The following is a 44,056-nucleotide window of genomic DNA, read 5'->3' as shown; positions in this document are numbered from 1 at the left end:
GCGGCGGCACGAGCGGCGGCGGAGTCGCCCGGCGAGAAGTACAATCCCGTCTTCCTGTACTCGCCGCCGGGGCTGGGCAAGACGCACCTGCTGCACGCCATCGGGCACCGGGCGCGGGAGCGCGGGCTGCAGGCGCTGTACGTCAGTAGCGACCGCTTCGTGACGGAGTTCGTGACCAGCATCCGCGAGGGGAAGGCGGCCGAGTTCCGGGAGCGGTACCGCCGGCCCGATGTGCTGCTGATGGACGACGTGCAGTTTCTCAGCGGCAAGGAGCAGACGCAGGAAGGGCTCTTCCACATCTTCAACGAGCTGCACCACTCCGGCCGGCAGGTGGTGCTGGCGTGCGACCGCCCGCCGCGCGCGCTGAAGCCGATGGACGACCGACTGCGGTCGCGCTTCGAGTGGGGGCTGACAGCTGATATTCAGCCGCCGGACCTGGAGACGCGCATGGCGATCCTGCACGCCAAGGCGGCGTCGCTGGGCGCCGCGGCGCCGGACGACGTGCTGGAGGCGCTGGCGCGGCGCGAGTACCGGAGCGTCCGCGAGCTGGAGGGGAACCTGAACCGGGTCTCGGCGTACGCGGACATGACGGGCAAGGCCGTGACGATGGAGCTGGTGCAGCAGGCGCTCGGCGTGCCGGAGGAGTCGGTGGAGCCCGTCGTGCACACCGCGGACGGCGTCATCGAGCAGGCGGCGCGGCTGTTCGGCACGACTGCTGCGGGGCTGCGGAGCCCGAAGCGCGAGCGCACCGTCTCGCACGCCCGGCACCTCGCCATGTACGTGATGCGGGAGGACATGGGGCTGGCGCTGACGGAGATCGGCCGGGCGCTCGGCGGGCGCGACCACAGCACGGTCTTCCAAGCCGTCGCGAAGGTGGCGTCGCGGCTGCGGGGGGACGCGACGCTGCAGCGGGACGTCGCGGCGCTGCGGGCGCGGCTGGGGAGCCGGGCAGCGTAGCACCCCTCGCGGCCCCGTCACCACCTCCAACCCTTGCCCCGGCACACCCCCTCGGATACAGTGTTTCCGGCCTGCCGCGACTTGCGTCGCGGTGCGCCAACTCCACACTCGAACGGAGGACCACGCATGATTGGCACCAACACCCTGAAGGCGAAGCTGCGCAACGGGGAGGGCGTCATCGGCGCCTTCAACTCGATCCCCTCCGCGGACGCCGTGGAGATCCTGGGGTTCCTGGGGATGGACTTCGTCATCATTGACGCAGAGCACGGCGTGTCTGACCTGGAATCGTGCGAGCACCAGGTGCGGGCGGCAGAGGCCGTCGGCATCTCGACGATGTGCCGGATCGCACTGAACTCGCCGCAGAACATCCTTCGGTACCTGGACACGGGCGTCATGGGCGCGCAGATCCCGCAGGTGAACTCGGCGGCGGAGGCGCGGGCGACTGTCGACGCGGTGCGGTACCCGCCGGTGGGGCTTCGCGGGCTGGCGGGCGTTCGGGCGGCGGGCTACGGCGTCGGGATGCCGCTGGGCGAATACGTGAAGCTGGCCAACGAGGAGATCATCCTCTGCGTACAGATCGAGACCACGCGGGCCGTGGAGGCGGCGGCGGAGATCGTGTCGACGGAGGGCGTCGACCTGGTGTTCGTGGGGCCGACGGACCTGTCGATCTCGATGGGGTACCCGGGGCAGCCGGAGCACCCGGCGGTGATGGAGGCGATCGAGCACGTGGGCAAGGCCGCGGTGGCCGCGGGGAAGTGGGCGGGCACCATCGCGCGGGACGCCGACGCGTACGAGCACTGGCGAAACGTGGGGTACCAGTACCTGGCGACGGGCACGCCGGCCTTTCTGGCCGCGGGGGCGCGCAACTACATCAACAGCTGCCGCGAGCGGGAGAAGGCCGGGGCGTAGGGGCCCCCCACTCCCCTCCCCTCTGGATTCCTGCCTTCGCAAGAATGACGAAGAGGGGCGCAGGAATGACGAGTTAGTGGCGCGGGTACGACGGCGGAAAAGGGCACAGGCGGAGCGTAGGGGTGGCCATAGCCACCGAAGTCCGTTCGGGCGGCCCTTCGACGGCCTCAGGGCGGACGGGCTTGACGGGCGATTCACGAACCGCCATTCGGGCGGCCCTTCCCATGGATACCGGCGTTCGCCGGTATGGAGAGCCGGGCGGCGGGAACTAGGAGATATAGCATGAAGGTTGGATTCATTGGGCTGGGGCTGATGGGCGCGCCCATGAGCCGGAACCTGCTGAAGGCGGGGCACTCGGTGCGGGCGTGGAACCGGACGCCGGCCAAGGTGGACGCGTTTGTGGTGGACGGCGGCGAGGCTGCGACGTCGCCGGCGGACGCAGCGGCGGGGGCGGAGGTCGTCATCACGATGGTGACGGACTCGCCGGACGTGCAGGCTGTCATCCTCGGTGAGGGCGGCGTCATCGAGGGCGTCGCGCCGGGGACGGTGGTGATCGACATGAGCACCATCTCGCCGGAGGTGACGCGCGAGGTGGGCGCGCGGCTGGCCGAGCGGGGCGTGCCGATGCTGGACGCGCCCGTGAGCGGGGGCGTCCTGGGGGCGCAGAACGCCGCGCTCTCCATCATGCTGGGCGGCGATAAGGACGCCTTCGAGGGCGCACGGCCTGTTTTGGAGGCGATGGGCACTCGGATCACGTACTGCGGCGAGCTGGGCATGGGGCAGGTCACCAAGCTGGTCAACCAGGTCATCGTCGCGGGCACGATGGCGGCGGTGTGCGAGGGACTGCTGTTCGGCGCGAAGGCGGGGGCGGACCTGCAGGCCGTGTTCTCGGCGGTGACGGGTGGCGCGGCGAACTCGTGGCAGCTGGAGAACCTGGGCGCGCGGCTGCTGAAGGACGACTTTGCGCCGGGGTTCATGGTGCGGCTGCAGCAGAAGGACCTGCGGTTGATCATGCAGTCGGCGCAGGCGATGGACCTGCCGCTGTTCACGACGCCGCTGGTGCACCACCTGTACCGGGCCGTCGAGGGGCAGGGGCACGGCGACGAGGGCACGCAGGCGTACATCAAGGCGCTGGAGGCGCTCGCCGGGGTGCGGGCCCGGTTCCCGGACGCCTAGCCGAGGCGTGCCGTGAAGTTGAGCTTCCACGCCACGGTGCCGGGCCCCATCGAGGAGGTCTACGAGCATGTGACCGCCGTGGGGCCGGACGGGCCCGTCGACCGGGTGCTCTTCGCGCAGAAGTACGGCGAGCCGGTTGAGGAATACGACGGCGACGCCGTGCTGACCCGCGACACGGACGAAGCGGGCGACGGCGAGGACACCTTCTGGCTCTGCAACTTCACCTATCCCACGCGGCGGACGATGGAGGCCGTAGAGTCGACGTGGGCGGACAGGGAGGACGTCTTCGAGGCTGTTAAGGGCGGCACTCGCTGGACGGTGACCTTCAACCCCAAGACGGGCGGACTGCAGGGGCTGGCGCAATGGCTCTACTTCCTGGCCGTCGGCAAGTACCGGATCGGCGTGCCGGTGCTGTCGCCGGTGGTGCACCACTTCCGGCGGAAGGCGCGGGGGGAGTTCGACGCGGCGGAGGACTCGGCGGACCAGGGGTCCGCGGACCAAGGGGCCGGGGGCGAGGAGCCGCCGGCGTCGTAGGGCAATGCCCCCTCGAAATGTCTCCCCAGCTCCGCGGCCGCGGAGAAAAACAACCGTGTTCTCCTTGTAGCCGATGCGGCACATTTCAGCTACAACACGAAATTTTTTCTGTATCACCCCCACCTCTCGCGTTCCGAGCGCTTCCTGCTCTCGATCCGCAGCATGCGCATCAACATCCGGTTGAGGCGGATGAGCCGATCAAGGTCAGCATGGGGATCGGAGAGCAAAGCCACGAGCTTGATGCGGACGACATTTACCACATCGGGGACCTTGCGGGCGCGCCGGGCAGCTTTAAGGGCGTTTCGCTGCTCCGGGGTGAGCGTCCTGTCAAGAAGGCTGCGCTTGCGGCCGTTCTGGTTGCCGGGCTGGCCGCCGGGCTTTCGCTTCTTCCTCCGTCGGTCGCCGTCGTGGTGGTTGGGGGCTGCGTTGTTGTTGTTCATGGAGAGAGGGTAGCGGGGTGGTTGGGTTTCGCGCGAGGGGCTTGTGTCAGGGTTTGGGGGGGGCAGATGGGTGATATGCCTTCGCTGGATCGACAGCCAGGGACAATTCTAGCTGCCGCTACATATGGACTGTTGGGCAATCAAGGTCCTAATGGGGAAGGAGAGAAAAAACTGCACGCCGGGCCGACACGTTCTGCCTAGGTTCAAGTCCAATGTGCCCCATCAAGTGATTGCCTCCACCCTTCCGTCCATAGTTAACGCTCCATAGCCGCAGCCGCAACTACACTTCCCTGATGTCCAATGACAGAAATGCCCTCGGAACCCCTGGCGCCCCATCTGTAATCTCTCATCCAGCTCGAAACGCATCGTCCTCAATGACTACCGCACCTTGCTCCCCAAAACAGCAAGTGCTATCCTCCTCGCCTGAGATGGCCACTGAACGCACAACCGAAATAAGGGATCCCATCCACGGGTTTGTCAGTGTTTATCCCCATGAACGTAAGATAATAGATACACCGGAGTTTCAACGTCTCCGCCGTATTCACCAGTTGGGCCTCACCCACTACGTCTACCATGGCGCTGAGCACAGCCGATTTGGCCACGCAATAGGTGTGATGCACCTGGCAGGGATTGCTGTGGGCAACCTCGTTGATCGAAACCAGGACTTAGTTGAAGCCACCCTACAATGGTCAACTGGAACGACCGATGACGAGAAGCGCCGTTTGGTATTGTTGGCAAGGCTAGCTGGGTTGCTCCATGACGTTGGCCACGCTCCCTTTTCCCACACAGGTGAAACTAAGTTATTTGCGCCAGGTGACAACCATGAAAGCCATGGCGCTGAGCTCATTCGCAATTCTGAAATTGGAAGGATCATAGAAAATGACCCAGAGTGTAAGTCCCACTCTATCTCAAGGGACGACGTAGCAGATCTAGTCGTCAGTAAAGCAACCCTATCTGCTGGCTTCGTACAAGAATTGATTTCAAGCCCATGGGACGTTGACAAAATGGATTATCTGGTCAGGGACTCCCATTACTGTGGAGTACAGTATGGCACCTATGACCTCAATCGCATTCTCAACACATTAACCTTGGATGCAGAAGCCGAAACGGGAAGCCTTAAACTGGCAATTGACGAAGGTGGCATACATGCGTTGGAAGCCTTCGCCCTAGCCCGCTATTACATGTTCACTCAAGTCTATTTCCATGACGTCAGGCGAGCTTTCGATTTAATTTTGACAGATTTTATCTCTGAGCTTCTCCAAACCGAAAGCGAACATGGCACATACCCCAGCACGGGCGCAATAGACGAGTACCTAACCTGGGACGACAACCGAGTTCTCTATGAAGCCCGTAAACGGGCAGATGCGGGCAAGAAGAACTTGGCATGGAGAATTATCAACAGACAGCATCCGAAATCCGTCTATGAGACTATTGATCGCCCCGATTCAGGAGTCGTAAGAAGGATCGAACGAAACCTCCTCCAGCAAGCACGTACCCAATACCCCGGTGTGTCGTTTTGGTTGGATAAGGCAATAGACCATCCCGAAAGATTTAGGCTTGCAGAAATGATGGTAAGAACCGACAAGCAACCCGATGTCTGGAGAGAATTCCGAAGGGTATCGCTGCCACTCCAGGGTTTGCAAGAGATTGAAAAGTTCCGCCTGTACGCCGACGTCCGGGGTGATGAAGGTTTGGAAGCAGAATTAAGGGGGTACTGCCGCTCACTAATGGCAGAGTGAGTCAAATAATCTGTTGGAGGAAGACGATACATGGAGGTTGAAGAGCTTAGACTTGCGATAATACACCATATTGTTACTCAATTGGATGATGTTGGCAAGACACGTGTACAGAAACTCTGCTACTTCTTGCAGGAAGCCTTGAATGTGCCCACCCAATACGCATTTAAGATGCACCACTACGGGCCGTATGCTGAGGCAGTGGAAACAGATATAGCTCGTTTGAAACTTGCTGGTTACGTTAATATTGAAGCCGATCTGCAGGGATATGGATTTCATATCACCTCTATAGACGAACCCTTGGAGGAATGGAATCACTACATAGAGTCCTTTGGCGATGCGATTCGCAAAATACTCAGTGTGTGGGGGAGTCGGCAAACTAATGAGTTAGAATTGGCAGCTTCAATACACTTCGTTCAAAAGCTGTTGCCAGGAATTGAACCTGATGAAATGCTTAAGAGGGTTAAGGCACTCAAGCCCAAGTTTGGAGAGACCTTTATCCAGCACCAGTACGCAGAATTGAAGAAATCAGAGCTACTGACCTAAAGACTCTTAAGGAGTAGTTGTATCGGCCTAATGTAGACTTGAATTGAAGAGTCATGTCGGAAACCTCGTTGACAGTGAAGATGCGGGGTCATTCAGGTTACCGGCCTAGCTCACTGTTGTTGAAGATTCATCGCCAGCACTGACATGTTGGAGCAGCAATCCGCTGTCACAATGATCTGCCCGGTGAAAGGTCCCAAATGCATTGGGCCTTGAGCCACCTAACTGAATAGGAGCGTGAACCTTCAAATTGAAGTGTAGGCTGGCCTGGGACGACGGAGCGCCTAGGCTTCCCCTGGATCCCGGCCTCAGCCGGGATGAGGGTAACGCTGCGTGGGAACGGCGCCGACCTACCCCAGCAGCGTGAGGTTGTCTATCAGTCGCGTCTGCCCGAAGCGAACCGCGAGCGAGGCGAGGGCTGGGCCTTCGAGGGTGGTTAGTTCTTTGAGGTCATCGGGGTTGGCTATGCTGACGTAGTCGATGGTGGCGAGGGGTTCTTCGGCGAGGGTGGAGTGGATGGCGGTGCGGAGGGTTTGGGCGTTGCGTTCGCCTTCGGCGGCGAGGTCATGGGCGGCGGTCAGGGCTCGGTGGAGGACGCGGGCGGCGCGGCGTTCCTGGGTGGTGAGGTTGCCGTTGCGGCTGGACATGGCGAGGCCGTCGCGCTCACGGACCGTGGGGACGGCGATGATGTCGATGGGCAGGGCGAGGTGGTCGACCATGCGGCGGATGACGAGCACCTGCTGGGCGTCCTTCCGGCCGAAGTAGCTTCGGTCGGGCGCGAGGATGTTGAAGAGCTTGAGCACGACGGTGCAGACGCCGCGGAAGTGGCCGGGGCGGTGCTCGCCCTCAAGACGCTCGCCTATTTCGCCCGGCTCGATCCATGCGCTGAAGCCCTCGGGGTAGATCTCGGCGTCGGAGGGGACGAGGACGACGTCGACGCCCTCGCGGCGGAGGACGCGGAGGTCGTCCTGCATGGGGCGGGGGTAGGTGTCGAGGTCGCGGGCGTCGCCGAACTGGGTGGGGTTGACGTAGATGGTGGCCGCCACCGTCTTGCACTCGGCGCGGGCGCGGCGCACGAGGGCGAGGTGGCCTTGGTGGAGGGCGCCCATGGTGAGCACCGCGCCGAGGGGACGCTCGACGCCGTGGAGGGCGTCGCGGACCTCGGCGATGGTGGCGCAGACCTTCATTTCCGCTAACCGCCGTTGGGAAAGCCGCCGGAGCGGACCTCGCCGGCGTAACGGGTGACGGCGTCGCGGATGACCTCGCCCACGTCGGCGAAGCGGCGGGCGTGTTTGGGGATGTAGCTGGCGCCGAAGCCCAGCAGGTCGTGAACGACCTGCACCTGCCCGTCGCAGTGGGGCCCGGCGCCGATGCCGACGGTGGGGACATCGAGGCGCTCGGTGACGGCCTTCGCGAGCTCGCCGGGGACGAGCTCGAGGACGACGCTGTAGGCGCCGGCCTGCTGGAGGGCGATGGCGTCGTCCATGAGGGCGACGGCTTCGGCCTCGGTCTTGCCCTGCACGCGGTAGCCGCCGAGCTGGTTGACCGACTGGGGCGTGAGGCCGACATGGCCCATGACGGGGATGCCGGCCTCAGTCATGCGGCGGACGGTCTCGGCGACGCGGACGCCGCCCTCGAGCTTGACCGACTGCGCGCCGGCCTCCTGCAGGAAGCGGCCGGCGTTCAGGAGGGCCTGCTCGTCGCTGAGATTGTAGGAGAGGAAGGGCATGTCGGCGATCACCATCGCGCGCTCGGTGCCGCGGACGACGGCGGCTGTGTGGTGGAGCATGACCTCCATGGTCACGGGGATGGTGGAGGCGTGGCCGAGCACCACCTGCCCAAGGCTGTCGCCGACGAGGATGACGGGGACACCGGCCTCCTCCACGAGCCTGGCCGTGGGGAAGTCGTAGGCGGTGAGCACGGGAAAGCGCTCCCCCTGCGTCTTGAACCGCTGCACGTCACGGGTGGTTACGCGCATGGCGCTCCTTCTGTCCTGGATTCGGTCAGGGATGCGGTGAGCAGCTCACGGAGCTGGGCTTCCTGCAGCCCGGCGAGGGTGCCCTTGTCGCGGGCGATGGGGAGCAGGGCGAGCGACAGGGCGGCGTAGAGGGGGAGGAAGGCGGGGGCGCGCTCGCCGAGGGCGTCGAGGTGCATGCGGACGACGCCGACGTCGCCGCGGGCGGCGGGGCCGGTGAGGGCGGCGGGGAGGCCCTGACGCTCGATGTTGTCGAGGGTGCTGCGGGTCAGGGGCAAGAGGGCGCGCATGCCGTTGCCGTCAAGGCCGGGGACGCCGCGCCAGAGGTCGCTTGCCTGCTTCAGGAGCGTGGCGACGAGGCCGCAGGCGGCGATGGCGCTGGCGTGGTAGACGGCGCGGTCGGTGGAATCGAGAGGAAGCAGCCAGCCTCCGAGGTCGGTCGCGAGCGCTTCGAGGGCATCGCGCAAGGGTGAGGGAGCCTCGACGGCGTAGGCGATGCCGCTCAGGGATGCCTCGGGGTCTACGCCGGCGGTGAAGGTCTGCAGCGGGTGCATCGCGCCGACGGCTGCGCCCGACTCGGCGGCGGCGGTCAACACCTCGAGGCCCAGAGCGCCGGAGCAGTGGACGACGGCTTGGCCGTCGCGCCAGCGCAGGGTCGCGGCGACGTGCGCAATGGCGTCATCGGGGACAGTGAGGAAGACGGTGTCGGAGCGGTCGGCGACGGCTTGCGGCGAGAGGGGCTCGCAGCCGGGGATCCCGGCGGCAAGACGCTCGGCGGAAGCTGCGGTGCGGCTGGCGACGGCGCAGACGGCGTAGCCGCGGCGGTGGAGGGCGATCGCGAGGGTCGAGGCCATTGCGCCCGCGCCGATGAAGCCGATGTTGCCGAGGTTTCGCGCGCCGGTCATGTCGCTCGTCCCGATGCACAGGCAACGGGACGAGCAGAGCACGCAAAGGGGCGCACGCGGCTAGCGTTGTGGGAGAACGCGAGTCTTGAAGGCGCCGTCGCGGTCATGCTGATCCCCGCGGCCAAAGTTTGGGGTTGCCGGAACCCGTTCGCCTCCCGCATGGGGTTGGCGACAGGGACATGATAGCGCATGGGGCGGGGGTGTCAACGGGGATGGGGGACAACCTAACGCTGTCCGTTCACCATCTCCACCCACTTGGCGATGATGCGGTCATCCTGGGGGAAGGCCAGCGGCGGGAGGTTGTCTACGGAGAAGTAGCCTGCGCCGTCGATCTCCCAGGAGTCCGTGGTGAGGGCGCCGCCGACGGCTGTCGCGCCGTAGGCGGCGACGACGATGGGGCGGCCGGAGGCGGAGAAGAGCCCGACGAGGCCGGTGATGGTCACCTCGATGCCTGTCTCCTCGACGGCCTCGCGGGCGGCGGCTTCCTCGACGACCTCGCCCTGCTCGACGTAGCCACCGGGGAGCGCCCATCGGCCTTTCTCCTCGCCGTAGCTGCGCTGGACCATGAGCAATTTCGAGGGGTCGCCGATGAGGACCGTCGCGACGAGCTTTGGGCCGAGCTGGATGATGAGCCGGCAGTGGGCGCAGTAGGGGCGCCACTGGCCGTCCACGGTGCGGATGGTCACCGAGCCCCGGCACATGGGACAGCTTTCAAAGTCCGTGAACATGGACACCCCTAACACAAATGGGGGTATGCTATATGCCGTTGTTTTGCTGGACGCCCGTATGGTACACCACCGCAGGAGGTTCCCCAACTCATGACCACCCTGACCGGCGCCATCACGCAGGAGACAGCCCGCTTCATCGTCAAGACGACGTACGACGACCTGCCGGAGGCGCTGCGTACCGAGGCGTTGCGGTGCATCGTCGACGGGCTGGGCGTGATGCTGGCGGGGGTACCGGAGGAGTGCACGCAGATCATCCACCGGTACGTGGGAACGCTGGGGGTGTCGGGCATGGCGCGGGTGCCGGGCGTCGCGGTTTCGTACCCGGCGGAGTTTGCGGCGCTGGCGTCGGGGGTGAGCGGGCACGCGCACGACTTCGACGACACGCAGCTTGCGTCGACGCCGGACCGGGTGTACGGGCTGCTGACGCATCCGACGGTGCCGGCGCTCTCGGCGGCGCTGGCCGTCGGGCAGGAGACGGGCGCGACGGGGAAGGACCTGGTGCGGGCGTTCAGCATCGGGCTGGAGGTGGAGTGCAAGCTGGCGGAGGCGGTGAACCCGCAGCACTACCAGCGGGGATTCCACAGCACGGGGACGTTCGGAGTGTTTGCGGCGGCTGCGGCTGCGGCGTCGCTGATGGGGCTCGACGAGGAGCACACGCGGACGGCGCTGAGCATCGCGGGGAGCAAGAGCGCGGGGCTGCGGGTGAACTTTGGGACGATGACGAAGCCGTACCACTCGGGCGCGGCGGCGCAGAACGGGGTGGTGGCGGTGAAGCTGGCGTCGATGGGGTACAGCGCGGACCCGTCTGGGCTGGACGGGCAGTGGGGGTTCTTCGCCGTGGCGGGCGGGGGCGTGGACGAGGAGTATGTGCTGGGCAAGCTCGGCAGGCCGTGGTCGCTGCTCGACCCGGGGGTGTCGGTGAAGCCGTACCCGTGCGGGTCGCTGCTGCACCCGGCGATGGACGCGCTGCGGGGGCTGCTGATCGAGCACGACGTCGAGCCGGGGCGCATCCGGGAGGTGCGGCTGGGGACGGCGTCGAACGTGCTGAACGCGCTGCGGTACGCCGAGCCGGAGAACGCGCTGCAGGCGAAGTTCAGCATGCAGTTCATGCTCGGCGTGCTGGCGCTTCGGCGCCGGGCGGGCATCGCGGAGTTCCGCGACGAGGTGGTGCGGGACCCGGAGGTGCGGACGATGATGGCGCGGGTGAAGCCGTACTTGGACGACGAGATCGAGGCGCGGGGGTTCGAGCGCATCAGGAGCCGCGTCGAGGTGGAACTCAATGACGGCGGCGTGCTGTCGCGGGAGGCGACGGTGTCGCGTGGGACGCCGGAGTGGCCGATGTCGCGGGAGGACCTGGCGGAGAAGTTTACGGACTGCGCGACGGGGGTGCTGACGGACTCGGCGATACCGGGGGCGATCGCGGCGGCGTGGGGGGTTGAGGGGCTGGGGAGCGTGTCGGCGCTGTTGGACGCGGTGCAGGGGTAGAATAGAGCTAATGGCTATCACTTACCCGGCCCTTATTGACGGCGAACCCGGAGCCTTTGGCGTCGTGTTTCCGGACGTCGCTGGCATCGGCGCGATGGGAGCCACGGTGGATGAAGCATTGGGAAATGCCAAGGCTGTCCTCATCGGCTACGCAATTGAGATGGAGCGGGACGGGTTGCCGCTGGCCGCGCCGAGTAGGCTGGAAGTCATCAGCGTGCCGCAGGGCAACCAGTTGACAAGCGTGACGGTCAACTAGGAGGTTGCTATGGAAGATGGACTCAATAGGGGGATCATTTACGTCTTGTCTAACCCTGCAATGGAAGGCTACTTGAAGATAGGCAAAACAGGTGGTGACTCCGTTAAGGATGTCTTAGACAGAATGAGGCAGTTGGACACAACTGGTGTTCCCCGGGCATTCGAGTGCGAACATGCAGCAGTTGTGGACAACTACGAGCAAGTCGAAAAGAAGCTGCACCAGGCTTTTGAGGACCGGCGTGTGCGAAAAAATCGGGAGTTCTTCGAGGGTCTCCCTCCCTCACAGGTGAAGGCGGTCTTGAGTTTGCTCGTCATCAAGGAAGTTACGCCGAGTGAAGATGAAATCAAGCAAATAGCTGACCCGGACGGGACGGAACGGCCTCCCAGGAGGCACCATTTTAGGTTCTCTATGGTTGAAATCTCCATTGGAGAGCAGCTTGACTGGGTGGATGACCCTGAAAACGTCAAGTGTATTGTTGTTAGTAACGACCGGGTGGAATGTCAAGGGGAGATCTATTCAATGTCCGGCCTCGCCTCGCAGCTAAGAGGGGGTGGTAGCCTACAAGGTACACGATATTGGCTATACCAGGGAGAAACACTGCAAGACCGTCGTATCAGGTATGAAACACAAGAATTGGAAGAGGAGGACTAGCAGTTTTCTGCTGAATGACCCTACAAGAGACCGGTGCTACCAACTGACACTAAGAGCGCCTGCCCTCGGGGAGAACAGGCGCCGATAGCGGGAATCCGCTATCCACTGGATGAATTGTGTGAAATGGGCATGGCAATGTCAAGCCCACACTGGCAGTGGCAAAGGATAAATCTATATTACTTCTCTCTCGCCCTAGGGTCAACGCTCAATCCCCATTGCCGTTGACACTCCCATACGGGCTGCCTACAATAGTGATTTGTCGCACATTTGCGTGAGAGGCCTGACCATCGTGTCCAGCTATGCAGTTATCCAGACCGGCGGGAAGCAGTACCGCGTGCAGCCGGGCGACGTCATCGACGTTGAGAAGCTCGAGCAGGAGGTTGGCGCGCGGATTGACCTGGCTGACGTGCTGCTTGTCGGCGGGGACGACGCGGTGTCCGTAGGGACGCCGACCGTCGACGGGGCCAAGGTGACGGCGGAGGTCGCCGACCAGTTCCGGGGCCCCAAGATCATCGTGTACAAGTACAAGGCGAAGACGCACTACCGCCGCAAGAACGGCCATCGCCAAAGCTACACCCGGCTGCGCATCCGGCACATCCTGACGGACGGCGCGGAGGAGCCCGAGGAAGTGGTGGAAGCGGTCGTCGAGGAGGCGGTGGAGGAAGCGCCGGCGCCACGCCGCAGGCGGCGCTCGACGCGGGCGACAGCGGCAGCGGCGGCCGAGGAGCCGGCGGCGGAAGAGGCGGCAGCAGACGAGGCTGCGGCTGAGGAGCCCGTCGCGGCGGCCGAGGAAGCGGAGGCGGCTGAGGTCGTCGAGGCGGAGGCTAGCGTCGAGGCGGAAGAGGCTCCAGCGGAGGAGGCCTCTGAGGAGGCTCCTGCAGAGGAGACCGCGGAGGAAGCGGCTTCGGAGGAAGCCGGGGAAGAAGAGAAGAAGGCAGAGTAGACGCACCGAATCGTCGGTGCGGGAGAGCCGGGGAGCGTAGTTATGGCCCACAAGAAGGGCGGCGGGTCCAGCCGCAACGGCAGAGACAGCAAGGGGCAGCGCCTGGGCGTCAAGGTGTACGGCGGGCAGGTGGTCCGCACGGGCGCGGTGCTGGTCCGTCAGCGGGGCACGCGGATCATCCCCGGCAAGAACGTGGGGGTCGGGCGCGACTTCACGCTGTTCGCGCTGGCGGACGGCGAGGTGAAGTACGAGTGGGCCATCAAGAACCGGAAGATGGCCTGCGTCTACCCGCAGAACTAGAATAGAGACAGGTCCGAGAGGGTCAGGAGAGACAAGGGCAATGAAGACAGACATTCATCCACAGTGGCACGCTGAAGCGGTTGTGCACTGCGTGTGCGGCAACACCTTCACCACCGGCTCGACGAAGGCGGAGCTGCGCGTGGAGATCTGCAACCGATGCCACCCGTACTTTACGGGCGAGCAGCGAATTGTGGACACCGAGGGCCGGGTGGAGCGCATCAAGCGGAGGTACAACCTCAAGTAGGCGCAAGACCGGGCCTCGGGGTGGTGCAAACCACCCCGATTTCTTTTTGGGGGACGGCCCCGCCCCTGGACCCCGGCCCCGTATCGGGGTACGGGGCATGCTTTCGCCGGGATGGAGAGACTTAGCGAGAGGAGTCCAAGGATGCCGCAGCCGTTCTACTACGGCGGTCAGGCCCTGATTGAGGGGGTGCTCATCAGGGGGCAGCGGAACGTGCGCATGGCCGTGCGACGGCCCGACGGCGGCATCTGGACGGGGCCGCTGCCGCTCAGCCCGCTTACGAGCGGGGCGCTGCGGCGCATTCCGCTGGTGCGCGGGGTGCTGGTCCTCATAGAGGCGCTGCTGATGGGGATGCGCGGGCTGAACCGGTCAGCGGAGATTGCGATGGCCGACCCGGACGCGCCGCCGGTGCCGAACGGGGAACTGCCGAAGGTCGGCAAGACGGAGCGCGTCAGCATGGCGTTTACGATGGCCATCGCGCTGGTGTTCGGCATCGGCATCTTCTTCCTGCTGCCGCTGTTTGGGGCGCGCTCGCTGGACAGCTACGTCGAGTCAGCGGTCGTGAGCAACGTGCTGGAGGGGGTCATCCGGCTGGGGCTGCTGGTCGGGTACATCTGGCTCATCGGGAACATCCGGGACGTGAAGCGGGTGTTCGCCTACCACGGCGCGGAGCACATGACGATCCACGCGTACGAGCACGGGCGGCCGCTTGAGGCGGAGGAAATCGAGAAGTTCCCGACGGCGCACCCGCGGTGCGGCACAGCCTTCCTGCTGACGGTGGTGCTGGTGTCGGTGGTGGTCTTCACGATGGTGGGACGCCCGGCGCTGGTGTGGGCGGTGGCCTCTCGGATTGCGCTGCTGCCGGTAATCGCGGCGGTGAGCTACGAGTTCCTGCGGTTCAGCGGGGCGCACAGCGACCGCGCCTGGGCGCAGATGCTAGCCTTCCCGGGGCTCATGCTGCAGAAGCTGACGACGCGCTGGCCGGACCGCTCGCAGATCGAGGTGGCGGTGGCGGCGATGAACAGCACGCTGGCGGCGGACGGCGTCATCGAGGCGAGCGGACCATTGGACGACTTACGGGCCGTCAAGGATGCGTCCTCTGCTGCGGAGTCCTCTCCTGAGGACGGGCCTCTCCGACGTGAGTCGGCAGAGGAGGGGCAGGCGGCCGCTGAGGATGAAGCCAGATAGGGCTTGTGCTATACTCCACAGGGTTGTTTGCCGGACACCTCCACAACGGAATTTCCACCTAATCAGCCCTTGTCGTTGTGTGGGGCATGAACAACCAATCTTAGGAGACAGAAATGTCGCATGAAATTACCGTAGTCCCGGATGGGTCGGTTACGAGCCCGCTGGGATTCACCGCCGGCGCAACCTACGCCGGCATCCGCACCTACGCCCCGGGCAAAGTTGACCTGGGGATGCTCTTCTCGGAGTCGCCGGCAGCGGCTGCGGGGACATTTACGAAGAACAAGGTCGTCTCGGCGTGCGTGACCGTCAGCAAGCGGGCCGCCGAACGGGGCTCGTCACGCGGGGTCATCGTGAACAGCGGGTGCGCCAACTGCTCGGTCGGGGACCAGGGGCTGATCGACGCAGAGGAGATGGCGTCGCTGGCGGCCGGCGCGCTGGGTGTAGAAATGGCGGACATCGCGGTCAGCAGCACGGGGATCATCGGCGTGGAGCTGCCTATGGGACTGATACGCAACGCCGTCGGCAAGATCGAGATGACGCGGGACGGCGGGCACGACTTCGCGCGGTCCATCATGACAACGGACACGGTCAGCAAGGAGATCGCCGTCTCGTTCCCAGTGGGCGGCAACACAGTGACCGTCGCGGGGTGCTGCAAGGGCTCCGGCATGATCCATCCCAACATGGCGACGATGCTCGCCTATCTGACGACCGACGCCAACGTGGATGCAGCCTTCCTGCAGGAGACGCTGAGCGAGGTAGTCGACTCCACGTTCAACATGGTGGACGTCGACGGGGACACGAGCACCAACGACACGGTGCTCGTCTTTGCGAACGGGGCGTCGGGAGCGACGGTCGCCAAGGGGACGCCGGAGGCGGAGGCCCTGTCGTCGGCGCTGCTGCAGGTATGCACCCACCTCTCGCGGGAAATGGTGAAGGACGGCGAGGGCGCGACGAAACTCATCGAGGTTACGGTGGACGGGGCCGAGAGCGTTGCGGACGCCAGGCTGGCGGCCCGCTCAGTGGCGAGCTCCATCCTGGTCAAGACGGCCATCCACGGCAACGACCCCAACTGGGGGCGCATCATGATGGCCGTCGGCAAGAGCGGGGCCGAGGTGGTGGAGAACAAGCTCACGCTGCACGTGAACGACATCTGCATCATGGAGGCCGGGCTGCCGGTGCCGTACCTGCGGGAGTCGCTGGTGGGATCCATGCACGGGGACGAAATACGGATCAGGGTGAGCCTGAACATCGGCGACGGAGCGGCCGTCGGCTGGGGCTGCAACATGAGCGAGGAGTTCGTCACGTTCAACAGCGCGTACACGACGTAAAGACGGGCGCCGCCTCCGGTCATCGGGAGCGGCGCTTTCACATAGGGCAACAGGGGAAACGGTGAGCGAGGCGAGCACACAGAAGCCCATCGTCATCAAGATAGGGGGCAGCACCCTCGGCAGCGGGGACACGACGCTGGAGGATGTTGTCGCCATGCAGCGGCAGGGGCTTGCGCCGGTGGTGGTGCACGGCGGTGGGCAGGTCATCAGCCGGTGGATGGAGCGCACGGGCGCGGCGCCGCGGTTTGTCCGCGGGATGCGGGTGACCGACGAGGCGGCGCTGGACATAGTGCTGGCGGTGCTGACGGGGCTGGTGAACAAGCAACTCGTGGCGTCGGTGCTGGCGCTGGGCGGCAAGGCGATGGGCTTCAGCGGGGCCGACGGGGGCATCCTGCAGGCCAGGACGCTGGACCCGGACCTGGGCTACGTCGGCGACATCACGGGCGTCGACGCGGGGCCGGTGCGGGAGATGTCCGCGCTGGGATGGATCCCGGTGATCGCACCGGTGGCCATCGGGCTGAACGGCGGGCCGGGGGCGACGCTGTACAACATCAACGGCGACGTGGCGGCAGGCGAGCTGGCGACCGCGCTGGAGGCGGAGCGGCTCATCTACTTAACTGACGTCGACGGGGTGATGGATGCCTCGCGGCGGACGATACCGCGGCTGCTGCCAGCGCAGGCGCAGGCGCTCATCGAGAGCGGCGTGGCCGCCGGGGGGATGATCCCCAAGCTGGAGGCATGTCTCAAGGCGCTGCCCCATGTGGGCGCGGCGCAGATTCTGGACGGCAGAGAACCCCATGCGCTTCTGGAGTGCCTGGAGGGCAGGGGCAAAGGCACACGCATTGGCTAAGGCAAGGAGAAACTGATGGCAGGCAACTTTGGCGGAGGCGGCTTCGGCGGCGGTTTTCCGAACTTTGGGCAGCCGGGACAGATAGGGACGCCCGATATCCCGTGGAGGAGCGTCATCCTCTGGGGGGGCGGCCTTGGACTGATCATCGGTCTGTTCGTCCTCGCCTTCTGGCTGTTGGACGTGTACACGAACTTCCTGTGGTTCGGGAACCTAGGATTCGAGGGCGTGTACCGCACCATCCTGGTGCAGCGCATCTGGCTGTTCTTCACGGGCATGGCGCTCTTCGCGGCGATCTCGGCAGTGAGCGTGTGGCTGACGTACCGCTACGGGGGCGGGCCGCAGGTGACGCCGGTGCCGGAGGAGACGCTGGAGCTGCTGCGCCCGCTGACGCTGGCCGGTTCCATCTTCGTCATCGTGGTGGCGTCGCTCATCTTCGGCGGCGTGGCCGGGGGCGGCTGGAGCGTCGTGCTGGGCTTCATCCACGCGACGCCCTTCGGCATCGAGGACCCGCAGTTCGGCAGGGACGTGTCCTTCTACGTTTTCACGCTGCCGCTGCACCAACTGGTGCAGGGGTGGCTGCTGGGCGCGTTCGTGGTGACGCTGCTGCTGAGCCTGGGCATGTACTTCGTCCACTTCAGCCTGCGGGGGGCAGTGTTCTCACTGACACCGCAGGTGAGGACCCACCTGTCGGTATTGGGGGCGCTGCTGCTCTTCACCTTCGGGTACGGGTACTGGATCGACATCTACAGCCTGGTCTTCTCCGACAACGGCGCCGTCGTGGGAGCGACGTACGCCGACGTCAACGCGCGCATCCCCGGCCTGACCATCCTGATATTCATCGTCTCGGCCGGCGGCCTCCTGCTGCTGCTCAACGCCTTCTGGCTGCGCGGCACGCGGCTCATGGTGGGCATCGGCTTGCTGTGGATCGGCGGGCTCATCATCCTGCAGTTCGCGTGGCCCAATGCGGTGCAGCGCTTCCAGGTCATCCCCTCGGAGCTAGAGCGGGAGCGGCCGTTCATCGCCAGGAACATCGACTCGACGCGGGACGCCTTCGGGCTGAACCGCATCGCGGAGTCGTCGTACCCGATACGGGACAACCCGCGGGTGACGGAAGACATCGTGGACACGAACCCGGGCATCATCAGCAACCTGCGGCTGTGGGACCACCGGCCGTTCCTGGACACGCTGAACCAGATCCAGTTCATACGGCTGTACTACGACTTCCAGGACGTGGACGTCGACCGGTATACGCTGGACGGCGAGTATACGCAGCTCATGGTGAGCGCGCGGGAGCTCTCGCCGGAGCGACTGCCGCAGGAGGCGCAGAACTGGGTCAACCGGACGCTGCAGTTCACGCACGGGTTCGGCGCTGTGGCCGCGCCGGTGACGGAGTTCACGGACGACGGCAAACCTGAGTTCGTGCTGCAGGACGTGCCGCCAAGGGGCGACATCCCGGTCACGCGACCGGAGGTGTACTACGGCGAGAACACGCGCGACTACGTCGTGGTGAATTCGGCCGTGGAGGAGTTCTCCTACCCGACGGAGACGGACATCCCCGTTCGTGCGCGGTACCAGGGCAACGGCGGGGTGCCAATCAACGGGTTCCTGCGTCAGCTCGCCTATGCCTGGAAATTCCGGGACCTGAACCTGATGATCAGCGGGGAGATCACGCCGGGCAGCAGGATCCAGTACAACCGCAATATCCAGGAGCGGGTATCGGACGTCGCGCCGTTCCTGGTGCTGGACGACGACCCGTACGTCACGGTGGTCGGCGGCGAGCTACTGTGGATCCAGGACGCGTACACGATCACGAGCCGCTATCCGTACTCGACGCCGTTTTCGGGTGAACTGGGCGAGTTCAACTACATCCGCAACAGCGTGAAGGTGGTGATGAGCGCCTACGGGGGGGACCTGACCTTCTACGTCATCGATCAGGACGACCCGCTCGTGCAGACGTACCAGAAGGTGTTCCCCAAGCTCTTCACGCCAATCGACGAGATCGACGAGCGGCACCCGGGGCTTCGGGAGCACATCCGCTACCCGGAGGGGCTCTTCGAGGCGCAGGCGCAGCAGTACCTGCAATACCATATGACGGACACAACGGTCTTCTTCAACAAAGAGGACCAGTGGAGCATCCCGCAGGAGACGTATTTCGGCCAGAACAACCTGGTGATGCAGCCGTACTACCTGATCATGAAGCTGCCGGACTCCGTGCGGGAGGAGTTTGTGCTGCTGATGCCCTTCACGCCGGCGGACCGGCCGAACATGGTGTCCTGGCTGGCGGCGCTCAACGACGGGGAGCGGTACGGAGAGCTGGTGAACTTCGTGTTCCCGCGGGGCAAGCAGTTGGACGGCCCGCAGCAAGTCGAGGCGCGCATCGACAACGACCCCGACATCTCCCAGCAGTTCACGCTCTGGGGACAGGTGGGGTCGACGGTGCTCAGGGGGAACCTGCTTGTGGTGCCCATCGACAACACAATCCTGTACGTGGAGCCAGTGTTCCTGCAGGCGGACAACCTGGCGTTCCCGGAGTTGAAGCAGATCATCGTGGCGGACGCGGGCGAGGTGGTGATGCGACCGACGCTGCGGTCGGCGCTCGACGCGCTGACGGGGTCGAGCACCCCGGCGCCGTCGCTGGACATCGGCGAGCCATCGCCCGAAACGGGCACGACGGCTCCGGCACCATCGGAGACGCTGCAGGACGCGCTGGGCGGCGCGTCGGACGCGATTGACGCGCTGGACATGGCGCTGGAGGAGCTGAGACAGTCGCTTGAGGAACTAAACCGGCTGGCGGAGGAGCAGAACTAGTGAACCAGTACATCGAGACGGAAAAGCAGTACTACATGGGCACGGTGCGCCGTCAGCCCGTCGTCATCGAGCGAGGGCAGGGGAGCCGCGTGTGGGACACGGACGGCAAGGAGTACTTGGACTTCACCGCGGGGTGGGCGGTCGACTGCCTGGGGCACTGCCCGCCGGTGATGGTGCAGGCCATCGCGCAGCAGGCGTCGACGCTGATCCAGACGTCGAACCAGTTCTACACGCTGCCGCAGCTCCAGCTGGTGCAGCTCCTGGTGGAGAACAGCTGCCTGGACAAGGTCTTCGTGTGCAACAGCGGCGCGGAGGCCAACGAGGGCGCCATCAAGCTGGCGCGGAAGTACGGCCGCGAGCACCTCAACGGCGCGGTGGAGATCATCACCGCCGTCGACTCGTTCCACGGGAGGACGCTGGGCGCGCTGGCGGCGACGGGGAACCCGAACTACCAGGCGAACTTCCTGCCGCTGATGACCGGCTTCGTAAACGTGCCCTTCGGGGACATCGAAGCGATCAAAAGGGCGACGAACCAGAACACGTGCGCCGTCATGCTGGAGCCCGTGCAGGGCGAGGGCGGCGTCAATGTGCCGCCGGACGACTACCTTAAGGAAGTCCGCGCGTGGTGCGACGAGAAGGGCCTGCTGCTCATTCTGGACGAGATCCAGACGGGCATTGGGCGGCTTGGGACGCTGTTCGGGTACGAGCAGTACGGCGTGGAGCCGGACGTGATGACGCTGGCGAAGGCCATGGGCGGCGGCGTGCCCATCGGCGCGTTCATGTGCAAGGACTCGTGCGACGTGCTGCGACCGGGCGACCACGGCAGCACCTACGGCGGCAACGCGCTGACGACCGCGGCGGCATACGCCGTCGTCAAGGAGGTCATCGACGGCGGCTGGGTGGAGCACGGCCGGGTCATGGGCGAGCGGCTGAAGGCGGGTCTCGATCGGGTGAAGGCCGCGCACGAGGACTCGGTGAAGGAAGTGCGGGGCATGGGCCTGCTGCTGGCCGTCGAATTCCACGAGGCGATCGCCGGCGAGGTGGTCACGTCCTGCAACGCGGGCGGGCTGCTGCTCAACCCGGTGCGGCCGACGGCGGTGCGTTTCATGCCGGCGCTGAACATCTCGGACGCCGAGGTGGACATCGCGGTGGACCGCTTCGAGCGGGCGCTGGTGGACGCGGTGGAGCGCGTCGCCAAGGCGAAGTAGAGAACGCAACTCAATCGATTTGGACTGAAGGACTGGACATGGCGAAGCAGAAGGTGGTCTTGGCATATAGCGGCGGGCTGGACACGTCCGTGGCCATTCCGTGGATCAAGGAGCACTACGACGCCGAGGTCATCACTGTGACGGCAGAGCTAGGGCAGGGGCGCGACCTGGAGGAGGTGCGGCTGAAGGCGCTGGCGACGGGCGCGGAGAAAGCTATCGTGCTGGACGGGCAGGAGGCCTTCGTCGAGCGGTTCGTGTGGCCGGCGCTGCGGGCGGGGGGCATCTACGAGGCGCAGTACCCGCTGGCGACGGCGCTGGCGCGGCCGCTGATTGCGGAGTACCTGGCGTCGGTGGCGCTGGATGAGGGCGCGGAGTTCGTCGCGCACGGCTGCACGGGGAAGGGCAACGACCAGGTGCGGTTCGACGTGAGCGTTGGGGCGCTGGCGCCGGACCTGCGGGTCATCGCGCCGGCGCGCGAGTGGGGCATGAGCCGCGACGAGGAGATCGAATACGCGGCGGCGCACAACGTGCCGGTGCCCAACACCAAGGACAGCCCTTTCTCCGTCGACGAGAACCTGTGGGGCCGCTCCATCGAGGCGGGGGTGCTGGAGGACCCGTGGCACGAGCCGCCGGAGGAGATCTACGCGTGGACGCGCTCCATGAAGGACACGCCGGATACACCCCTGTACCTGGAGATTGGCTTTGAGAAGGGGGCGCCAGTGTCGGTGAACGGCGAGTCGCTGGGCGGGAAGTCGCTGGTGCTGCACCTGAACGCGCTGGCGGGCGAGCACGGCGTGGGCCGCATCGACCACCTGGAAAACCGGCTGGTCGGCATCAAGTCGCGGGAGATCTACGAGGCGCCGGCGGGCGTCGTGCTGCACGCGGCGCACCGGTCGCTGGAGACGCTGACGCTGAGCAAGGAGCAGGTGCGTTTCAAGGAGATCGTGGCGCAGCAGTACGCGGACATTGTGTACAACGGCCTCTGGTTCACGAAGCACCGCGAGGACCTGGACGCCTACGTGGACAGCACGCAGGAGTTCGTGTCGGGCACGGTGCGGGTGCGGTTGAACAAGGGCACGTGCACAGTCGTCGGGCGGCAGTCTCCGCACGCGTTGTACGACTACGGCCTCGCCACGTACGACGAGGCCGACCAGTTCGACCACAAGGCTTCGGTGGGGTTCATCAACGTCTTCGGGCTGCCGGTGCGGACGCAGTCGAGGCGGCAGTCGCGGCAGGGGTAAACGCCGCGGCACACCGGAGTCGGAGCGGGGCAAAGGGTGAGGTCCCCGCCTGCGCGGGAACGACGGCAGGGTATGGAGGGCGGCATGGCAGACAAGTACATATACATTGCGGCAATGGACGTCGACCCCGACAAGGAGGCCGACTTCAACGACTGCTACGAGAACGAGCACATCCCCGCCCTGCTGCAGGTGCCGGGCGTCCAGAGCGCGAAGCGCTACGTGGCGGAGGAGGGCTCGCCGAAGTATTTGGCCGTGTACGAGATCGACAACCCCGGCGTCGTGACGAGCGACGCGTGGGTGGCCGCGGCGGACTCGGGGCGCTGGCCGACGGAGATCCGGCCCCACTGCCGGAACCGCAACCGCATCGTGTACAAGGTGATCGGCGAGTAGGGCGGCGTCCTCGGCGCAGGGTCGGCAGGCGTTTGCCCTTCGACGGGCTCCGGGCGGACGACGAGGCCTTTGCCCACCCCTGGATACCGGCTTTCGCCGGTAAAGCGGGAGGGGGCGAGCAGACCCCTGGGCACGCTCAGGGCGAACGGTGAGAGCATCAATGATCCACGACGGCAAGGAACGCTACGGGCGCTACCTGGAGGACTTCCAGGTGGGCGACGTGTACCGCCACTGGCCGGGCAAGACGATCACGGAGAGCGACAACAATCTCTTCTGCCTCCTCACCATGAACCACAACCCTCTGCACCTGGACGAGAACTACATGCAGGAACACCAGCACGGGCGCATCCTCGTGGCGGGGCCGCTGGTGCTGAGCGTGGCGGTCGGCATGAGCGTCATCGACACGTCGGGGAAGGCCATCGCGAACCTGGAGTACGAGAGGGTCACGCACGACGGGCCGGTATTCGCGGGGGACACCATCTACGCCGAGAGCGAGGTGCTGGAGGTGCGGGAGTCGGCGTCGCGGCCGGACCGCGGGGTCGTGTACATCGAGACGCGGGCGCATAACCAGCGTGACGAGCGCGTGCTGACGTACCGGCGACGGTTCCTCGCGCCCAAGAGGCCGGCATGATGGCGGACGAATATACCTCGCTGGACTACACCATCTCGCTGCACTACGACTGGCGGCTCTACCGTGAGGACATCGCGGGGTCGCAGGCGCACGCGCGGATGCTGGCGCGGCAGGGCATCGTCACCGACGACGAGGCAGAGCGCATGTGCGCGGGCCTCGACGCCGTCCGCGGCGAGATCGAGGGCGGCACGTTTCCGTGGCGGCGGGAGCTGGAAGACCTGCACATGAACGTAGAGGCGCGCCTCCACGACCTCATCGGCGAGACGGCGGGCAAGCTGCACACGGCACGCTCGCGCAACGACCAGATCGCGACGGACATGCGCCTCTTCGTGCGGCGCACGGCCGGGGAGACGGCAGAGGCGCTGCACGGCCTGCAGCGCGCGCTGGCCTCGACGGCGGGTGAGCACGTGACGACGGCGATGCCGGGATATACGCACTTGCAGCGGGCGCAGCCCGTGGCGCTGGCGCACCACCTGCTGGCGTACGTGGAGATGTTCGAGCGGGATGTGGAGCGGTTCCAGCAGGCGGGCGCGCGCGCCAACGTGCTGCCGCTGGGCAGCGGCGCGCTGGCGGGGTCGCCGTACCCGTTGGACCGGGAGTCGGTCGCGCAGGAGCTGGGCTTCGACGGGGTGACGACGAACAGCATGGACGCGGTGGCGGACCGGGACTTCGTGCTGGACTACCTGTACGCGGCTTCGGCGTGCATGGGGCACCTCTCGCGCATGGGGGAGGAGTTTGTGCTGTGGTCGTCGGAGGAGTTCGGCTTCCTGCGGCTGGCGGACGAGGACACGACGGGCAGCAGCATCATGCCGCAGAAGCGCAACCCGGACCTGGCGGAGCTCGCCCGGGGCCGCACGGGACGCGTGTACGGTCACCTGATGGCGGCGCTGACGACGGTGAAGGGGCTGCCGCTGACGTAGAACCAAGACCTGCAGGAGGGCAAGGAAGCGCTCTTCGACACGGTGGACACGCTGCTGCCAACGGTCGCGGCATTCACGCGGATGCTCGGGGGCGCGATGTTCAACCGCGAGCGGATGGCGCAGGCGGCGGAGGGCGGCGGGTACAGCCTTGCGACTGATCTGGCCGACTACCTGGTCCGCAAGGGGCTGCCGTTCCGGCAGGCGCACGGCGTCGTCGCGCAGCTCACGCGCTTCGCAGAAGACAAGGGCGCGCGCTTCGAGGAGCTGTCGCTGGAGGACTACCGCGCATTCTCGCCGCTGTTCGACGCGGACGTGCTGGGGACGACGGTGGCGACGGCGTTGGAATCGCGCAACGTTCCGGGCGGCACGGCGCCATCGCAGGTTGCGGCGGCGCTGCGGCGGGTGCGCGAGCGGCTGGGCATGTAGCCGGTCGCAGCCGTCAGCGGGGCCTGTGCCTTGGCCTCGCCGGGAACGGCGGCGCGCGCTGGGCCGTTCAATCCAAGGGGCAGTCAAGCAACTCAGGCGCTTCCGAGACCCGCTTCCCTGTCAAGATTCACGGTTTTCGACAGAATGCCGCTCATGGGGCGACCGACAATTTTCGAGAGAATGTAGAGAACGTTGACACAAATAGCGCCGGACATTGTGCGGAGGAACGCCGGAAAGGTGTTCTTTGGGTGGTGGATTGTCGGGGCGGCAGTCTTCATCCAGTTCCTGCACGGCGGGCTGCTGTTCCAGGCGTTCGGCGCGTACTTCGTTCGGCTGCGGGAGGAGTTCGGGTGGAGCAGCGCGTCCCTCTCGTGGTCGTTCTCGCTGCTGCGAATCGAGAGCGGGCTGCTGGGGCCGTTTCAGGGCTGGCTCATCGACAAGTTCGGACCTCGCGCTGTCCTTGTGGTCGGGCTGATCATCTTTGCCATCGGCTTCATGATGCTCAGCCGGATTGACTCGCTGCTCGACTTCTACCTCGCCTTCGTGGTCATTGCGATTGGGAGCGGGCTTGGCGGGTTCCTCACGCTGTTCGTGACGGTGTCCAACTGGTTCCGCAGGCGGCGGGCGACGGCGCTGGCGCTCTCGCAGACGGGGGCGAGCATCGGCGGGATCTTCGTGCCCGTGGTGGCGCTGTCGCTGATCCACTTCGGGTGGCAGACGACGGCCTTTGCCTCGGGCGTCATCATCCTAGTGGTTGGGCTGCCGCTGGTGCCCATCTTCCGAACGAGGCCGGAGCAGTATGGGATGATCCCAGACGGGCGCCGGTATGAGCCTACCCCAGCAGAGAGCCGGACCACGCCGGTGCAGATCGGGCCCGAACGGGAGTTCACGGCGCGGGAGGCGATGCGGACGCCCGCCTTCTGGTTCATCTCGTTCGGGCACGGGAGCGCGCTGTTCGTGGTGGGCGCGATCATGGTGCACCTGATTCCCCACCTCGTGCAGAAGCTGGACGTCCCGCTGGAGACAGCGTCGGCGGTGATCACGGTGATCACGACGGCGCAGATTGCGGGGCTGGTGAGCGGCGGGATCCTGGGCGACCGGATGGACAAGCGGCTCATCGCTGCGGCGTGCATGCTGGGCCACACGGTGGCGCTGATGGGGATAGCGTTTGCGGACTCCATGTGGCTGGTCTACGTCTTCGCGGTGATACACGGGCTGGCATGGGGCGCGCGGGGGCCGCTGATGGGGGCAATCCGGGCGGACTACTTCGGGCTGAAGGCAATCGGGACGATCATGGGGCTTTCGTCCCTCATTGTGACCATCGGCAACGTGTTCGGGCCGGTGTTCGCGGGGTGGATGGCCGACGTGCGGGGGGACTACCAACTGGGATTCGTGATTCTTGCGGCGATGACGGGCGTCGGGACCGTCTTCTTCCTCGCGGCGAAGCGGCCGTCGGTGCCCGAGAGCGCGTGGGCGCGCGGGCGGCGGCTGGTGATGCAGCGGCGCGCGCGGGGGCAGGGCTAGCGCGCAGTCACAGCGCTCAAACAACTCAATCCCGGCAGCGGCCGGCGGGTCCCAAGGGGGAACTCACAACAGCAGTGACGGGCATCGTGCGAACTATGCGCGCTGCAATCGCGTTCCAAGGAAGTGGGAATCTCAGGTTTGACTACACCGGACATACTCAGGAGGAACGCCAACCGCCTGTTCTACGGGTGGTGGATTGTCGGGGCGGCAATCGTCATACAGGGGCTGCAGGGCGGCCTGCTGCTGCAGGCGTTCGGCGCGTACTTTCTGCGGCTGCAGGAAGAGTTCGGGTGGAGCAGCGCGGCTCTTGCGTGGTCGTTCTCCATCCTGCAGCTGCAGAACGGGCTGCTAGGCCCGGTGCAGGGGCTGCTCGTCGACCGGTTCGGGCCGAGGGTGGTGCTGACGGCCGGGGTCATCGTGCTTGCCCTGGGGTTTCTCCTCCTGAGCCAGATCCAATCGCTCCTGACGTTCTACCTTGCCTTCGTGGTGCTGTCGGTGGGGTTTGGTTTGAGCGGGTACCTGACGCTCATCGTCGCCGTGGCGAACTGGTTCCAGCGGCGCCGGTCGCTGGCGCTGGCGCTCTCGACGACGGGGTTAGGGCTCGGCGGGATGCTGGTGCCGCTGGTGGCCGTCGCGCTGACGACGTTCGGATGGCGAACGACGGCCATCGCATCGTGCGTCATCATCCTCGCCGTGGGGCTGCCGCTGATGCCGATCATTCGCGGCAGGCCGGAGCGCTACGGCATGCGGCCGGACGGCGGGCCCGACCCTCGGGCGGCGGCCACCACCTCGCGGGCGGCGCTGGCGGGACGGGACTTCACCGTGGGCGAGGCGCTCCGCACGCGTGCGTTCTGGCTGATCTCCCTTGGCCACGGCAGCGCGCTGCTGGTGGTGGGCGCAATTATGGTGCACCTCATCCCGCACATCGTGCACCGGCTGGACGTGTCGCTGGAGTCGGCGGCGCTCGTGGTCACGGTGATGACCATGACCTCAATGGTGGGGCAGATCGGCGGCGGGCTACTGGGCGACAGGGTCGACAAGCGGCTCATCTGCGCGGCCGGCATGGTGGCGCACTGCGTGGCGCTGCTGGGAATCACGTTCGCGACCTCGCTGGGCGTTGTCTACTTCTTCTCGATCATCCACGGGCTGGCGTGGGGCGGCCGGGGACCGCTGATGGGCGCGATACGGGCCGACTACTTCGGGCGGCGGGCGCTGGGGACGATCATGGGGTTGTCATCGGTCATCGTCACAATGGGCATCATGTTCGGGCCGGTGTTCGCGGGGTGGATGGCGGACGTAAATGGCGACTATCAGACGGGATTTGTGGTGCTTGCCGTCATGACGGGGCTGGCGTCTGTGTTCTTCCTAGCTGCGAAGAGGCCTCCGCAGCCCACGCGAAGGCTGGCGGATATGCGGCGGCGAGTGCTGGAGCGGCGGGAGCGGGACATCGAGCGGCAGGCGACGGGCCGGACCCGGGGGCTGGGCTAGCCGCGACGGCCGCCAGCCCCCGCGCGGTCGAGCTAGGTGGGCGTACCGGACATGACGCCGGCCTCAATGTAGGCCTCGCCCATGCTCTTGAAGGTGGTGGTCGCGCCGCCGAAGTCCACCTCGTAGCTGGGCTGCGCCTGGCCGGGGCTTACCACCTCGTACAGGGCGGCACTGCCGTTGGGGCCATCGATGGTGTGGAGCAGGGTGCGAGTGTTGCCAGAGGTCATAGCTACCTCCTGAAAGTCTTATAGCTAGAAAAGGATACGGCATTTTGAGACTGGCTTCAATGATGTGAAGGTCACACTGCTTGCCCTGGACACAGCTACGACTGAAGGGTCGCCCAAAGGAGAGGGGCCTCCTCTGAGGAGGCCCCTCTTGTTGTGGCTCAACGCTTTTTGCGGCTATGCCTTGGCTGGCTCCAGCTGGCCGAGGATCTCGCCGGCGTTCTGGTGGGACATCGTTTCGATCTCCGAGGGAGTGAAGCCGTTATCGAGCAGGTTGCCGATGAAGATGCCGAGGCCCTCCTCGACCCACGGGGCCGTGCTCTGGCCGAGGTCCGTGGAGAGGATGGTGGAGTTGGGGCCGATCTTGCGGATGTTGTCGTAGACGGTCTCCCACTCGACCTTCTTGGTGTAGGGCTGGGTGAAGCAACGCTCGAACATGACGTCGTACTTGCCGAGGGCGCGCTGCTGGTCCTGGTCCAGGTAGGTGGCCGGGAACTCCGGGTGGGTGATGATGACGCGGTTGACCTTGGCCTCGCGGGCGGCCTTGACGACGGGGAGCATCTCCTCCGGCGAGATATGGCCGGTGGCGAGGATCATGTCGTACTCGGCGATGACCTCCATGCACTGGATGGCCGCGTGGGTCACCTTGCCGTCGACGACGACCTTCACGGGGTCGCCGGCGATGCCCTTCTCGCGCATGGCGCGGGCGATGGTCATCCAGTAGGGCTGCGGCTTGCCGTCGACGTTCTCGCCGGTGATGTTCTTGACCTCGTTCTCCGCATCGACGGTGGGGAACCAGACGACCTTGTTGCCGAGGCGGCCGGCGACGTCGACGGCGAGGGGGTTCATGCCGCCCATGGAGTTGTTGAGGACGAGGCCGCCGAAGGCCCTCATCTGCGGGAACATCTGGTTGATGAGGCTGGCGCGGTCCGCCGTGCAGATGTAGTGGGACTTGAGCACGACCCCGGCCATGCCGGCCTCGACGGCGTGCTCGGCCAGCACGATGTCGTTGAACTTGCGCGGGAGCACGTCGGGCTCGCTGTGGATGTGCATGTCGTACGCGCCGCGGACCAACTCCTTGACTGCTGCCTCGTCGGCCATGGGTGTCTCCTCTCAATACGCAGCAAGCGCTGCAGTGAATGTGGGGCGATGGTAGCTATTTGAGACAAGGGATGTCAACCGCGGACGGGGGCTGGGGGTGGTATGCTAGCCGCCGGAGGAATGCATGAACTCCGATAACGCCGTCGCGGCGATTCTGGACTACCACCGAAAGACGGACCACTCCGTGCAGAGCGTGCGGGAGGGCAACATCTCCCTCGACTTCTCCATCCTGCCGAGGCTGTACAAGCTCTACCGGCGGGCGGAGAAGGTGGCTTTGCCCGAGGACGTCAAGCCGTCGGACGTGCCGGCGATGGCGGCCATAGCGGGGGATGCCCCGACGACGGGCGGCGCGCCGACGCTGGACGATGTAGCCGCGCTACTGAAGCTCTCGGCGGGCGTCACCAAGTGGCTCAAGGTGCCCAACGGCCAAATGGCGTTCCGGGCGGCGTCCTGCACCGGCGCGCTATACCACATCGAGCTGTACTTGGTGTGCGGCGACCTGCCTGACCTGCCCGCAGGGGTGTACCAGTACGGGGCGCAGGACAACGCCCTCCGGCGTGTTCGGTCCGGCGACTACCGCGGGGCGCTGGCAGGCGCGACGGCGGGGCACGACGGGGTGGCGTCGGCGCCGGTGTCCATCGTGTATACAAGCGTGTTCTGGCGGAACGCGTGGAAGTACCAGAGCCGCGCATACCGGCACACGTACTGGGACTGTGGCACCATCCTCGCGAACACGCTGTCGGTGGCGGCATCCCGGGGGTTGGCCACAGGGCTGGTCACCGGCTTCGTGGACGACGACGTGAACCGCGTCGTCGACGTGGACGGGGCGCGCGAGGCGGCCGTCGCCATCGTGCCCGTGGGGAGTGGAGCCGGGGCCATCGCGGCGACGGCGGCGCCCGCCCGATTGAACCTCGAAACCCTGCCGTACTCGCCAAAGGAGATCGACTACCCGCTCATCCGCGAGGCGCACGCGGCAACGTCGCTGGACGGGGCGGGCGCCGCCGCGTGGCGGGGGCTCGACGGCGGGGCGCAGGCGGAGACGGGAGGGCCGGCGCCGGTTGAGGCAGAGGGAGAGTCTGTCGAGCGGGTGATCTTGCGGCGCGGGTCGACACGGCAGTTTCAGCTTGCCCCCATCGGCGAGGGCGCGCTGCGCACGATGCTGGCGGCGGCTGCGCGGCCGCTGCCGGGCGACTGGCCGTCTCTTGATGACAGACCGCTGAACACAATGTACGTCATCGTGAACGCGGTGGACGGGCTGGAGCTGGGCGGGTACGTGTACCACCCGGAGGCCGGTGAGCTCGATCTGTTGCACTCCGGCGACCATCGCTTCATTGCGGGGCACCTGGGCCTCAACCAGGCGCTGGCCCACGACGCGGCGGTGAACGTCTACTTCCTGACGGACCTGAACGCCGTGACAGCGTCGATGGGCGCTCGCGGGTACCGGGCGGCGCAACTGGACGCGAGCATTCGCGCGGGGCGGCTCTATCTGTCGGCGTACACGATGGGCCTCGGCGCGACGGGGCTCACGTTCTTCGACGAGGAGGTGACGCGGTTCTTCTCGCCCCATGCGGCGGGAAAGAGCGTCATGTTCCTGACGCTGATGGGCGTGCCGCAGAAGCGGCGGCGGGGCATGCCGGAGTAGGGGCAACCTCGCCAGGCATCCTGCTCGGCAGGCTGCCCAGCTCCTCGATGAAACTCTGGGCGACCTGGGAGATTGGCTTTCCTCGCAGGGTCACAACCCCAACCAGGTCCGCCGGCATGAGATTGGAGACGGGCAGGATGTCGAGGTCAGCGGCGTCGCCCGGGGAGAGGGCGATGTCGGGCAGGATGGAGATGCCCTCGCCGCCCGCGACGTACTGCTTGATCGCCTCGGCGCTGTCGGTCTCGACGGCAAGCTCGTAGCTGATGCCGCGATTCTGGAAGGCCTCGTCCAGCAGCCTTCGCGTGCGGGAACGGGCGCCAAGCATCACCATCGGCCACCTAGCGAGCGAGCTGTAGGTGAGCTCCAGCAGGTCGGACACGGGGTGGTCCTTCGCGGCTATCAACACCCGGTTGATGGTGAACAGCGGGGCGAAGTCGAACCCTGCCGGGACGTTGCCCGTGGGCACGATGCCGAGGTCAGCTTCGCCTGAGGCCACCATGGCGAGGATTTCAGACTCGCTCCGAGGCCACAGCCGCAACAGGTGGCCGGGGTGTCTCTGGCGGAAGTTGCGCACCGGGCCCGGAAGGGCCTGCGCGATGAGGATGGCCGTGCTGGCGACGGTCACGGGGTTTGTGCCTTCCAGGTGGCGGTTGAAGGACTCAAGGGCGCTGAAGCCCTCCACCAACGGGCCGGCCATCTCCAGCAGCACGGTGCCCGCCCTGGTGAGCTGGATGGGGCGCCTGCCCCGCAGGAGCAGCTCCACCCCAACTTGGTCCTCCAGCTTCTTGAGGTGCTTGGTGGCCGCGGGCTGGCCAAGGTCAAGGGCGCGGGCCGCCGCCGAGATGCTGCCCAGCTTGGCCACGGCGCAAAAGGTCCGCAGTTCTCTCAAGTCCATTCTCGTCTCTTCTTTCCATTCCCAATTGGAATAAAATCTACACCAACCCATGCCTTGACAACAAGGCTTTGCCGACGCGATACTCCCCATTAACCTGAGGAATTGTACGAAAAGCGAAGGGAGGTCTGTCATGGCGAAATTCAGGATCATGCCCCACAGCCGCCTGCAGGAGTGGGTGGCCGAGGAGAAGGGGTACTTTACCGACGAGGGGCTGGAGGACGAGTTTATTCGCGGCCAGCAGTTCTCCGCGCAGCCTACCGTCAGCTCCACGGACCAAGCGCCCGTCGAGGTGAAGCGGGGCGCGTTCGAGGGGATGTCGGAGGGCCGGGCCTGTGAGATCAGCTCCGCATGCCACTGGGCCGTCAACATGGCCGCCCACGGACAGTCAGGCCGCATGTGGGGCCACGCCTACTCCGTGACGCCCTCGGGAATCTGGGTCGCCCCTGAGTCCGACATTCGCGATCCCGAGCAGCTTGCCGGCGTTCCGGTCGCAGTCGGCTACCATTCCGGCAGCCACTTCTCCGCCATCCAGGCGCTGGAGCCGTTCCTGTCAAAGGAAGACATCAACCTGCAGTTCGTGGGCGGCCCGGTGGACCGCGCCCAGCTCTCCCTCGACCGCCGGGTGCAGGCGGCCAACGTCTTCGGCACGCCGTCGTACGTGCTGGAGCAGCAGGGCTTCCGCAAGATCGTCGACACCTCCTTCATGATCGGCTTCCTGATCAACGGCGACGCCACCGATGAGCAGCTCTGGGCGTACTTCAACGCCCTGCAGCGGGCCCAGCGGGAGATCGACGTTGCCAAGGAGCTCTACCAGCACTACTTCCTGACCGAGTTGCCCGAGAAGTTCCACCAGTACTTTGACTACCGGAAGGCGGGCATCGGCGAGCGGCTGGTGTTCGAGCCGTACACGCAGGAGACCTTCGAGCGGACGCACCGCTGGATGGTCGAGTGGGGCATCTTCGGCGAGGACCAGGTGGGCCACGCCTCCTACGCAGAGGCCGTCCACGCCTAAACGTCCCAAGCACGAACAGGCGCCGCACGGGCCCCGGGAGTTCCCGGGGCCCGTGTTGTTTGCGTCGCTTGGTGGCGCATCGCTGCGGCGTTCAAGTAGACTGCGGCCATCCGGCCACACGATGAGACAGGCAATTTCGATTGAGGAGGAGCAGCAGCCATGGCAGAGAGAGCAAGCACGAGACTTCGCAGGTCGATAAACGACGACAAGCTCCTCCTCATGCCGGGCGGGTTCAGCCCGCTGGCGGTGCGGATGGCGGAATCGCTGGGGTTCGAGTCGTTCTTCCTGGCGGGATCGCAGACGTCGGCGCACATCTACGCCGTGCCGGACATCGCGCTGCTTGGGCGCTATGAGATGGCCGAGGCTGTCCGCAACATCGCGGCGGTGTCGTCGATGCCGGTGCTGGTGGACTCGGACACGGGCTACGGGAACGCGGTGAACGTGTACCACATGACGCAGGGGTACGTGCAGGCGGGGGCGGCCGGGCTGCACCTGGAGGACCAGTTGGCGCCCAAGCTCTCCGGCACGGCCGCAGGCCGGCGGTGCATCCCCGTGGAGGAGGCCGTGGGCAAGTACAAGGCGGCGGTGGCGGCGCGAGACGCGCTCGACCCAGACTTCGTCATATGCGCGCGCTGCGACTTCATCGGCGCGGAGGGCGGCGACTTCAAGGGCGCCGTCGAGCGGTGCATCCGGTACAAGGAAGAGGCGGGCGTCGACCTCATCTGGCTGAACAATGTCCAGCACAAGGAAGAGGTGCACGAGGCGGCGGAGCGCATCCCCGGCGCCGTCATGCCCACCTTTGGCGGGGCGCCGCCCGGGCCGACGCTGGAGGAGCTGCAGGCGTGGGGCGTCGCGGTGGCCATTTTCCCGGCGCTGACCAGCTCCGTGGGGCTGCAGGCGGTGTGGGAGCTGCTGAATGACTTCAAGGAGCGGGGGCCCGTCGCGATGGACGAGCGCCGGCAGCAGGCGGCGGCGAGCAAGTGGGGGCCTGTGCGCTTCCACGATTTCGTGTACCCGGGGCCGGCGCTGGTGCGGGAGATCGAGGACACCTACCTGCCGCAGGAATCGCAGCGGGACTACGACAGCACCTTCGGACACTACACGCCTCCGACGTAGGGTTGCGTCGAGCTTCGCGCGTACGTAAGGGCGGGCGCAATGCTATAATGGCAGGTGCGGTCGTGATTTCTGTCACGTACGCCGCAGACCCTTTTTGTGCAAGAGGTCCCGCGCTATGCTGCCCCGCCTTTTCACGCGACGATTCCCCGGCCCTCCGATTGCCGCCGCTCTGCTGGCGCTCGCGGTTGTGGCGCTTGTGGCGTGCTCCGAGGATGCACCGACAGCGCAGTGCGCGGACGGCGACGTGGAGTTCGCGTCGTCGGACGGGCTTCCGCTTTGCGGGCGGCACTACGGCAGCGGCGACGTGACGGTGGTGCTGGCGCACATGCGGCCCTCTGACCAGGAGAGCTGGCGGCCCTTCGCGGAGACGCTGGCCGACGAGGGCTACGCGGTCTTCACCTTCAACTTCCGCGGCTACGAACCATCGAGCGGCGACAAGGAGCTGGGTCTGATCGACCTGGACCTCGGCGGGGCGCTGGACTATCTGGCGATAGGGGGCGTTGAGCGGCCGGTGCTCGTGGGCGCGAGCATGGGGGGCACGGCGGCGGTCAAGGTGGCGGCCAACCGCGACGTGGCGGGGGTCGTCGCGCTCTCGGCGCCGGCGGCCATCGACGGGCTCTCCGCCGCGGACTACATCGCCAGCGTGGATGAGCCCAAGTTCTTCATGGTGGCGGAGGACGACGTCAGCGCGCGGATGGACAGCGCGGCACTGTACGATGCCTCCAGCGGCGAGCGGTTCTACGAGGTCTTCACAGGCGGCGAGCACGGGACGGACCTGGTCTACGGCCGCCACAGCGAGCTGGTGCAGGGCAGGATCCTGGAGCTATTGGAGCTGTTCACGCAATGAGTGCGCCAAACATCGCCATCATCAACTACGGGGCGGGCAACCTCCGGAGCGTCGCGAAGGCGCTGGAGAGCCTGGGCGCGAACGTGCACGTGACGGTCGAGCCCGCGGAGATCGCGGCGGCGGACGGGCTGGTCTTGCCCGGGCAGGGCGCGTGCGACTCGGCGATGGTGGCGCTGGAGGCGCAGAGCCTGACGGAGTCGGTCAAGCAGGCCATCGTCGACGAGAAGCCGTTCTTCGGCGTGTGCCTGGGGCTGCAGCTGCTCTTCGACTACACGGAGGAGGGCGGCGCCAAGTGCCTGGGCGTCATTCCGGGCAAGGTGCGGAAATTCCCGCCGGGGCTGAAGGGGCCGCACATGGGCTGGAACACCATCGAGATGCTGCAGCCGGACCACCCGGTGTTCGATGGTGTGCCGGAGGGCAGCCACTTCTACTTCGTGCACAGCTACTACCCGGACCCGGAGTCGCCGGAATCGACGGCCGCGGTGACCGACTACGGCCTGCGGTTCTGCTGCGCCGTCGCGCAGGGGAACGTCGTCGCGACGCAGTTTCACCCGGAGAAGAGCGGCCCGGTGGGGCTGCGGCTCTACGGCAACTTCTTGCGCATGGTACAGTCTATGGCGTAACCTCTTGCATCGAAGCAGAGGTTTCTTTGGAGGATGACCTATGGGCAAGTTTCAGAAGGGTGACCTGGTACAGGTACCCGGCACCATCCGCGGAATTCAGGAAGAGATCGTCGGCCAGCGGGGCCGGGTGATCACCGAGGTGCCGGAGCGCACGATGCCATCGACCTACGGCGAGGGCGACCCAGTGTACCTCATCCGCTTTGACGGTGTTCGCGATTCCTACTTTGTGGAAGAACACAACCTGGAATCGGCGTAGCTCAATCCTTTCCAAGGGCGGTCTCGGCATGGACGTGATCCCGGCAATTGACCTGCGGGGAGGACGTTGCGTCCGTCTTTACCAGGGCGACTACGACCAGGAAGAGGTCTACGGAACAGACCCGCTGGCCGTGGCGCTGCGGTGGCAGGACGAGGGCGCAACGTTGATTCACGTCGTCGATCTTGACGGCGCGGCGTCGGGGGAGTTTGCGAACCTGGACGCCATCCGCGCCATCGCCGAGGGCGTCGACGTGCCGGTGGAGGTTGGCGGCGGCATCCGGGATATGGAAAAGGCCGAGACGCTGGCGGGGATGGGCGTGAACCGGCTGGTGCTGGGCACCTCGGCCGTGGAGGACCCGGACTTCGTGGCCGCCACGATCGAGCGCTTTGGGGCGGGCCGCATCGTCGTCTCCGTGGACGCCCGGGACGGCTGGGCGGCGCTGCGCGGGTGGAAGCAGCCCTCGCGGATGCGGGCGCTGGACCTGATGCGGCAACTGACCGAGCTGGGCGTCGAGCGGCTGGAGTACACGGACATCAGCCGCGACGGGACGCTGACGGAGCCCAACTTCGAGGCGGTGACGGAGGCGGTGAACAACGTGCCGGCTCCCATCATCGCTGCCGGGGGCATCGCGAGCGTGCGGCACCTGGAGCGGCTGGCGGGCCTGGGCGTCAGCGGCGCCATCATCGGCAAGGCGCTGTACACGGGCGCCGTCGACCTGCGGGAGGCGGTGCGGCTGGTGGGCGAGATTCCCACGGCGGGGTAGCGTTCGCCTCAACAATCGTCCCTAAGAGCGGCCCGCACGGATGCGGGAGGCCGCTCCCGTGAAGGAACCTTCGACATGGAAAGGACCACGATGACCACAAAGACAGACCAAGCCGTCCCTTCGCAGACGCTGGCGGACCAGATAGACCCGCTTCGCATCCTGGCGCAACTGCCCCTGCGGCCGTACCAGCTCCTGGGCGACTTCCGCTGCGGCAAGGGAGCGCTGACCATCCCCCTCGCCAAGCACACGTTCGACGGCAAGGTATACGCGACCGACGAGTCTGCGGCGAGCCGCGAGGAGCTGGAGACGAGGCTGGCGCAGACACGCCTGTCCAACACCGTCGTCTACGACCCGAAGGACGAGGACTCCACCATTGAAGCGGACTCGCTGGACGGGGCGGTGGTGGCGCTGAACCTCTCCACCCTCAAAACGAGCAAGCCGGCGATGCTGAAGCGCGTGTCCAAGGCGCTGAAGCGCGGCGGCTGGGCGGCGATCATCGAGTGGACCAAGTTCGACGCCGACGAGGGGCCCGCGCTGGACAAGCGGCTGACGGAGGCGGAGTTGGTCGAGGTCGGCAAGCAGGCGGGGTTCCGGTTCGCGGAGAAGCGCGACCTGTCGAGCCGCTACTACATGGTGATGCTGAGGAAGTAGCCGCGTGGGAGGCCACCCGTTCCCCCTTCGATTTCCCTCAGGGCGAACGGGTGGACAAGGCCGAGAGGCGGCTGCAACGCAATGCTGACGAAACGCATCATCCCCTGCCTGGACGTGAAGCGCGGACGCGTGGTGAAGGGCGTCCGCTTCCTCGATCACCGCGACGCCGGCGACCCGGTCGAAATGGCCTCGATGTACAACGAGGCGGGGGCCGACGAGCTGGTCTTCTACGACATCACCGCATCCTCCGATGGCCGCTCCATCATGCTGGACGTGGTGTCGCAGGTGGCGGAGCAGGTCTTCATCCCCCTGGCCGTGGGCGGGGGGCTGCGCTCCGTGGAGGACATGCACACGATGCTGCTGGCGGGGGCGGACAAGGTCTCCATCAACACGGCGGCGGTGGAGAACCCGGACCTCATCCGGCAGGGGGCCGACCGGTTCGGCTCGCAGTGCATCGTGCTGGGGCTGGACGCCATGCGCCTGCCGGGCACGGACCCCGTCCGCTGGGAGGTCCGCGTGCGCACCGGCGCCGACGGCGGGCACACGACGCACCTGGACGCCATCGAGTGGGCGGCGCGGGCCGTCGAACTGGGCGCGGGGGAGATCGTCGTCAACAGCATGGACGCCGACGGGACGCAGGCGGGGTACGACATCGAACTGCTGCGGAAGCTGTCGGAGGTGGTGACGGTGCCGGTGGTGGCGAGCGGCGGCGCGGGGAACCCGGAGCACATGCTGCACGCGCTGCAGGAGGGCCGCGCCGACGCAGGGCTGGCGGCGAGCATCTTCCACTACGGCACCTACTCCATCGCCGAGGTCAAGGCGTACCTCTCGGAGCACGGCGTGCCGATCCGGCCGATGTAGGGGCCGGCGCGAGGTCCGACTGCAATTGCGCATATCCTCTCAATCCTTCCCGGACATTTTGCCAGCGAGGAACTTGCTTTTCCCAAGGCCTACTTGCCACTCGATTGCGGCGGGCAATTCGTAGCACTTCAGCTACGAAAACATAAGGCCTTTTGGGGGAAACGAGTCCCATCGCTTATGAGACGTTCCGAAGTTGGTTCTGAACGGAAAGCAGGCGAGCAAGGGTCCTCACCGAACGCAGAAGAAGATCCTGGTCAGCGTCGGGGTCGGCCATGATATCCCTGACGATCAGTCGCATGATGGCGATCTCCGGGGTGAGCGAGGGACCATACTTGGCCGCACGATATGCATCCCGCTGCTCCTGCGTAAGGTACTTGGAGTAGAAGCCGTGCTTGCGAGCGTTCTGGTTGCCGGGCTGGCCTCCGCTCTTCCTGCGAGGCCGGGAAACCCTCTCAGCGCGAGCCTTCGCCTCCACCGGGATGGCGGCGCGGGGCTGACAATTGGAGTTCTGGGGGATGTTCCGGGTAGTGTCAGTCTTCTTTGCCATGTGTTTTCCTCCTAGAAGAGACGGTAGAGAAGGGCGGAGGTTATCGGCAAGGAGCTTGTGTCAGGGTCCGGGGGAATGGGGGACGGTTCAAGGCAAGGGGGGTTGTGATTGTCGGGGCCCCTGCCTTCGCAGGGGCGACGGGGAGGGGGAATATGGATGCAGTTGGCCGCAGGGTTTCTGGATCCCGGCTTTCGCCGGGAAAACGAGAGGATAGGTGTCCGTTCGTGGAATCATTCGACGGGGGGCAGGGCGAGCTGCGACACCCCCATCCCAACCTTCCTCCGTAAAGGGGGAAGGAGATACGCCGCATGACGGATTCGTAGCAGAATGCTATTATGGCAAGGCCCCAATTTCGGGACACCCTTAGGTGGAAGAGGTTAACGCTATGCCTGGAAAGACCATGTTCGAGAAGATCTGGGACGCGCACGTTGTGTCGGAGGAGCCGGGGAAGCCGGCGTTGCTGTACGTCGACTTGCACCTGGTGCACGAGGTCACGTCGCCGCAGGCCTTCGACGGGCTGCGGATGGCGGGCCGGCGGGTGCGGCGCCCGGACCTGACCGTCGCCACGGCCGACCACGACGTTCCGACCACGGACCGCTCGCTGCCCATCGAGGACCCCATAGCGGTGCAGCAGCTCGAGCACCTTTCGAACGACGCGCGGGAATTCAACATCCCGCTGGCGGACATCCACAGCCCGCTGCAGGGCATCGTGCACGTCATCGGGCCGGAGCAGGGGTACACGCAGCCGGGCAAGGTCATCGTCTGCGGCGACAGCCACACGGCGACGCACGGGGCGTTCGGGGCGTTCGCGCTGGGCGTGGGGACGTCGGAGGTGGAGCACGTGCTGGCGACGCAGACGCTGCGGCAGGCCCGGCAGAAGACGATGCAGGTGGACGTGAACGGCCCGCTGCCCTTCGGCGTTACTGCCAAGGACCTGATTCTCGCCATCATCGGGCAGATCGGCATCGACGGCGGCACGGGGCACGTCATCGAGTACACGGGGCAGGGCATCCGCGACCTGTCGATGGCTGGCCGCATGACGGTATGCAACATGAGCATCGAGGGCGGCGCGCGGGCCGGGATGGTCGCGCCGGACGAGAAGACATTTGACTACCTGCGCGGCAGGGCGAACGCGCCGCAGGGCGACGCCTTCGACGAGGCCGTCGAGCGGTGGAAGCAGTTGCCGACGGACCCAGACGCGGTGTACGACACGACGGTCGTCATCGACGCGGCGGCGCTTTCGCCGATGGTGTCATGGGGGACGAACCCGGGGCAGGTGACGCAGGTCACGGGGCGCGTGCCGGACCCGGCAAGCTTCGCCAACCCCGCGGACCGCGAGAGCGCCGAGCGGGCGCTGCGCTACATGGGGCTGGAGCCCAACACGCCCATGGAGGAGATCGCCATCGACCGCGTGTTCATCGGCTCGTGCACGAACTCGCGCATCGAGGACCTGCGGGACGCCGCGGCGGTGGTGAAGGGGCTGCGGGTGAGCGACCGCGTCGGCGCGATGGTGGTTCCGGGCTCGTACGCCATCAAGCAGCAGGCGGAGGCCGAGGGGCTGGACCGCATCTTCCTCGACGCGGGCTTCGAGTGGCGCAACGCGGGTTGCTCCATGTGCCTCGCCATGAACCCGGACCAACTGCTGCCCCACGAGCGGTGCGCGTCGACGTCCAACCGCAACTTCGAGGGGCGGCAGGGCAAGGACGGGCGGACGCACCTGGTGAGCCCGCAGATGGCGGCGGCTGCGGCCATCGCGGGGCACTTTGTGGACATCCGGGAGTGGAAGAACTAGCTATGACTGAATCGAAGTACGGTTCACGAGTGTACACCCTGAACGATGGCACTATATTGGTTAAGCAAACCATCCTCAAGAATGGCAGGTATGTAATTGATGGGCACAGGGAAGCCCATGTGCATCCGGGGGAAGAGGACCGTTTGCAGCAGGTACTCCGCGCGGCGGAACGTGGCGAACTCTGAAGACAGATGCCCAAGGAGGACAGCAATGGACGCATTCACGGTGCACACCGGCGTGGTGCTGCCGATGGACCGGGTGAACGTCGACACGGACCAGATTATCCCGAAGCAGTTCCTGAAGCGGGTTGAGCGCACAGGCTACGAGGATTTCTTGTTCTTCGACTGGCGGTTCAACGCGGACGGGTCGCCGAACGAGGACTTTGTGCTGAACTACCCGGGGTACAAGGACGCGTCGGTGATGGTGGCGGGCCGGAACTTCGGGTGCGGGTCGTCGCGGGAGCACGCGCCGTGGGCGCTGCAGCAGTACGGGTTCCGGACGATCATCGCGTCGAGCTTCGCCGACATCTTCTACAACAACTGCCTGCAGAACGGGCTGCTGCCCGTGCGCCTGAGCGACAAGGACGTCGACCACATCATGATCCAGGCCAAGGAGGTCCCGGGCTACCAAGTGACCGTGGACCTCGAGAGCGGCACGGTGTCGGACAACCAGGGGTTCAACGCGGCATTCAGCCTGGACGAGTTCAAGCGATACTGCCTGCTGAACGGCCTCGACGACATCGGCCTGACGCTGCAGGAGGAGAACGCCATCACGGCCTTTGAGTCGCAGCGGGCGTAGGCCTCAGAAGACAGACACAGCAAAGGCCCCATCCACGCGTGGGCGAGCGGATGGGGCTCTTGCTATGCGGTTTGCTCGGCGAACTGATGGGGGCGGGGCAACCCTTGTGGTTGCCCTTATTGAGCGTCCTTGACCAGACCGATGCAGTTGCCGTCGGGGTCGGCAAACATGGCGACCACGATCGGCATGCCCGGCACTTCCGTTACGGGAATAATTTCCTTTGCCCCCATGGAGACGGCCTTGTCCAAGTAGGCCTGCGGGTCGTCGACCTGGGCGTACACGGCGACGTAGATCCCGCCGCCCTGGTCAGCGCCGCCGATGCCGCCGTTGATGCCGAGGCCGTCGTCGTCCTGCGTGAACGCTAGGCCGTAGTTCGCCGGGTTGTCCGAGCTTATCGTCCAGCCAAAGAGGTCTGAGTAGAATTCCTGCGTCTTGGCGGAGTCGGACCCCATGATCTCAAAATGGACTATCGGGTTTGGCATGTCATTCTCCGTTTCCAATAATTGTCCCCTCTCATTGGGGCGTATGGCATGGTGCTTGGGGCATTTGCGCGATGTCAAGGTGTGCGCGACAGGAAGGCCTCCCCGCCCTTGACGCGCCGCTGCTTCACTTCCTATGCTGCGGCGAAAGACCACACCGGAGCGTGCCATGGCTGAGGACATCAGGACGTTGTTAAAGATCGCCGAGGTGGTGGACATCACCACCACGGGCCGCAAGAGCGGCGAGGCCCGCCGCATCGAGATCCGGCTGCACGTGCTGGACGGGCGGCTGTACCTGACCGGCCGGCCCGGGATGCCCCGGAGCTGGCTGGCCAACATGGCGGCCAACCCGAAGACGACGATTCACCTGAAGCAGTCGATTGTGCGGGACGTGCCCTCGGCGGCGTCCGTGGTCACGGACATGGATGAGCGCCGGCGGGTCTTCGCGCTGATGCTGGAGCGCGAAGAGCGGATGTCTCACGTCGACGTGGACGTGTGGGCGGCTACCGCCCCGCTGGCTGAGCTGACGCCAGTGTAGGCGCCGCGCCCGCCCGGAACAGGCTTCCGGTGGACTAAAACAGGCGCCCCGTCCGTTCGTGTGACCCCCGTATCAAGTACGGGGCAGGCTCTTCGATTTCCCTCAGGGCGAACGGATGGGACGGGAGCGTGGCAACCTCGAGGGAGATGCGCGCGCCGCGCTCACGGCCGCGGCTGTAGAGCTGGCCCACCATGCGGGCAGCCTCCTCGGCGTCGACGCACAGCGACTTGCCGCTGGCGACGCCATCGCCCTCGTCCAGGACGCTGACGCGGACCTGGTCATCGAAGCCATCGAGCCGCTGGAGCTTGATCTGGATGCGCTCTTCCGTCATGGTCGCCATTTCGTTTCCCTCCGTTTCGAGTGACTGGAGGCAGTTTAGAACAAAGTTTCTTAGTTTGTCAAACATTCGTTCTGGAACAAACGCCTCGGCCTGAATCACAAGCAAGCCTGCATAGGCACGCAAAGAATGGCCGCCCCTTTGCCGACACCAATCTGTGATATGCTGTGTGCGCTCCCGGCCAAGAGCATCAAGCCTGACCCGTTTGGGGATTTCCCCTATGGCCTCTCGTGGGCAAACGGGATCAGGCACTCTTGGCCGGGAGCCGAAATCCTGCCACGGGAGGTCTCCTTGTGTTTGCCGTAAAGTACTCGACATTGCTTCTGTGTGTTCTCATGCTTGGCGCGTTTGCGGCGTGCGGGCCGTCAGATGAAAAGCTTGCCGCGCTGGTTGAGGCAGAGGTCGCGAAACAAGTGGCGCTGGTCCCGCCCGCTCCGCAGGGCGAGGTCGGCGCGGAAGGACAGCAGGGGCCGCAAGGCGTTCAGGGACCGCAGGGCGCGATCGGTCCGCAGGGACCGCAGGGGTTGACCGGCCCCCAGGGGCCGCAAGGCGCCACAGGCCCCCAGGGGCGCGTCGGTCCGGCAGGACCGGTCGGTGTGCAGGGGCCGAAGGGCGAGGCCGGTTCCGCTGGGCCAGCGGGGCCGCCCCCTGAGATTCCGACGCGCCTTGAGGTGGAAGAGTTGGTCGTCCGCAGCAGCCCCGATAGCTGGTATCTCGTCTTGCGCTCCGGGGACGAGGAGAGCGTAGCGAGCATAGAGTGGTACAGCCCGGACGGAGTGCAATACGGTGAGATCTTTGCCGGAAGCACATTCGGCATGGTGTTGTCGGACAGGAACAACGACAGTTCCTGGACGCAGGTGTGCATCACCGAGAATACCTATGGGTTGTGCGCGCAGTAGCCGAGAGTGGTAAGCCGCCGTTCACCCTTCGATTACCCTCAGGGTGAACGGCCCCGCCCGCACCCGCGTACCTTTGGACTCCGCCTTCGGAGACCTTTGCGTAACCCGCCCCGCATTCGCCATCGCCGCGAACCGGGACAAGCGCTACCGGAGCGTCACATCTGCTTGCTCCGGGTCCGCCTCCCAGGCCGTCGCCTGCTCGCTGTCCAGATCGACCGTGACAACAATGGGCACCGCAATGTCAGCGGCTTCCACGGGCCCAAGCCCCACAGCGACCGTTCCGGACACCACCAGCGTCACGCTGAAGACGGCATCGCCATGGTAGGTGACTGAGTCCACTTCGATACCCAGCGAGTTGCCCAACTCGTCAGCCACGGCGGCCTCCAGGAGACCGCTGAGGTTGGCCCGGAGCAGCGCCGGGACCCGCTCTTCCACGTCCGGGGATGCGAGCACGACTTCCACAACCAGTTTCGCAATGGTCTCGTCATTGTTGGCGGCCCACTCGGATGCAATCGCCCCGGCCCGGGCGGCCTGCTGCGCCTGTGTGGGTTCGGACGGCGGCTCTGGCGTGGGTGTGGGCGGTATCTTGGTCGGGGCAGGCGTGATGGTGGGTGTGGGCGGTATCTTGGTCGGGGGCGGCGCGATGGTGGGAGCCGATGCCGGCGCGGGAGCCGCCACGGTCGGGGGCGGCGCGATGGTGGGAGCCGATGCCGGCGCGGGAGCCGCCGCGGTCGGGGCAGGCGCGATGGTGGGCACGGATGCCGCCGCGGGAGCCGCCGCGGTCGGGGCAGGCGCGATGGTGGGCGCCGATGGCGGCGCGGGAGCCGCCGCGGTCGGGGCAGGCGCGATGGTGGGCGCCGATGGCGGCGCGGGAGCCGCCGCGGTCGGGGCAGG

Annotated in this window: 46 protein-coding genes and 2 pseudogenes; 36 read left to right on the top strand and 12 right to left on the bottom strand. The window is 66.0% G+C overall.

The window, feature by feature from the left end; translation table 11 throughout:
* From dnaA to OXC99_04710, 4 genes are all read left to right on the top strand, one after another.
* Positions 1-957 (top strand): chromosomal replication initiator protein DnaA (gene dnaA / locus OXC99_04725; GenBank protein MCY4624293.1); only part of this gene is annotated, 957 nt, incomplete at its 5' end.
* A gap of 126 nt (positions 958-1,083) precedes the next feature.
* On the top strand, positions 1,084-1,866 hold the full coding sequence (locus OXC99_04720; protein MCY4624292.1) for an aldolase/citrate lyase family protein: 783 nt from the start codon (positions 1,084-1,086) through the stop codon (positions 1,864-1,866).
* Positions 1,867-2,148: 282 nt separating this feature from the next.
* Positions 2,149-3,042: an NAD(P)-dependent oxidoreductase gene (locus OXC99_04715; GenBank protein ID MCY4624291.1), complete on the top strand. Its 894-nt coding sequence runs from the start codon at positions 2,149-2,151 to the stop codon at positions 3,040-3,042.
* Between the two features lie 12 nt (positions 3,043-3,054).
* On the top strand, positions 3,055-3,576 hold the full coding sequence (locus OXC99_04710; GenBank protein MCY4624290.1) for a hypothetical protein: 522 nt from the start codon (positions 3,055-3,057) through the stop codon (positions 3,574-3,576).
* A 113-nt stretch (positions 3,577-3,689) separates the two neighbouring features.
* Here OXC99_04710 and OXC99_04705 read toward each other — a convergent pair whose 3' ends face one another.
* Complete coding sequence (locus tag OXC99_04705) at positions 3,690-4,016, bottom strand: hypothetical protein (GenBank protein MCY4624289.1); 327 nt, start codon at positions 4,014-4,016, stop codon at positions 3,690-3,692.
* Between the two features lie 428 nt (positions 4,017-4,444).
* On the opposite strand from OXC99_04705, the gene OXC99_04700 reads away from it, so the two are divergent.
* Both OXC99_04700 and OXC99_04695 read left to right on the top strand, forming a co-directional pair.
* Complete coding sequence (locus tag OXC99_04700) at positions 4,445-5,755, top strand: HD domain-containing protein (protein MCY4624288.1); 1,311 nt, start codon at positions 4,445-4,447, stop codon at positions 5,753-5,755.
* Between the two features lie 30 nt (positions 5,756-5,785).
* On the top strand, positions 5,786-6,298 hold the full coding sequence (locus tag OXC99_04695; protein ID MCY4624287.1) for a hypothetical protein: 513 nt from the start codon (positions 5,786-5,788) through the stop codon (positions 6,296-6,298).
* Between the two features lie 347 nt (positions 6,299-6,645).
* Here OXC99_04695 and panC read toward each other — a convergent pair whose 3' ends face one another.
* The 4 genes and pseudogenes from panC to OXC99_04675 all read right to left on the bottom strand — a co-directional run bounded on the left by panC (position 6,646) and on the right by OXC99_04675 (position 9,903).
* Positions 6,646-7,482: a pantoate--beta-alanine ligase gene (panC, locus tag OXC99_04690; protein ID MCY4624286.1), complete on the bottom strand. Its 837-nt coding sequence runs from the start codon at positions 7,480-7,482 to the stop codon at positions 6,646-6,648.
* A 17-nt stretch (positions 7,483-7,499) separates the two neighbouring features.
* Positions 7,500-8,273: pseudogene (gene panB / locus OXC99_04685) on the bottom strand (3-methyl-2-oxobutanoate hydroxymethyltransferase).
* Positions 8,264-9,175, bottom strand: a complete 912-nt coding sequence (locus OXC99_04680) for a DUF2520 domain-containing protein (GenBank protein MCY4624285.1) — start codon at positions 9,173-9,175, stop codon at positions 8,264-8,266. Before OXC99_04680 ends, panB begins: the two are co-directional and overlap by 10 nt.
* 224 nt (positions 9,176-9,399) lie before the next feature.
* A complete protein-coding gene (locus OXC99_04675) occupies positions 9,400-9,903 on the bottom strand; it encodes an NUDIX domain-containing protein (GenBank protein ID MCY4624284.1) in 504 nt (167 codons plus the stop codon).
* A gap of 90 nt (positions 9,904-9,993) precedes the next feature.
* Here OXC99_04675 and OXC99_04670 point away from each other — a divergent pair, with 90 nt between their 5' ends.
* From OXC99_04670 to OXC99_04590, 17 genes and pseudogenes are all read left to right on the top strand, one after another.
* Positions 9,994-11,388 (top strand): MmgE/PrpD family protein, encoded by a 1,395-nt coding sequence (locus tag OXC99_04670; GenBank protein MCY4624283.1) that lies wholly within the window; start codon positions 9,994-9,996, stop codon positions 11,386-11,388.
* Positions 11,389-11,398: 10 nt separating this feature from the next.
* Positions 11,399-11,644, top strand: coding sequence for a type II toxin-antitoxin system HicB family antitoxin (locus tag OXC99_04665; GenBank protein ID MCY4624282.1), 246 nt, complete (start codon positions 11,399-11,401; stop codon positions 11,642-11,644).
* A 9-nt stretch (positions 11,645-11,653) separates the two neighbouring features.
* The gene (locus OXC99_04660; protein MCY4624281.1) at positions 11,654-12,295 is read left to right on the top strand and encodes a GIY-YIG nuclease family protein; all 642 of its coding nucleotides are present in this window, start codon (positions 11,654-11,656) and stop codon (positions 12,293-12,295) included.
* A gap of 271 nt (positions 12,296-12,566) precedes the next feature.
* Positions 12,567-13,238, top strand: coding sequence for a 50S ribosomal protein L21 (gene rplU, locus OXC99_04655; protein MCY4624280.1), 672 nt, complete (start codon positions 12,567-12,569; stop codon positions 13,236-13,238).
* Between the two features lie 42 nt (positions 13,239-13,280).
* Complete coding sequence (gene rpmA / locus OXC99_04650; protein ID MCY4624279.1) at positions 13,281-13,538, top strand: 50S ribosomal protein L27; 258 nt, start codon at positions 13,281-13,283, stop codon at positions 13,536-13,538.
* Between the two features lie 40 nt (positions 13,539-13,578).
* Positions 13,579-13,782, top strand: coding sequence for a 50S ribosomal protein L31 (gene rpmE, locus OXC99_04645; protein MCY4624278.1), 204 nt, complete (start codon positions 13,579-13,581; stop codon positions 13,780-13,782).
* 141 nt (positions 13,783-13,923) lie between these two features.
* On the top strand, positions 13,924-14,967 hold the full coding sequence (locus OXC99_04640; GenBank protein ID MCY4624277.1) for a DUF1385 domain-containing protein: 1,044 nt from the start codon (positions 13,924-13,926) through the stop codon (positions 14,965-14,967).
* Between the two features lie 113 nt (positions 14,968-15,080).
* A complete protein-coding gene (argJ, locus tag OXC99_04635; protein MCY4624276.1) occupies positions 15,081-16,295 on the top strand; it encodes a bifunctional glutamate N-acetyltransferase/amino-acid acetyltransferase ArgJ in 1,215 nt (404 codons plus the stop codon).
* Positions 16,296-16,356: 61 nt separating this feature from the next.
* The gene (argB, locus tag OXC99_04630) at positions 16,357-17,145 is read left to right on the top strand and encodes an acetylglutamate kinase (protein MCY4624275.1); all 789 of its coding nucleotides are present in this window, start codon (positions 16,357-16,359) and stop codon (positions 17,143-17,145) included.
* Positions 17,146-17,160: 15 nt separating this feature from the next.
* Positions 17,161-19,953: a UPF0182 family protein gene (locus OXC99_04625; GenBank protein ID MCY4624274.1), complete on the top strand. Its 2,793-nt coding sequence runs from the start codon at positions 17,161-17,163 to the stop codon at positions 19,951-19,953.
* Positions 19,953-21,161 carry an aspartate aminotransferase family protein gene (locus tag OXC99_04620; GenBank protein MCY4624273.1) on the top strand — a complete coding sequence of 403 codons (1,209 nt, stop codon included), beginning with the start codon at positions 19,953-19,955 and terminating at the stop codon, positions 21,159-21,161. The genes OXC99_04625 and OXC99_04620 overlap by 1 nt, the downstream gene beginning before the upstream one ends.
* Positions 21,162-21,199: 38 nt before the next feature.
* Positions 21,200-22,402, top strand: coding sequence for an argininosuccinate synthase (locus OXC99_04615; GenBank protein MCY4624272.1), 1,203 nt, complete (start codon positions 21,200-21,202; stop codon positions 22,400-22,402).
* 84 nt (positions 22,403-22,486) lie between these two features.
* On the top strand, positions 22,487-22,792 hold the full coding sequence (locus OXC99_04610; GenBank protein MCY4624271.1) for a hypothetical protein: 306 nt from the start codon (positions 22,487-22,489) through the stop codon (positions 22,790-22,792).
* 160 nt (positions 22,793-22,952) lie between these two features.
* Positions 22,953-23,423 (top strand): MaoC family dehydratase, encoded by a 471-nt coding sequence (locus OXC99_04605; protein MCY4624270.1) that lies wholly within the window; start codon positions 22,953-22,955, stop codon positions 23,421-23,423.
* Positions 23,423-24,769: pseudogene (argH, locus tag OXC99_04600) on the top strand (argininosuccinate lyase). Before OXC99_04605 ends, argH begins: the two are co-directional and overlap by 1 nt.
* 192 nt (positions 24,770-24,961) lie before the next feature.
* A complete protein-coding gene (locus tag OXC99_04595; GenBank protein MCY4624269.1) occupies positions 24,962-26,293 on the top strand; it encodes an MFS transporter in 1,332 nt (443 codons plus the stop codon).
* Positions 26,294-26,431: 138 nt separating this feature from the next.
* Positions 26,432-27,781, top strand: coding sequence for an MFS transporter (locus OXC99_04590; protein ID MCY4624268.1), 1,350 nt, complete (start codon positions 26,432-26,434; stop codon positions 27,779-27,781).
* 32 nt (positions 27,782-27,813) lie between these two features.
* Here the strand turns inward: OXC99_04590 and OXC99_04585 are convergent, their stop codons facing one another.
* Positions 27,814-28,008 (bottom strand): hypothetical protein, encoded by a 195-nt coding sequence (locus OXC99_04585; protein ID MCY4624267.1) that lies wholly within the window; start codon positions 28,006-28,008, stop codon positions 27,814-27,816.
* A gap of 174 nt (positions 28,009-28,182) precedes the next feature.
* The gene (locus OXC99_04580) at positions 28,183-29,106 is read right to left on the bottom strand and encodes a DUF6282 family protein (GenBank protein MCY4624266.1); all 924 of its coding nucleotides are present in this window, start codon (positions 29,104-29,106) and stop codon (positions 28,183-28,185) included.
* Between the two features lie 124 nt (positions 29,107-29,230).
* Between OXC99_04580 and OXC99_04575 the strand changes: the two genes are divergently transcribed.
* On the top strand, positions 29,231-30,748 hold the full coding sequence (locus OXC99_04575) for a SagB/ThcOx family dehydrogenase (protein MCY4624265.1): 1,518 nt from the start codon (positions 29,231-29,233) through the stop codon (positions 30,746-30,748).
* Here OXC99_04575 and OXC99_04570 read toward each other — a convergent pair.
* Entirely contained in the window at positions 30,690-31,643 is a 954-nt protein-coding gene (locus OXC99_04570) for a LysR family transcriptional regulator (protein MCY4624264.1), read from the bottom strand. The two genes, OXC99_04575 and OXC99_04570, sit on opposite strands and share 59 nt — an antisense overlap.
* 130 nt (positions 31,644-31,773) lie before the next feature.
* Between OXC99_04570 and OXC99_04565 the strand changes: the two genes are divergently transcribed.
* From OXC99_04565 to hisF, 8 genes are all read left to right on the top strand, one after another.
* Positions 31,774-32,655: a hypothetical protein gene (locus OXC99_04565; protein ID MCY4624263.1), complete on the top strand. Its 882-nt coding sequence runs from the start codon at positions 31,774-31,776 to the stop codon at positions 32,653-32,655.
* A 159-nt stretch (positions 32,656-32,814) separates the two neighbouring features.
* On the top strand, positions 32,815-33,771 hold the full coding sequence (locus OXC99_04560) for an isocitrate lyase/PEP mutase family protein (protein MCY4624262.1): 957 nt from the start codon (positions 32,815-32,817) through the stop codon (positions 33,769-33,771).
* 115 nt (positions 33,772-33,886) lie between these two features.
* Complete coding sequence (locus tag OXC99_04555; GenBank protein ID MCY4624261.1) at positions 33,887-34,618, top strand: alpha/beta fold hydrolase; 732 nt, start codon at positions 33,887-33,889, stop codon at positions 34,616-34,618.
* Positions 34,615-35,241: an imidazole glycerol phosphate synthase subunit HisH gene (hisH, locus tag OXC99_04550; GenBank protein ID MCY4624260.1), complete on the top strand. Its 627-nt coding sequence runs from the start codon at positions 34,615-34,617 to the stop codon at positions 35,239-35,241. Before OXC99_04555 ends, hisH begins: the two co-directional genes overlap by 4 nt.
* A 40-nt stretch (positions 35,242-35,281) precedes the next feature.
* Positions 35,282-35,497, top strand: coding sequence for a hypothetical protein (locus tag OXC99_04545; GenBank protein ID MCY4624259.1), 216 nt, complete (start codon positions 35,282-35,284; stop codon positions 35,495-35,497).
* Positions 35,498-35,525: 28 nt separating this feature from the next.
* Positions 35,526-36,260, top strand: coding sequence for a 1-(5-phosphoribosyl)-5-[(5-phosphoribosylamino)methylideneamino]imidazole-4-carboxamide isomerase (hisA, locus tag OXC99_04540; protein MCY4624258.1), 735 nt, complete (start codon positions 35,526-35,528; stop codon positions 36,258-36,260).
* 75 nt (positions 36,261-36,335) lie between these two features.
* Entirely contained in the window at positions 36,336-36,911 is a 576-nt protein-coding gene (locus tag OXC99_04535) for a class I SAM-dependent methyltransferase (GenBank protein MCY4624257.1), read from the top strand.
* An 81-nt stretch (positions 36,912-36,992) separates the two neighbouring features.
* Positions 36,993-37,772: an imidazole glycerol phosphate synthase subunit HisF gene (gene hisF / locus OXC99_04530; GenBank protein MCY4624256.1), complete on the top strand. Its 780-nt coding sequence runs from the start codon at positions 36,993-36,995 to the stop codon at positions 37,770-37,772.
* 175 nt (positions 37,773-37,947) lie between these two features.
* Here hisF and OXC99_04525 read toward each other — a convergent pair whose 3' ends face one another.
* The gene (locus OXC99_04525) at positions 37,948-38,319 is read right to left on the bottom strand and encodes a hypothetical protein (protein MCY4624255.1); all 372 of its coding nucleotides are present in this window, start codon (positions 38,317-38,319) and stop codon (positions 37,948-37,950) included.
* 385 nt (positions 38,320-38,704) lie between these two features.
* Here OXC99_04525 and leuC point away from each other — a divergent pair, with 385 nt between their 5' ends.
* Positions 38,705-40,111: a 3-isopropylmalate dehydratase large subunit gene (gene leuC, locus OXC99_04520; protein ID MCY4624254.1), complete on the top strand. Its 1,407-nt coding sequence runs from the start codon at positions 38,705-38,707 to the stop codon at positions 40,109-40,111.
* Positions 40,112-40,321: 210 nt separating this feature from the next.
* Positions 40,322-40,909, top strand: coding sequence for a 3-isopropylmalate dehydratase small subunit (leuD, locus tag OXC99_04515; GenBank protein ID MCY4624253.1), 588 nt, complete (start codon positions 40,322-40,324; stop codon positions 40,907-40,909).
* A 116-nt stretch (positions 40,910-41,025) separates the two neighbouring features.
* On the opposite strand, the gene OXC99_04510 is transcribed toward leuD, so the two are convergent.
* On the bottom strand, positions 41,026-41,391 hold the full coding sequence (locus tag OXC99_04510) for a VOC family protein (GenBank protein ID MCY4624252.1): 366 nt from the start codon (positions 41,389-41,391) through the stop codon (positions 41,026-41,028).
* A gap of 133 nt (positions 41,392-41,524) precedes the next feature.
* Between OXC99_04510 and OXC99_04505 the strand changes: the two genes are divergently transcribed.
* Positions 41,525-41,926: a nitroreductase/quinone reductase family protein gene (locus tag OXC99_04505; GenBank protein ID MCY4624251.1), complete on the top strand. Its 402-nt coding sequence runs from the start codon at positions 41,525-41,527 to the stop codon at positions 41,924-41,926.
* Positions 41,927-41,960: 34 nt separating this feature from the next.
* Here OXC99_04505 and OXC99_04500 read toward each other — a convergent pair whose 3' ends face one another.
* Entirely contained in the window at positions 41,961-42,266 is a 306-nt protein-coding gene (locus OXC99_04500; GenBank protein ID MCY4624250.1) for a hypothetical protein, read from the bottom strand.
* Between the two features lie 332 nt (positions 42,267-42,598).
* On the opposite strand from OXC99_04500, the gene OXC99_04495 reads away from it, so the two are divergent.
* Positions 42,599-43,162 carry a hypothetical protein gene (locus OXC99_04495; GenBank protein MCY4624249.1) on the top strand — a complete coding sequence of 188 codons (564 nt, stop codon included), beginning with the start codon at positions 42,599-42,601 and terminating at the stop codon, positions 43,160-43,162.
* Between the two features lie 144 nt (positions 43,163-43,306).
* On the opposite strand, the gene OXC99_04490 is transcribed toward OXC99_04495, so the two are convergent.
* The gene (locus tag OXC99_04490) at positions 43,307-43,918 is read right to left on the bottom strand and encodes a hypothetical protein (protein MCY4624248.1); all 612 of its coding nucleotides are present in this window, start codon (positions 43,916-43,918) and stop codon (positions 43,307-43,309) included.
* Between the last annotated feature and the right edge of the window lie 138 nt (positions 43,919-44,056).

The sequence above is a fragment of the Chloroflexota bacterium genome, from assembly GCA_026713825.1.
Taxonomy (GTDB): domain Bacteria; phylum Chloroflexota; class Dehalococcoidia; order Lucifugimonadales; family UBA1127; genus UBA1127.
Note: the sequence above shows the minus strand (reverse complement) of the source record. Positions and strands in the feature narration are given on the sequence as shown.

Bases quoted from the DNA above. Each gene is read 5' to 3' on its own strand.
- OXC99_04720 (MCY4624292.1), top strand. From the start codon at position 1,084: ATGATTGGCACCAACACCCTGAAGGCGAAGCTGCGCAACGGGGAGGGC.
- OXC99_04715 (MCY4624291.1), top strand. From the start codon at position 2,149: ATGAAGGTTGGATTCATTGGGCTGGGGCTGATGGGCGCGCCCATGAGC.
- OXC99_04705 (MCY4624289.1), bottom strand. From the start codon at position 4,016: ATGAACAACAACAACGCAGCCCCCAACCACCACGACGGCGACCGACGG.
- OXC99_04700 (MCY4624288.1), top strand. From the start codon at position 4,445: ATGGCCACTGAACGCACAACCGAAATAAGGGATCCCATCCACGGGTTT.
- OXC99_04695 (MCY4624287.1), top strand. From the start codon at position 5,786: ATGGAGGTTGAAGAGCTTAGACTTGCGATAATACACCATATTGTTACT.
- panC (MCY4624286.1), bottom strand. From the start codon at position 7,482: ATGAAGGTCTGCGCCACCATCGCCGAGGTCCGCGACGCCCTCCACGGC.
- OXC99_04680 (MCY4624285.1), bottom strand. From the start codon at position 9,175: ATGACCGGCGCGCGAAACCTCGGCAACATCGGCTTCATCGGCGCGGGC.
- OXC99_04675 (MCY4624284.1), bottom strand. From the start codon at position 9,903: ATGTTCACGGACTTTGAAAGCTGTCCCATGTGCCGGGGCTCGGTGACC.
- OXC99_04670 (MCY4624283.1), top strand. From the start codon at position 9,994: ATGACCACCCTGACCGGCGCCATCACGCAGGAGACAGCCCGCTTCATC.
- OXC99_04665 (MCY4624282.1), top strand. From the start codon at position 11,399: ATGGCTATCACTTACCCGGCCCTTATTGACGGCGAACCCGGAGCCTTT.
- OXC99_04660 (MCY4624281.1), top strand. From the start codon at position 11,654: ATGGAAGATGGACTCAATAGGGGGATCATTTACGTCTTGTCTAACCCT.
- rpmA (MCY4624279.1), top strand. From the start codon at position 13,281: ATGGCCCACAAGAAGGGCGGCGGGTCCAGCCGCAACGGCAGAGACAGC.
- rpmE (MCY4624278.1), top strand. From the start codon at position 13,579: ATGAAGACAGACATTCATCCACAGTGGCACGCTGAAGCGGTTGTGCAC.
- OXC99_04640 (MCY4624277.1), top strand. From the start codon at position 13,924: ATGCCGCAGCCGTTCTACTACGGCGGTCAGGCCCTGATTGAGGGGGTG.
- argJ (MCY4624276.1), top strand. From the start codon at position 15,081: ATGTCGCATGAAATTACCGTAGTCCCGGATGGGTCGGTTACGAGCCCG.
- OXC99_04625 (MCY4624274.1), top strand. From the start codon at position 17,161: ATGGCAGGCAACTTTGGCGGAGGCGGCTTCGGCGGCGGTTTTCCGAAC.
- OXC99_04615 (MCY4624272.1), top strand. From the start codon at position 21,200: ATGGCGAAGCAGAAGGTGGTCTTGGCATATAGCGGCGGGCTGGACACG.
- OXC99_04610 (MCY4624271.1), top strand. From the start codon at position 22,487: ATGGCAGACAAGTACATATACATTGCGGCAATGGACGTCGACCCCGAC.
- OXC99_04605 (MCY4624270.1), top strand. From the start codon at position 22,953: ATGATCCACGACGGCAAGGAACGCTACGGGCGCTACCTGGAGGACTTC.
- OXC99_04585 (MCY4624267.1), bottom strand. From the start codon at position 28,008: ATGACCTCTGGCAACACTCGCACCCTGCTCCACACCATCGATGGCCCC.
- OXC99_04580 (MCY4624266.1), bottom strand. From the start codon at position 29,106: ATGGCCGACGAGGCAGCAGTCAAGGAGTTGGTCCGCGGCGCGTACGAC.
- OXC99_04575 (MCY4624265.1), top strand. From the start codon at position 29,231: ATGAACTCCGATAACGCCGTCGCGGCGATTCTGGACTACCACCGAAAG.
- OXC99_04570 (MCY4624264.1), bottom strand. From the start codon at position 31,643: ATGGACTTGAGAGAACTGCGGACCTTTTGCGCCGTGGCCAAGCTGGGC.
- OXC99_04565 (MCY4624263.1), top strand. From the start codon at position 31,774: ATGGCGAAATTCAGGATCATGCCCCACAGCCGCCTGCAGGAGTGGGTG.
- OXC99_04560 (MCY4624262.1), top strand. From the start codon at position 32,815: ATGGCAGAGAGAGCAAGCACGAGACTTCGCAGGTCGATAAACGACGAC.
- OXC99_04555 (MCY4624261.1), top strand. From the start codon at position 33,887: ATGCTGCCCCGCCTTTTCACGCGACGATTCCCCGGCCCTCCGATTGCC.
- hisH (MCY4624260.1), top strand. From the start codon at position 34,615: ATGAGTGCGCCAAACATCGCCATCATCAACTACGGGGCGGGCAACCTC.
- OXC99_04545 (MCY4624259.1), top strand. From the start codon at position 35,282: ATGGGCAAGTTTCAGAAGGGTGACCTGGTACAGGTACCCGGCACCATC.
- hisA (MCY4624258.1), top strand. From the start codon at position 35,526: ATGGACGTGATCCCGGCAATTGACCTGCGGGGAGGACGTTGCGTCCGT.
- OXC99_04535 (MCY4624257.1), top strand. From the start codon at position 36,336: ATGGAAAGGACCACGATGACCACAAAGACAGACCAAGCCGTCCCTTCG.
- hisF (MCY4624256.1), top strand. From the start codon at position 36,993: ATGCTGACGAAACGCATCATCCCCTGCCTGGACGTGAAGCGCGGACGC.
- OXC99_04525 (MCY4624255.1), bottom strand. From the start codon at position 38,319: ATGGCAAAGAAGACTGACACTACCCGGAACATCCCCCAGAACTCCAAT.
- leuC (MCY4624254.1), top strand. From the start codon at position 38,705: ATGCCTGGAAAGACCATGTTCGAGAAGATCTGGGACGCGCACGTTGTG.
- leuD (MCY4624253.1), top strand. From the start codon at position 40,322: ATGGACGCATTCACGGTGCACACCGGCGTGGTGCTGCCGATGGACCGG.
- OXC99_04510 (MCY4624252.1), bottom strand. From the start codon at position 41,391: ATGCCAAACCCGATAGTCCATTTTGAGATCATGGGGTCCGACTCCGCC.
- OXC99_04505 (MCY4624251.1), top strand. From the start codon at position 41,525: ATGCTGCGGCGAAAGACCACACCGGAGCGTGCCATGGCTGAGGACATC.
- OXC99_04500 (MCY4624250.1), bottom strand. From the start codon at position 42,266: ATGGCGACCATGACGGAAGAGCGCATCCAGATCAAGCTCCAGCGGCTC.
- OXC99_04495 (MCY4624249.1), top strand. From the start codon at position 42,599: ATGCTTGGCGCGTTTGCGGCGTGCGGGCCGTCAGATGAAAAGCTTGCC.